At 65.2% G+C, this 57282-nt stretch carries 52 protein-coding genes (1 of these 52 only partly in view); 30 read left to right on the top strand and 22 right to left on the bottom strand.

Features of this window, described 5'->3' with window-relative positions; genetic code table 11:
• Together fmt and def are read right to left on the bottom strand one after the other, a co-directional pair.
• A protein-coding gene (gene fmt / locus JWQ90_RS03670) for a methionyl-tRNA formyltransferase (protein ID WP_299689602.1) crosses the window boundary here: on the bottom strand, positions 1–19 show its start. It extends 902 nt beyond the left edge of the window; 19 of the gene's 921 nt are visible here — the first part of the coding sequence; the start codon lies at positions 17–19; its stop codon lies beyond the left edge, outside the window.
• Between the two features lie 31 nt (positions 20–50).
• Entirely contained in the window at positions 51–557 is a 507-nt protein-coding gene (gene def, locus JWQ90_RS03665) for a peptide deformylase (RefSeq protein WP_299689553.1), read from the bottom strand.
• A gap of 159 nt (positions 558–716) precedes the next feature.
• On the opposite strand from def, the gene JWQ90_RS03660 reads away from it, so the two are divergent.
• The 10 genes from JWQ90_RS03660 (at position 717) to JWQ90_RS03615 (ending at position 13039) form a co-directional block, all read left to right on the top strand.
• Positions 717–1871 (top strand): LysM peptidoglycan-binding domain-containing protein, encoded by a 1155-nt coding sequence (locus JWQ90_RS03660; RefSeq protein WP_299689550.1) that lies wholly within the window; start codon positions 717–719, stop codon positions 1869–1871.
• A gap of 146 nt (positions 1872–2017) precedes the next feature.
• The gene (gene dprA / locus JWQ90_RS03655; protein ID WP_299689547.1) at positions 2018–3172 is read left to right on the top strand and encodes a DNA-processing protein DprA; all 1155 of its coding nucleotides are present in this window, start codon (positions 2018–2020) and stop codon (positions 3170–3172) included.
• Between the two features lie 148 nt (positions 3173–3320).
• Positions 3321–3797 carry a DUF494 family protein gene (locus tag JWQ90_RS03650; RefSeq protein ID WP_299689544.1) on the top strand — a complete coding sequence of 159 codons (477 nt, stop codon included), beginning with the start codon at positions 3321–3323 and terminating at the stop codon, positions 3795–3797.
• 230 nt (positions 3798–4027) lie between these two features.
• Positions 4028–5248, top strand: coding sequence for a hypothetical protein (locus JWQ90_RS03645; RefSeq protein ID WP_299689542.1), 1221 nt, complete (start codon positions 4028–4030; stop codon positions 5246–5248).
• Between the two features lie 206 nt (positions 5249–5454).
• Complete coding sequence (locus JWQ90_RS03640) at positions 5455–7908, top strand: DNA topoisomerase I (RefSeq protein ID WP_299689540.1); 2454 nt, start codon at positions 5455–5457, stop codon at positions 7906–7908.
• A 42-nt stretch (positions 7909–7950) separates the two neighbouring features.
• The gene (locus JWQ90_RS03635; RefSeq protein WP_299689538.1) at positions 7951–8502 is read left to right on the top strand and encodes a Sua5/YciO/YrdC/YwlC family protein; all 552 of its coding nucleotides are present in this window, start codon (positions 7951–7953) and stop codon (positions 8500–8502) included.
• A 71-nt stretch (positions 8503–8573) separates the two neighbouring features.
• On the top strand, positions 8574–10559 hold the full coding sequence (locus tag JWQ90_RS03630) for a reprolysin-like metallopeptidase (RefSeq protein WP_299689536.1): 1986 nt from the start codon (positions 8574–8576) through the stop codon (positions 10557–10559).
• 81 nt (positions 10560–10640) lie between these two features.
• Positions 10641–11570 (top strand): oxygen-dependent coproporphyrinogen oxidase, encoded by a 930-nt coding sequence (hemF, locus tag JWQ90_RS03625; RefSeq protein ID WP_366919427.1) that lies wholly within the window; start codon positions 10641–10643, stop codon positions 11568–11570.
• 80 nt (positions 11571–11650) lie between these two features.
• Positions 11651–12589, top strand: coding sequence for a hydrogen peroxide-inducible genes activator (locus JWQ90_RS03620; protein ID WP_299689531.1), 939 nt, complete (start codon positions 11651–11653; stop codon positions 12587–12589).
• Between the two features lie 21 nt (positions 12590–12610).
• The gene (locus tag JWQ90_RS03615; protein ID WP_299689529.1) at positions 12611–13039 is read left to right on the top strand and encodes a DUF1499 domain-containing protein; all 429 of its coding nucleotides are present in this window, start codon (positions 12611–12613) and stop codon (positions 13037–13039) included.
• A gap of 111 nt (positions 13040–13150) precedes the next feature.
• Here the strand turns inward: JWQ90_RS03615 and JWQ90_RS03610 are convergent, their stop codons facing one another.
• Complete coding sequence (locus JWQ90_RS03610) at positions 13151–14479, bottom strand: peptidoglycan-binding domain-containing protein (RefSeq protein WP_299689527.1); 1329 nt, start codon at positions 14477–14479, stop codon at positions 13151–13153.
• 116 nt (positions 14480–14595) lie between these two features.
• Between JWQ90_RS03610 and JWQ90_RS03605 the strand changes: the two genes are divergently transcribed.
• Positions 14596–16662 carry a transglycosylase SLT domain-containing protein gene (locus tag JWQ90_RS03605; RefSeq protein WP_299689525.1) on the top strand — a complete coding sequence of 689 codons (2067 nt, stop codon included), beginning with the start codon at positions 14596–14598 and terminating at the stop codon, positions 16660–16662.
• Positions 16663–16672: 10 nt separating this feature from the next.
• Positions 16673–17908, top strand: coding sequence for a multifunctional CCA addition/repair protein (locus tag JWQ90_RS03600; protein WP_299689523.1), 1236 nt, complete (start codon positions 16673–16675; stop codon positions 17906–17908).
• Between the two features lie 72 nt (positions 17909–17980).
• Here JWQ90_RS03600 and JWQ90_RS03595 read toward each other — a convergent pair whose 3' ends face one another.
• Together JWQ90_RS03595 and JWQ90_RS03590 are read right to left on the bottom strand one after the other, a co-directional pair.
• Positions 17981–19255 carry an OmpA family protein gene (locus JWQ90_RS03595; RefSeq protein WP_299689521.1) on the bottom strand — a complete coding sequence of 425 codons (1275 nt, stop codon included), beginning with the start codon at positions 19253–19255 and terminating at the stop codon, positions 17981–17983.
• A 62-nt stretch (positions 19256–19317) separates the two neighbouring features.
• The gene (locus JWQ90_RS03590) at positions 19318–20097 is read right to left on the bottom strand and encodes an undecaprenyl-diphosphate phosphatase (RefSeq protein WP_366919426.1); all 780 of its coding nucleotides are present in this window, start codon (positions 20095–20097) and stop codon (positions 19318–19320) included.
• A gap of 115 nt (positions 20098–20212) precedes the next feature.
• On the opposite strand from JWQ90_RS03590, the gene JWQ90_RS03585 reads away from it, so the two are divergent.
• A complete protein-coding gene (locus tag JWQ90_RS03585) occupies positions 20213–20980 on the top strand; it encodes an SDR family oxidoreductase (protein WP_299689516.1) in 768 nt (255 codons plus the stop codon).
• Between the two features lie 57 nt (positions 20981–21037).
• On the opposite strand, the gene JWQ90_RS03580 is transcribed toward JWQ90_RS03585, so the two are convergent.
• A complete protein-coding gene (locus JWQ90_RS03580) occupies positions 21038–21805 on the bottom strand; it encodes an NRDE family protein (RefSeq protein WP_299689514.1) in 768 nt (255 codons plus the stop codon).
• A gap of 434 nt (positions 21806–22239) precedes the next feature.
• On the opposite strand from JWQ90_RS03580, the gene JWQ90_RS03575 reads away from it, so the two are divergent.
• Positions 22240–23106 (top strand): EcsC family protein, encoded by an 867-nt coding sequence (locus JWQ90_RS03575; RefSeq protein WP_299689512.1) that lies wholly within the window; start codon positions 22240–22242, stop codon positions 23104–23106.
• Between the two features lie 49 nt (positions 23107–23155).
• Here JWQ90_RS03575 and JWQ90_RS03570 read toward each other — a convergent pair whose 3' ends face one another.
• The 3 genes from JWQ90_RS03570 to JWQ90_RS03560 all read right to left on the bottom strand — a co-directional run bounded on the left by JWQ90_RS03570 (position 23156) and on the right by JWQ90_RS03560 (position 25450).
• Positions 23156–24007, bottom strand: a complete 852-nt coding sequence (locus JWQ90_RS03570) for a M14 family murein peptide amidase A (RefSeq protein WP_299689599.1) — start codon at positions 24005–24007, stop codon at positions 23156–23158.
• A gap of 111 nt (positions 24008–24118) precedes the next feature.
• A complete protein-coding gene (locus tag JWQ90_RS03565) occupies positions 24119–24766 on the bottom strand; it encodes a thiol:disulfide interchange protein DsbA/DsbL (protein ID WP_299689510.1) in 648 nt (215 codons plus the stop codon).
• A 30-nt stretch (positions 24767–24796) separates the two neighbouring features.
• On the bottom strand, positions 24797–25450 hold the full coding sequence (locus JWQ90_RS03560; RefSeq protein ID WP_299689507.1) for a c-type cytochrome: 654 nt from the start codon (positions 25448–25450) through the stop codon (positions 24797–24799).
• A gap of 122 nt (positions 25451–25572) precedes the next feature.
• On the opposite strand from JWQ90_RS03560, the gene yihA reads away from it, so the two are divergent.
• Positions 25573–26193: a ribosome biogenesis GTP-binding protein YihA/YsxC gene (gene yihA, locus JWQ90_RS03555; protein ID WP_299689505.1), complete on the top strand. Its 621-nt coding sequence runs from the start codon at positions 25573–25575 to the stop codon at positions 26191–26193.
• A gap of 358 nt (positions 26194–26551) precedes the next feature.
• On the opposite strand, the gene polA is transcribed toward yihA, so the two are convergent.
• The 3 genes from polA to JWQ90_RS03540 are packed head-to-tail and all read right to left on the bottom strand — an operon-like array spanning position 26552 to position 30963.
• Positions 26552–29392 (bottom strand): DNA polymerase I, encoded by a 2841-nt coding sequence (gene polA / locus JWQ90_RS03550; RefSeq protein WP_299689502.1) that lies wholly within the window; start codon positions 29390–29392, stop codon positions 26552–26554.
• Complete coding sequence (gene lysA, locus JWQ90_RS03545) at positions 29392–30663, bottom strand: diaminopimelate decarboxylase (protein ID WP_299689499.1); 1272 nt, start codon at positions 30661–30663, stop codon at positions 29392–29394. The genes polA and lysA overlap by 1 nt, the downstream gene beginning before the upstream one ends.
• Positions 30664–30714: 51 nt before the next feature.
• Positions 30715–30963 carry a lipoprotein gene (locus JWQ90_RS03540; RefSeq protein ID WP_299689496.1) on the bottom strand — a complete coding sequence of 83 codons (249 nt, stop codon included), beginning with the start codon at positions 30961–30963 and terminating at the stop codon, positions 30715–30717.
• 118 nt (positions 30964–31081) lie between these two features.
• Here JWQ90_RS03540 and JWQ90_RS03535 point away from each other — a divergent pair, with 118 nt between their 5' ends.
• The 3 genes from JWQ90_RS03535 (at position 31082) to JWQ90_RS03525 (ending at position 34342) form a co-directional block, all read left to right on the top strand.
• A complete protein-coding gene (locus JWQ90_RS03535; protein ID WP_299689493.1) occupies positions 31082–31756 on the top strand; it encodes a carboxylesterase in 675 nt (224 codons plus the stop codon).
• Complete coding sequence (locus JWQ90_RS03530) at positions 31753–33651, top strand: hypothetical protein (RefSeq protein WP_299689490.1); 1899 nt, start codon at positions 31753–31755, stop codon at positions 33649–33651. Before JWQ90_RS03535 ends, JWQ90_RS03530 begins: the two co-directional genes overlap by 4 nt.
• A gap of 64 nt (positions 33652–33715) precedes the next feature.
• Positions 33716–34342, top strand: coding sequence for a YdbL family protein (locus tag JWQ90_RS03525; protein ID WP_299689487.1), 627 nt, complete (start codon positions 33716–33718; stop codon positions 34340–34342).
• A gap of 49 nt (positions 34343–34391) precedes the next feature.
• Here the strand turns inward: JWQ90_RS03525 and gyrB are convergent, their stop codons facing one another.
• The 4 genes from gyrB to dnaA form a co-directional block, all read right to left on the bottom strand.
• A complete protein-coding gene (gene gyrB / locus JWQ90_RS03520; protein WP_299689484.1) occupies positions 34392–36794 on the bottom strand; it encodes a DNA topoisomerase (ATP-hydrolyzing) subunit B in 2403 nt (800 codons plus the stop codon).
• 7 nt (positions 36795–36801) lie between these two features.
• Positions 36802–37875, bottom strand: coding sequence for a DNA replication/repair protein RecF (recF, locus tag JWQ90_RS03515; RefSeq protein ID WP_299689482.1), 1074 nt, complete (start codon positions 37873–37875; stop codon positions 36802–36804).
• Between the two features lie 10 nt (positions 37876–37885).
• On the bottom strand, positions 37886–38986 hold the full coding sequence (gene dnaN, locus JWQ90_RS03510) for a DNA polymerase III subunit beta (RefSeq protein WP_299689479.1): 1101 nt from the start codon (positions 38984–38986) through the stop codon (positions 37886–37888).
• A gap of 242 nt (positions 38987–39228) precedes the next feature.
• Positions 39229–40560: a chromosomal replication initiator protein DnaA gene (gene dnaA / locus JWQ90_RS03505; protein ID WP_299689477.1), complete on the bottom strand. Its 1332-nt coding sequence runs from the start codon at positions 40558–40560 to the stop codon at positions 39229–39231.
• Between the two features lie 293 nt (positions 40561–40853).
• Here dnaA and rpmH point away from each other — a divergent pair, with 293 nt between their 5' ends.
• The 7 genes from rpmH to JWQ90_RS03470 are packed head-to-tail and all read left to right on the top strand — an operon-like array spanning position 40854 to position 46451.
• Entirely contained in the window at positions 40854–40991 is a 138-nt protein-coding gene (gene rpmH, locus JWQ90_RS03500) for a 50S ribosomal protein L34 (protein ID WP_072894522.1), read from the top strand.
• A gap of 28 nt (positions 40992–41019) precedes the next feature.
• Complete coding sequence (gene rnpA, locus JWQ90_RS03495) at positions 41020–41379, top strand: ribonuclease P protein component (RefSeq protein WP_299689470.1); 360 nt, start codon at positions 41020–41022, stop codon at positions 41377–41379.
• Positions 41334–41621 carry a membrane protein insertion efficiency factor YidD gene (gene yidD, locus JWQ90_RS03490; protein ID WP_366919423.1) on the top strand — a complete coding sequence of 96 codons (288 nt, stop codon included), beginning with the start codon at positions 41334–41336 and terminating at the stop codon, positions 41619–41621. The genes rnpA and yidD overlap by 46 nt, the downstream gene beginning before the upstream one ends.
• An 8-nt stretch (positions 41622–41629) precedes the next feature.
• Positions 41630–43318 carry a membrane protein insertase YidC gene (gene yidC, locus JWQ90_RS03485; protein ID WP_299689464.1) on the top strand — a complete coding sequence of 563 codons (1689 nt, stop codon included), beginning with the start codon at positions 41630–41632 and terminating at the stop codon, positions 43316–43318.
• A 31-nt stretch (positions 43319–43349) separates the two neighbouring features.
• A complete protein-coding gene (gene mnmE / locus JWQ90_RS03480; protein WP_299689461.1) occupies positions 43350–44705 on the top strand; it encodes a tRNA uridine-5-carboxymethylaminomethyl(34) synthesis GTPase MnmE in 1356 nt (451 codons plus the stop codon).
• A 34-nt stretch (positions 44706–44739) separates the two neighbouring features.
• A complete protein-coding gene (locus JWQ90_RS03475) occupies positions 44740–45546 on the top strand; it encodes a DUF6683 family protein (protein WP_299689458.1) in 807 nt (268 codons plus the stop codon).
• Positions 45547–45581: 35 nt separating this feature from the next.
• Complete coding sequence (locus JWQ90_RS03470) at positions 45582–46451, top strand: SPFH domain-containing protein (RefSeq protein ID WP_299689455.1); 870 nt, start codon at positions 45582–45584, stop codon at positions 46449–46451.
• Between the two features lie 96 nt (positions 46452–46547).
• Here the strand turns inward: JWQ90_RS03470 and JWQ90_RS03465 are convergent, their stop codons facing one another.
• The 5 genes from JWQ90_RS03465 to JWQ90_RS03445 form a co-directional block, all read right to left on the bottom strand.
• Positions 46548–47924, bottom strand: coding sequence for a S8 family peptidase (locus JWQ90_RS03465; protein ID WP_299689453.1), 1377 nt, complete (start codon positions 47922–47924; stop codon positions 46548–46550).
• Positions 47925–48066: 142 nt separating this feature from the next.
• Positions 48067–48717, bottom strand: coding sequence for a nucleotidyltransferase family protein (locus JWQ90_RS03460; RefSeq protein WP_299689450.1), 651 nt, complete (start codon positions 48715–48717; stop codon positions 48067–48069).
• Complete coding sequence (locus JWQ90_RS03455; protein ID WP_299689447.1) at positions 48695–49693, bottom strand: XdhC family protein; 999 nt, start codon at positions 49691–49693, stop codon at positions 48695–48697. The genes JWQ90_RS03460 and JWQ90_RS03455 overlap by 23 nt, the downstream gene beginning before the upstream one ends.
• Before the next feature lie 8 nt (positions 49694–49701).
• Positions 49702–51927, bottom strand: coding sequence for a xanthine dehydrogenase family protein molybdopterin-binding subunit (locus JWQ90_RS03450; protein WP_299689444.1), 2226 nt, complete (start codon positions 51925–51927; stop codon positions 49702–49704).
• 10 nt (positions 51928–51937) lie between these two features.
• Complete coding sequence (locus JWQ90_RS03445) at positions 51938–52396, bottom strand: (2Fe-2S)-binding protein (protein ID WP_299689441.1); 459 nt, start codon at positions 52394–52396, stop codon at positions 51938–51940.
• 168 nt (positions 52397–52564) lie between these two features.
• Here JWQ90_RS03445 and JWQ90_RS03440 point away from each other — a divergent pair, with 168 nt between their 5' ends.
• Genes JWQ90_RS03440 through ubiB form a run of 5 tightly spaced genes read left to right on the top strand, consistent with a single transcriptional unit; the run spans position 52565 to position 56641 of the window.
• Complete coding sequence (locus tag JWQ90_RS03440) at positions 52565–53188, top strand: Isoquinoline 1-oxidoreductase subunit (protein ID WP_299689438.1); 624 nt, start codon at positions 52565–52567, stop codon at positions 53186–53188.
• Positions 53189–53212: 24 nt separating this feature from the next.
• On the top strand, positions 53213–53623 hold the full coding sequence (locus tag JWQ90_RS03435; protein ID WP_299689435.1) for a DUF971 domain-containing protein: 411 nt from the start codon (positions 53213–53215) through the stop codon (positions 53621–53623).
• Positions 53620–54393 carry a bifunctional demethylmenaquinone methyltransferase/2-methoxy-6-polyprenyl-1,4-benzoquinol methylase UbiE gene (gene ubiE / locus JWQ90_RS03430; protein WP_299689431.1) on the top strand — a complete coding sequence of 258 codons (774 nt, stop codon included), beginning with the start codon at positions 53620–53622 and terminating at the stop codon, positions 54391–54393. Before JWQ90_RS03435 ends, ubiE begins: the two co-directional genes overlap by 4 nt.
• Complete coding sequence (locus tag JWQ90_RS03425; protein ID WP_299689428.1) at positions 54390–55031, top strand: SCP2 sterol-binding domain-containing protein; 642 nt, start codon at positions 54390–54392, stop codon at positions 55029–55031. The genes ubiE and JWQ90_RS03425 overlap by 4 nt, the downstream gene beginning before the upstream one ends.
• Positions 55028–56641, top strand: coding sequence for a ubiquinone biosynthesis regulatory protein kinase UbiB (gene ubiB / locus JWQ90_RS03420; protein WP_299689425.1), 1614 nt, complete (start codon positions 55028–55030; stop codon positions 56639–56641). The genes JWQ90_RS03425 and ubiB overlap by 4 nt, the downstream gene beginning before the upstream one ends.
• Before the next feature lie 87 nt (positions 56642–56728).
• Here the strand turns inward: ubiB and JWQ90_RS03415 are convergent.
• The coding region (locus tag JWQ90_RS03415; RefSeq protein WP_299689422.1) for a S41 family peptidase at positions 56729–57282 on the bottom strand (554 nt) is incomplete at its 5' end.

The following is a 57282-nucleotide window of genomic DNA, read 5'->3' as shown; positions in this document are numbered from 1 at the left end:
CCGGCGTGCCGGCGAACACAATTTTCAATCGATGCCTCGACTGGCGACGGTCACGCGTTTTCGCGCAGCTGCTGCTTGCGCAGCTTCTTCAGAATCCGCTCGCGCTTCAGCGACGACAGGTAGTCGATGTACAGCTTGCCGTCGAGATGGTCGATCTCGTGCTGCACCGCCTGCGCGCGCAGGCCCTCGACCTCGAGCTCGTAGGGCGCGCCGTTGCGATCCAGCGCGCGGACCTTGAGATGGTTGTAGCGCTGCACTTTCTCGCTGGCATCCGGCACCGACAGGCAGCCTTCCTCCATCTCGACGCGATCGCTGGCCGCTAGCACTTCGGGGTTGATCATCACCCGCGGCTCGGGCGCGTCTTCTCCGGCGTCCATCACCGCCAGGCGCAGGTTGACGCCGACCTGGGTGGCGGCCAGGCCGACGCCGGGCGCGTCATACATGGTTTCGAACATGTCTTCGACCAGCTTCTGCAGCGCCGGGCCGAAGTCGACGACCGGCTGCGCCTTGATGCGCAACCGCGGGTCGGGATGATGAAGAATCGGCATCAGGGCCATGGCTTAGTATTCGGACGCTACAGATTGATCTACTGGTTTGATGCGGAACGATCCGTGAACCCCCGGCTGCCATTCCGGCCTGAACAGGGGAGCCAGCCGCAAGAGGGGACGGCCTGCATGGGAAAGTATAGTCGCTCGCAATCCGGGTATCGCGGGTGCTTGGACCGCCAAGCGCTGTCGAAATTCGGCGTCACCGGTCTGGCCATGTTGCTGGCGGGCCTGGTCGCGGCTTGTGCCTCCAGCACGCCGATGCCCGGCCCGCTGCCGGCACCGGCCGCCGAACCCGCAGCCGAACCGATGCAGACCATGGCGGCCGCGGAGCCCTATTCCAGCGCCCAGCCGGCGCCGGTGCTCCGCCCCGGCGCGCCCTTGGCCTACGTGGTCAAGCGCGGCGACACGCTGTGGGACATCGCCAACCACTTTCTGCTCGACCCCTGGCAATGGCCGGAGATTTGGTACGTGAACGGCCAGGTGCGCAACCCGCACCTGATCTATCCCGGCGACGTGCTGCAGCTGTCCGAGGTCGATGGCCGGCCGCGCCTGGGGCTGGCCGGCGGCTCCGACCTGGAGCGGGTGTCGCCGCAGGTACGCGAACTGCCGCTGGAATCGGCGATCCCGACGATCCCGATCGACGCGATCCGCGATTTCCTGCGCGGACCGCGCCTGGTCACGCCCGAGGAGCTGAAGACCGCGCCGTATCTGCTGTCCTTCGTCGACGATCACCTGATCGGCGGCGAAGGCGCGCTGATCTACGTGCGCCGGCTGCCGCCGCAGGAACCCTGGTCGTATGCGCTGGTGCGGCCGGGCGAGCCGTACAAAGACCCGGACGACGGCTCGATCATCGGCTACGAGGCGATCCCGATCGGCGAGGTCGAGGTCAAGCTGCCGGGCGAACCGGCTACAGCGCTGCTGTCACAGAGCTATCGCGAGGCGCGGGTCGGCGACCGCCTGCTGCCGGTGGAGCCGGAGGCCTTCCAGGCGGACTTCTACCCGCACGCGCCGGACCACGCGATCGGCGGCCGCATCATCGCGGTGTTTGACGGCCTGTCGCAGATCAGCCAGTTCCAGATCGTCGCGATCAACCGCGGCAGCCAGCATGGCCTGGAGCCCGGCCACGTGCTGCAGATCATGCAGGCCGGCGCCCGTGTCGCCGACCCCTACGGCAAGAAGAAGATCCAGCTGCCGGATCAGCCCGCCGGGCAATTGCTGGTGTTCAAGACCACGCCGCGGCTGTCGTATGGCCTGGTGATGAGCGTGACCCGCCCGGCGCATCTGCTGGACAAGGTGGAGAAGCCGCTGCCGACACGGTACTGATTTGGGTATCGTAGGTTGGGGTGAGCATCGCGAACCCCAACATCGGCGCGGGATACCGTTGGGGTTCGCGATGCTCACCCCAACCTACGCTCGCTACCGAGACGCAAATCCTTGCGGTACGCGGCGCCGCGCCCTAGCGTCGCGTCATGAACGACGAAGATCTCCGAGCCTGGCTGTGGCTGCTGCGCGCTCCGGGCGTCAGCCCGCCGCTGGCGGTACGCCTGATCGAGCAGTACGGCGACGCGGCCACCGTGCTCGCCGCCGGCCGCGGCAACTGGAGCCGGCTCGGCCTGTCGCGCGAAGCCTGCACCGGGCTCGCCGAACCGGACCGCGCCCGGGTCGATCTGGATCTGGCCTGGCTGGCCGGGGCGGCCGACCGCCACCTGATCGTCTACACCGATCCGCGCTACCCGCAGCGGCTGCGCGAGATCGACGCGGCGCCGGCAGCGCTGTTCGGCATCGGCGACGTCGAGCTGCTGCGCCAGCCGCAGATCGGCGTCGTCGGCTCGCGCCATGCGACCGCCCAGGGCCTGGACACCGCGCAGTCCTTCGCCGCCGCGCTGGTCGGCCGCGGGCTGGTCGTGACCAGCGGCCTGGCGCTGGGCATCGACGGCGCCGCGCATCGCGGCGCGCTGGCGGCCGGCGGCCCGACGATCGCGGTTTGCGCAACCGGGCTCGACCGCGTCTACCCGGCACGGCACAAGGAGCTGGCCCACGCGATTGTCGCCCGCGGCCTGCTGGTGTCCGAGTTCTCGCCGGGGATGCCGCCGTTGGCCGAGAACTTTCCGCAACGCAACCGGCTGATCTCGGGACTGTCGCTGGGCATCCTGGTGGTCGAGGCGGCGCGCGAATCCGGCTCGCTGATCACCGCCAGGCTGGCGGCCGAACAGGGGCGCGAGGTGTTCGCGATACCGGGCTCGATCCACAATCCGCTGGCGCGCGGCTGCCACCAGCTGCTGCGCCAGGGCGCGCGTCTGGTCGAGACCGTGGACGACATCGTCGAAGAGCTGTCCGGGGTTCTGGCCGCCGCGCTGAGCGAGGCGCTGGCCGACCCAGGCGCCGCGGCCGCCGACACATCGGCGTCAACAAAACCGACTATAGAGTCCGAACCGGCCCGCGACTTGCGAGGGATTTGGCAGGCCATCGGCGATGAGCCGACGAGCGTGGACCGCCTGATCGAGCGTCTGCAGACCAGCGCGGAGGCTTTGAGCGTAGGGCTTTTGGAGCTGGAGCTCGAAGGCTGGGTGGCTACCGACAGCTCCGGCCGGGTTATCCGGCGGGTCCGTGCGGAGCCGCAGTGAGCGAGCTCAAAATGTTAGGAGAAACGCGCAACAAACACAATATGTAGACAAATCATCACTTCACCTCTAAGGTGAACTGACCGCTCCTGCGAGGGCGGTGCTGGCACAGCAGGTCGCAAATCCTCTTGAAAGACGCAACGGGATCGACATGAAAGAAACAGTGCTGGACGTGCTGATGTATCTCTTCGAGAACTATCAGCATGGGGAATTCTCCGACACGGACAACCAGGACACTCTGCGCGACGAGCTCACCGCCGCCGGCTTTCCGGCCGAAGAAGTGGAACACGCCTTCTCCTGGCTAGACGGTCTGTCCGAGAACCGCCAGAAACCGGTACACGATGGCGCCGGCGGCGCGATGCGCTCGCTGCGGATGTATGCCCGCGAAGAGCTGGCCAAGCTGTCGGTGGAATGCCGCGGCTTCCTGCACAACCTCGAGCAGCTCGGCATTCTGGATTCGTCCAGCCGCGAGGTCGTGATCGACCGGCTGATGGCCTTCCAGGAGGAAATCGACCTGGAGCGCGTCAAGTGGGTCTGCCTGCTGGTGCTGATCAACCAGCCGGACTCCGAGGAAGCCTTCGAGCACATGGAAGACCTGGTCTATTACCAGGGCGACTATCTGCACTGAGGCGGCGGCTTCCAGGACGGCCGGTATGCGGCTCGGACCTGCGCAGCCCATCTGACACGGGCCGCATGTTCGACGACGAAAGCCCCTGCCGGGGCGACCGGCAGCCTTGACTTGATGCGCCCGCGCCGCTGGTCGCCGTCCGCTTAACCACTTGTTCTGTTGTGGGATTTTTCTTACACGCCTTCTTGCGATGGTGAGCTCGTCATCACCACGCAACCGGGGCATCCCACATGTTCGACCTTCCCTGCAAACGCGCCATCGGCGCAGCCGCTCTTCTCGGCGCCACCCTGCTGACTGCCTGCGGCGGCGGCGGTTCCGATTCCTCGACCGATCCGACACCGGCCAGCACGACGATCACCGGCAACAAGATCGCCGGCCCGCTCGACCCCGTGCAGACCCAGCTCAGCACGTCGGTGTTCATTCCGCTGACCAGCGCGGTTACCGGCACGCCGCTGCAGGCCGTGGTCCAGTGCAGTGACGCGATCGTCAACGGCAGTGCGCTCGACATCGCCGATACGGTGCTGGTAGCGCTTCAGGCCGCCGCCGCCAACCCGGGCAGTGCCGACCCGGCCGCGCTGGCCGACTCGCTGCGCCTGATGGTCGTCGACCTGACCGGGCTGCTTCAGGGCCTCGCCGGCCAGACCAGCGGCTGCACCACCAACACGCTGTCGCTGGCCCAGCTCGAAGCCGCGCTGCACGCCCTCGACGGCACGCCGCTGGCGCCGCTGTCGACCCAGCTGGAACCGGTGCTGGCGCAGATCATCGCGACCATCGGCACCGGTAGTGGCAGCGGCAGCGGTAGCGGCACGACGCCGTCGCTGGCGACACTCGCGACACTGGTCGCCCAGCTCAACGCCGCGATGCAGACCGCGATCGCACAGATCCCGGCCTCGGCCTACTCGGCCCCGATCGCCGGCGGTGCGTTGACCACGGTGGCAACTGCGCTGAGCAATCTGAGCACGCTGCTGACCGCCGCGACGAACATGGATGCGGCTGGCGCCAGCACCGCGCTGCAGGCCCTGGTGACCAACGCCGTGACCAATCTGCTGACCCAGGTCGTGCCGCTGACGACACTCGAGTCGCAGTCCGGCAGCGACGCGCTGACCGCCCAGATCGCCAGCGTGACGGCACAGCTGCAGAGCCTGCTCGGTGGCAGCGTCGGTACCTCGCCGGCTTCCTCGGTATTCGGCGCCTCGCTGCTGAGCGCGCTGACGCCGCTGCTGTCGCCGATCGAAACCCTGCTGCCGACGATCACCGGCCCGATCATGGACGCGCTGGCCGGCGGCACCGCCTCGGGCGGCACCGGCGGCGCGCTGGCCGGTACCGCGCTGGCGCCGGTGGTCAACATCGTCAGCACCGTGCTCGGCACGCTGGCTGGCGGCACCAGCGGCACCGGCAGTTGCGCCTTCGCCGGCATCCCGCTGCTGGCGATCCTGTGCGGCTCTACCTGAGCTGAAACCGCCGCGTCGCATCGGCGAGGTTTTAAAAAGGGCCGGCTCCTCGCCGGCCCTTTTTCTTTGTCCGCACCAGGCTGCAGAGGCCCGAAAAGGGGCCGCTCGGCGACGGGCTAGCTAGACATTGGCGGCGGCTTGCCCTTATAAGCACGGTCCCCGCGGGCCCGTAACCCGCGTCGGTCGTGGTTTCCAGCAGCGGTGCAATGAGCAAAAACCTGGTCATCGTCGAGTCGCCGGCCAAGGCGAAGACGATCAAAAAGTATCTGGGCAAGGACTTCGAGGTCCTGGCGTCCTACGGTCACGTGCGCGATCTGGTGCCCAAAGACGGCGCCGTCGACACCTCCGGCAGTTTCGACATGAAGTACCAGATCATCGACCGCAACGAGAAACACGTGCGCGCGATCATCAGTGCATTGAAGGACGCCGACGCGCTGTTCCTGGCGACCGACCCTGATCGCGAGGGTGAGGCGATCAGCTGGCATCTGGTCGAGCTGCTGAAAGAAAAAGGCGCGCTGAAGAACAAGCCGGTCAAGCGCGTGGTGTTCCACGAAATCACCGAGCGCGCGGTCAACGAGGCCATCGCCAACCCGCGCGACATCGCCTTCGACCTGGTCAATGCGCAGCAGGCGCGGCGTGCGCTGGACTATCTGGTCGGCTTCAATCTGTCGCCGCTGCTGTGGCGCAAGATCCAGCCGGGCTTGTCCGCCGGCCGCGTGCAATCGCCGGCGCTGCGCCTGATCTGCGAGCGCGAGCTCGAGATCCGCGCGTTCATTCCGCAGGAATACTGGACGCTGGATGCGCGCGCGCAGAAAGACGCGCAGAGCTTCGCCGCCAAGCTCACCGAACTCGACGGGCAGAAAGTCGAGCAGTTCACACTCACCGACGCCGGCGGCTCGGAAGCGGCGAAAGTGCGCATCCTCGCCGCCGCGCAGGGCTCGCTGAAAGTCGTCGCCGTCGACAAGAAGCAGCGCCGGCGCAATCCCTCGCCGCCGTTCACGACCTCGACCTTGCAGCAGGAAGCCAACCGCAAGCTCGGTTTCACCTCGAGCCGCACGATGCGCACCGCGCAGCAGCTGTACGAAGGCGTGGATCTGGGCGGCGACACGGTCGGCCTGATCAGCTACATGCGTACCGACTCGGTGAGCCTGGCGCAGGAAGCGATTGCCGAGATCCGCAAGACCATCGTCCGCGAGTTCGGCGACAAGACCCTGCCGGCCGAGGCGCGCTACTACAAGAGCAAGAGCAAGAACGCGCAGGAAGCGCATGAAGCGGTGCGCCCGACGTCCGCCTCGCGCACGCCCAAGTCTGTCGCGCGTTATCTGACGCCGGACCAGGCCAAGCTCTACGAGCTGATCTGGAAACGCGCGATGGCCTGTCAGATGAACCCGGCGGTGTTCGACACCGTCGCCGCCGACTTGAAAGCCGGCCTGCAGCACACTTTCCGCGCCAATGGCTCGGTGTTGCTGGAGCCGGGCTTCCTGGCTGCGTACAACATCAAGGTCACCGATCCGCTGGACAAGAGCGACGAGGACGACGAGGACGACAAGCGCCTGCCGGTGCTGGTGGTCGGCGAGACCGTGAACCTGCTGGACCTCGACGCCGAGCAGCATTTCACCCAGCCGCCGCCGCGCTATACCGAAGCAAGCTTGGTGAAGACGCTGGAGGAATTCGACATCGGCCGTCCGTCGACCTACGCCTCGATCATCAGCACGTTGCAGGCGCGCGAGTATGTGCGCCTGGACAGCAAGCAGTTCACGCCGACCGACGTCGGCATGATCGTCAACAAGTTCCTGACCGATCATTTCACCCAGTACGTGGACTACGAGTTCACTGCCAAGCTAGAGGACGATCTCGACGCGGTGTCGCGCGGCGAGCGCGAATGGGTGCCGCTGCTGGCCGATTTCTGGGGCTCGTTCAAGCCGCGCGTCGACGAGAAGATGGAGCTGACGCGCCAGGAAGTCAGCGAGACGCGCCAGATCGGCACCGACCCGGCGAGCGGCAAGCCGGTCTCGGCTCGGCTCGGCCGCTACGGGCCGTTCGTGCAGATCGGCACCAAGGACGACGCCGACAAGCCGCGCTTCGCCAGCTTGCGCGCGAACCAGCGCATCGACACCGTGACGCTGGCCGATGCACTGGCGCTGTTCCAGCTGCCGCGGCGCCTCGGCACGCTCGAAAACGGCGAGGAGGTCGAGGTCAACATCGGCCGCTTCGGGCCGTACGCGCGCTACGGCAAGAGCTTCGTATCGCTGAAGAAGGACGACGACCCCTACACCATCGGCCTGCCGCGCGCGATCGAGCTGATCGAGCAGAAGGCCGCGGCGCTGGAAGCGGCGACGATCAAGGTCTTCGAAGCTGCGGGCATCCGCATCATCAAGGGTCGCTTCGGGCCGTATATCAGCGACGGTACGCGCCGCGCCAACATCCCCAAGACCCGCGATCCGGAAACCCTGTCGGCACTGGACTGCGAATTCTTCCTGAACGAGGCCGAGCAGAAGGACAAGGCGGCCGGCGGCAAGAAGAGCGGCAAGGGCAAGGCGAGCAAGAAGACCGCGGCCACAGCCAAGACGGCGACCAAAACCGCGGCCAAGAGCGTCGTCAAGAAAAGCACGGCAAAAAAAAGCACAGCGAAAAAAGCCGCCAAGAAGAAAAAACCCTAAGCCGTGGCCGGAAAAGAAACCCCTTCTGTTGCGCGCGCTCCGGTGCTGAGCAACATCCATCTGCGCAAGGCGGCGCGCGCGGTGCGCGCCGGCGGCCTCATCGCCTACCCGACCGAGGCGGTCTGGGGCCTGGGCTGCGACCCGAACAATGAAGACGCGGTGATGCGCCTGCTGGCGCTGAAGCAGCGGCCGGTCGAACGCGGCCTGATCGTGATCGCCTCGGATTTCAGCGAGATCGAACACTGGCTGATGCCGATGGCCGAGAAAGTCGAGGACCGCGCCTACCGCACCTGGCCCGGCCCGCATACCTGGCTGTGGCCGGCGACGCCCGAGGCGCCGCGCTGGATCACCGGCGGCAGTAGCAAGATCGCGGTGCGCGTCACGCGCCATCCGGCCGCGGTCGAACTCTGCGACGCGGTCGGGCCGCTGGTATCGACCAGCGCCAACCGTGCCGGCGAAGCGCCGGCGCGCACGCTGACCGAAGTGCGGCTGCGTTTCGGCCGGAGCATCGACGTGGTTCCAGGCCCGGTCGGCCGGGCGCCGCGGCCGACGATCATTCGCGACCTGCTGAGTGGACGCACCATCCGCGCCTGAGGTCGAACCCCCTGTCGGCTCCGGCGGCCAAGCTGCTACAACGCGGGTCTCCTGATCCGCTGAAGAATCCGATGCGCTCCCTGACCCCTGTCCTGACGGCCTGCTGCATGGCCGCGTTCTTCTGCGGCCCCGCCGCAGCCGCATCGTCCAGCCTGTGGGCGGATGCCCCCGCCTCGGCCAGCAAGCTGACCACGCCGCGCCTGATCGAGCCGAGCAAGGCGCGCATCTTCGACCTCGACAGCCCGGCGCTGCGCGCCCAGCTCGCGGCGCTGCCGGACGAGTCCACGCCGCTGTCGTCGCGGCCGGCGATCAAGCTGCCGATGCCCGACGGCAGCAGCATCAGCTTCCGCATCGCCGCGACCGCGGTGATGGCGCCGGCGCTGGCCGCGCGCTATCCGCAGATCCTCACCTTTGCCGGCGTCAGCGAAAGCGATCCGGACATCAGCGGCCGCTTCGACATCGGCCCGCGCGGCTTCCACGGCCAGATCTTCACCTCGAAGGGCACGGTGTTCATCGACCCGCTGCGCCGCGGCGAAACCCGCATCCACCAGGTCTATTACACGCGCGACATGCCGGCCAGGCGCCGCGCACCGGACGTGATCGACAGCGCGCTGTCGGGCATAGTCCAGCGCACCGCCGCCAGCGCGGTGGGCACCGACGGTGTCAGCATCGCCACCGATCTGCGCACCTATCGCCTGGCGCTGGCGACCACCGGCGAATACGCCGAATACCAGGACCCGGACAATGCCACTCCGGACAAGAGCATCGTACTGGCCGAACTGGTCAACGTCGTCAACCGCGTCACCGGCGTCTACGAGCGTGAAGTCGGCGTGCGCATGCAGCTGATCGCCAACGAGGACGCGATCATCTACACCGACCCGACCACGGACCCCTACGCCAACAGCTCGGGCAGCCTGATGGTCAACACCAACACGCGCATCCTGAACACCGCCATCGGCTCCGGCGCCTACGACATCGGCCATGTCGTCAGCACCGGCGGCGGTGGAATCGCCGGGCTCGGTGTCGTCTGCGGCGGTTCCAAGGGCGCCGGTGTCACCGGCCTGCCCGACCCGATCGGCGATGCGTTTTATATCGACTACGTCGCCCATGAAATGGGCCACCAGTACGGCGCCAACCACACCTTCAACAGCCAGACCGGCTCCTGCGGCGGCGGCAACCGCAACGCCTCGACCGCGTACGAGCCCGGCAGCGGCACCACGATCATGGCCTACGCCGGCATCTGCGGCGCCGACGACATCCAGCCGCACAGCGACGACTACTTCCAGTCGGTGAGCTTCGACGAGATCGTCGACTACACGCGCAACGGCACCGGCAACAGCTGCGCGGCCGTCACCGCCAGCGGCAACCAGGCGCCGAGCGCCGATGCCGGCGCTGGCGGCTTCACGATCCCGATGCAGACGCCGTTCGAACTGACCGCCGTCAAGAGCACCGATCCGGACGGCAACAAGCTCAGCTACCAGTGGGAAGAAATGGACCTCGGCGCCGCTGGTGCGCCCGATTCGCCTGATGCGAGCGCGCCGCTGTTCCGCTCGTTCCTGCCGACCAAGAACAAGACGCGGGTTTTCCCGCAGCTGTCCGACCTGCTGAACAATACGCACACCATCGGCGAGATCCTGCCAGCGGTGAGCCGCACGCTGAACTTCCGCCTGAACGTGCGTGACAACCAGGTCGCGCCGTCCTCGGGCGGCGTCGCCAGCTCGCTGATGAGCTTCTCGGTCACCGGCAGCGCCGGTCCGTTCAAGCTGCTGACGCCGAACACCGCGGCGACCTATGCGGCCGGCAGCAAGCTGAAAGTGACCTGGGACGTCGCCGGCACCAATCTGGCGCCGGTGTCCTGCTCGACAATCGACGTCTACCTATCGACCGATGGCGGCCAGAGCTTCACGACGAAGTTGAGGAAGGTCTCAAACACCGGCAAGACCAACGTCACGCTGCCGATACTCGACACCAGCACCGCGCGCCTGAAGCTCAAATGCAACGGCAACGTGTTCTTCGACGTGTCGGACGCAAGCTTCGCGATCACCACGGCGCCATAACGCGCCATCAGCTTCAAGGGCGGCTAGGATGCGTGCTCGTCATGCATCCTTAGCCATCCAGCGGAGCCACCGTTGAGTTTCATCCGTCGCGACAAGCAATCGACCCCCGACGCAGCCGCCGTCGAAGCCTATCTGCGCGATCTGCAGAACCGCATTTGCGATGCGCTGAGCGCCGCCGACGGCCAAGCTTTCGCCGTCGACGAATGGCGCAAGCCGGACGACGCGCCACTGCGCGGCAACGGCATCACCCGGATTCTCGAAGGCGGCGAGCTGTTCGAGCGCGCTGGCGTCGGCTTCTCGCTGGTCGCCGGCGACCGGCTGCCGCCGTCGGCGAGCGCGCAAAGGCCGGAGCTGGCCGGCTGCTCATTCCGCGCGATGGGCGTGTCGCTGGTGCTGCATCCGCGCAATCCGCATGTCCCGACCGTGCACATGAACGTGCGCATGTTCCTGGCCGAAAAACCGTCCGGCGATCCGGTGTGGTGGTTCGGTGGCGGCTTCGATCTGACGCCGTACTACGTGGTCGAGGACGACGTCCGAAACTGGCACCGCGCGGCGCGTGATGCCTGCGCAGCTTTCGGCGACGAGGCGTATCCGCGTCTCAAAAAAAACTGCGACGAGTACTTCTACCTGAAGCATCGCAACGAGACGCGCGGCGTCGGCGGCCTGTTCTTCGACGACTGGAGCGAAGGCGGCTTCGACGCCAGCTTCGGTCTGCAGCGCAGCGTCGGCGACGCGTTTCTGCCGGCTTATCTGGCGATCGTCGAGCGCCGACGCGACACGCCTTACGGGGCTCGCGAACGCGAGTGGCAGCTGGTGCGTCGCGGCCGCTACGTCGAGTTCAACCTGGTGTTCGACCGCGGCACGCTGTTCGGGCTGCAATCCGGTGGGCGTACCGAATCGATCCTGATGTCGATGCCGCCGCTGGCGAGCTGGCAGTACGAGCATCGGACTGAGCCCGGTAGCGCTGAAGCACAGCTCGCGCAGTACCTGAAGCCCCGCGACTGGGTGTGAGGCGGCACAACGGCGGGTCATGACCCGCCCTACAAGCCACGCCGGCTGAGCTGACTGGCGCCATCCGTTATGCTGGCGGCATGACGCTCACCGAGCTGCGGTATCTGGTCAATCTGGAAAAGGAACGGCATTTCGGCCGCGCCGCCGAGCGCTCCTTCGTATCACAGCCGACCTTGTCCGTGGCGGTGAAGAAGCTCGAGGACGAACTCGGCGTGCTGCTGTTCGAGCGCAATCGCGGCGAAGCGCGGCCGACGCCGGTTGGCGCGCGCGTGATCGCCCAGGCGCGGCGCGTGCTCGCCGAGGCCAAGCTGATCGAGGATCTCGCCCGTGAGGGCCGGGACGAGCTGGTCGGGCCGCTGCGCTTCGGCGCGATCTACACGGTCGGCCCCTACCTGCTGCCGCATCTGATCCCGGTAATTCGCCAGATCGCGCCGATGATGCCGCTGGTGATCGAGGAAAACTTCACCGCGAAGCTGCTCGAACAGCTGCGCGACAACGAGCTCGACGTCGCCGTGGTCGCGCTGCCGATCGACATGCAGGGCTTCGCCGCGTGGCCGCTGTACGACGAGGATTTCGTCGTGCTGATCCCGCAGGATCATCGCTGGAAAAACGAAACCGAAATCCCGGCACGCAAGCTCGCCGAGGAACATCTGCTGCTGCTAGGCCCCGGCCACTGCTTCCGCGACCAGGTCGTGCAGGCCTGCCCGAAATGCGTGGAGCCCGACGGCGACGGTCCGCGCGCGCAGACCGGCAGCTCGCTGGAAACCATACGCCACATGGTTGCCGGCGGCCTCGGCATCACCGTGCTGCCGCGCTCCTCGGTTGCGAACCGCAGCGACGAAGCCGGCCTGATCGTCGCCAAGTCGTTTGCGCCGAAAGCACCGGCAAGGCGTATCGCGCTGGTCTGGCGCAAGACCTATCCGCGGCTCGCCGCGATCGGCGCGCTACGCGATGCGATCCTGGCGAGCCCGCTGCGCGGCGTGACGATGCTGCCTTCCGAACACAAGCAGGAAGCTTGAAACTGCCATGAAGGCGATGCAATGAGCCTGCTCAAAATCAGCGGCAAGAGGCCCGAAAACCTCGGCGTGCACAACGGCCAGCTGACGCCCTGCCCCGAAGACCGGTCGACTTGCGTATGCAGCCAGCAGCAGGCCGAAGTACGCGGCGAACTCGGGCCGCAGCATATCCATCCGTTCAAGTACGCCGGCAGCGCCGGTGACGCGATGACGCGCCTGCTGGCGGTGTTGCTGGAGGAGCCGCGCTGCAGCCTGGTCACGCAGACGCGCGACTACGTGTATGCGGAATTCCAGACCGATCTGCTCGGCATGATTCACGATGTCGAGTTTCTGATCGTGCCGGCCGAGTCGGTGATCCACGTGCGCTCCGCCGCGCGTTTCGGCCCTTCGGATTTCGGCATGAACCGCGCGCGTCTGGAAACCCTGCGCGAGCGCTTCGACGACGCGGAGTGAGCCTCGCCGATACCGTCTGACGAGCCGAGCCGTTCGTAGGTCGGCAATCCTTTGCCGACGTGTACAGCCCGATGCGCAACCGAGGCCACACGTCGGCAAGGGATTGCCGACCTACGGCAAGCCGACGCCCAGCGCCTGCAGCGTTGGCAGGTTCAGATAACGATCTTCCGGCAGACCCTTGGCGCGCTGATACGCGTTCAAGGCATCCAGCGTGCGCTTGCCGGCGCGGCCATCGCTGGGGCCGGGATCGAAGCCGGCGTTGCGCAGCGCGTCCTGTACGCGGCGCACGGTCGTATCCCTGATATTGGTTTCGCACAGCACCGGGCGCCATTCCAGCGTCGCCGGCGCGGCCAGCTCGCGCGTCGTGTAGCTCGCCATCTGATCCGGCACGCGCACCATTTGGTATGCCGCCGGCGCGACCAGTTTCTGCACCTGCACGGTCGAACGCTGTTCCGGTACCGCGACGCGGCGAACCTGGGCCGGCTGGTCGATCACACGGCGCGTAATCGTGCGGTACTCGCCCGGCAGCTGCACTTCGCGCATCTGCGGCTGGGTTTTGATCACCTTGCGCGTCACCGTGCGATATACCGCCGGCTCTTCGACCAGGCACATGATCTCGCCGCTGGCGTTGTCGATCTTCTGGATCGGACCGCGGCCGCGTTTCCAGGTCTGCGTCGCCGGCTTTTCGAGCACCTTTTCGGTGACCGTCTCGTAGCGCGGCTCGCTGGCCAGGTAACGCGTGCTCGGCGGCGTGATCTCCACCTGTTCGGTCACGGTCCTGAACGTCGCCGGTATCACTTCCAGGCGCTCGTAGGCTTCCTGCGCGGTGTAATCCTGCAAGGCCGTCTGATAGCGCGCCGGCGTCAGCTGCGCGCCGTCGTAACCCGGGCGCGCAACGTAGTCGCGCTGGATGCTGCGGTATTGCTCGGGCGTGCGCACCAGCGCATAGCACTCGCCGGGCCGCGCGCTCTGCGGCATCGGCGGAATCAGCGCTCCCGCACCGATGTTGCTGGCGCCGGCGTAGTAGTCGGTCGTCGCATAAGCCGGGGCCGAGGACTGCACCACCGGGATCAGTGCCGGCTGCAGTCCCTGGGTGACCGCGCCGGTGCTCGTCATCGAGCTCAGGCCGTTGCCGCTACGCTGCCACTGGGATAAACGCTCGGCCGTCGTGCGCTGCTCTTCTTCGGCGCGTGATGCAACCGTGTATGCCGGGGTGGTCAGCGCGGACGGAGGCGGGATGCGCTCGGACGGCAAGGCCGGGCGTGGCGGCGTGCCGGTGTCGTAGATCTGGTAGCGGCTGGCCGCGGTCGAGGGGCTCGGCGGCGGAATATCCGCATAAAAGTCGCTGCTTCGGGCACCGGTCTGGCTGGTGCTGGCGCAAGCCGATAAGACCGCAGCCAGCCCTGCCACCACACAGGCCCTGTGTCCGAAGCTGAGCATGGTTCCCTTCAAAGCATTATTTTTGCATTGTCTTATCTGCCGGCGATGGTATCAGCGCCCCCGGCGAGCGTGTGACCACCGGGATACTTTGTCCAAGCGACACTAGAATGTCGGCAATGAGCCAACCTCCCTATAGCCGCCACGCTGCGGTGCTGGCGCTGGCCATGCCGCTGGCGCTGATGGCGACGGCGCGCGCGCAGGCGCCCACAGCGACCTCTCCCGACAACGCCGCGGTCCGCGCCGAGTTCGTGCAGCAGATCGAGTCGCTCGAGGCGATGCCCTCGCCGGCGCAGGCCGGCACGACCGGCGAGGCCTCGGCGGCGCTGCGCAACTACGTGCTGTATCCGTATCTGGAGGCGCAGCGTCTGCGCGCGCCGCTGCGCTTTGGCCTGGTCGCCGACGACGCCGCGATCGGCGCGCTGCTGAAGCGCGACGGCGACCTGCCGTGGACGCGCGAGCTGCGCCGCGACTGGCTGGTGGATCTGGCCAAGCGGCGCAGCTGGCCGCCGTTCCTCGCCAACTACCTGGAACCCCGTGCCGACTCGCGCCTGCGCTGTGAACAGCTCAACGCGCTGATCGCCTCGCAGCCGCCACCGGGCGCGCCGAACGCATCGACGGGCGGCGGCGCTCAAGCACCCGACCCGCTGCGTACTTCGGTGCTCGAGCTATGGATGACCGGCGCGCAATTGCCGGACGCCTGCGTCGCGCCGTTCGAATGGGCCAAGGCGCGCGGCTGGTTCACGCCGGACCTGCTCGAAAAACGCGCGAAGCTGGCGCTGCAGGCCGGCAATGCCGAGCTCGCCGACTTCCTGCTGCGCTCGCTGCCGCCGGAAAGCGCGCCGCAGCTGCGCAGCTGGTCGCGGCTGTTGCGCGCGCCCGAGCGCGAACTCGACGCACTGACCGCGGCCGGGCCCAGCCTGATGCTGGCGCAGGACCCGGAGGCGATCGCGGCCGCGGTCGGCAAGCTCGGCAGGCGCGATCCGCTTGGCACCACGCCGCGCCTGTCGGCCTTTATCGCCGCCTGCGGCAGGCCCTGCGCGCTGGCGTCGCCGGCCACACCGGGCGAGCTGCGCCGCGAAGTCGCGCTCGGCGCGGCCTGGAGCCGGCTGCCGCAATCGGTCGCGGCGTTTCGCATGGTCGACGACGCGGCGCTCGACGAACGCAGCAACGAATGGCGCATCCGCGCGGCGCTGTGGGCAGGCGACTGGCAGCAGGCCAATGCCTGGATCGCAAGCCTGCCACCGGCGCTCGCCGAACAGCAGCGCTGGCGCTACTGGCGCGCTCGCGCGCTCGCGCAGCAGGACGACCCTGCTGGCGCCCGTGCGATCTGGGAGAAACTCGCGACCGAAACCGGCTACTACCCGCTGCTCGCCTCGTATCGGCTGGACCGCGGCTACGTGCCGATACCGACGGTCAGCCCGAAAGACCCGGCGCTGCAGCAGCAGCTGTCGACGCGGCCGGGCATGGTCCGGGTACGCGAGCTGTGGCTGGCCGGCCGCAACGAGTGGTCGAGTCTCGAATGGGGCGAGCAGATCGGCTCGCTGGACAACGCCCAGCTGGTGCAGGCGGCTCGGCTCGCGCAGACCTGGGGCGCGCAGGTACAGACCGTCACCGCGGCCAGCAAGGCGCAGGTGTTCAACGATCTGGAGCTGCTGTATCCACGGCCTTTCGAGATTGAGGTCGCGGCTGCGTCGCGCGCTTCCGGTGTGCCTGCCAACTGGATCTACGCGGTGATGCGCCAGGAGAGCCTGTACGATCCGCGCGCGCGTTCGCGCGCCGACGCGCTCGGCCTGCTGCAGATGCTGCTCGGCACCGCGCGCGACACCGCGCGCCGCCAGCAGCAGCCGATCCCGAGCGCCGCGGATCTGTTCAGGCCCGAGATCAACACGCGGCTCGGCGCGCTGCATATTCGGGAGCTGCTGGAACGCTACGACAACGAATTCGTGATGGTGCTGGGTGCCTATAACGCCGGGCCCAAGCCGGTCGCGCGCTGGCAGCCGTCCAGCGCGTCGCTGGACGCCGATGTGTGGATCGAGAACGTGCCGTACAACGAGACGCGCAGCTACATCCAGCGCGTCATCTGGCACAGCGCGGTGTTCGGCTGGCGCGCAGACGGCACGCCGCAGAAGATCGACAAGCTGATGCATGCGATCACGCCCACCGCCGGCGGCGACGACTCGTGAGCGCCGCGCCATGAAACGCTATCTGGTCGGCGGCGCGGTGCGCGATGCGCTGCTCGGGCGCGCGGTCACCGAGCGCGACTGGGTCGTGGTCGGCGCGACGCCGGATGAAATGATCGCGGCAGGCTACAAGCCGGTTGGCCGCGATTTCCCGGTGTTTCTCGATCCCGAAACCAAGGACGAAACTGCGCTCGCGCGCACCGAGCGCAAGTCCGGACGCGGCTATCACGGCTTCGTGATGGATGCCTCACCGCTGGTGACGCTGGAGGAAGACCTGCGCCGCCGCGATCTGACCGTCAACGCGATGGCCCAGGACGAGGACGGACGCATCATCGACCCATACGGCGGACGCCGGGATCTGGAATCCAGGACGCTGCGCCACGTCTCCGAATCTTTTGCCGAGGACCCGGTGCGCATACTGAGGCTGGCGCGCTTTCATGCACGCTATGCAGCGCGCGGTTTCGTCGTCGCCGACGAGACGATGACGCTGATGCGCAGCATGGTCGCGGCCGGCGAGGCCGACCATCTGGTCGCCGAGCGCGTGTGGAAGGAGACCGAACGCGCGATGCTGGAATCGGAGAAGCCCAGTGTGTTTTTCGAAGACCTGGAAGCCTGCGGCGCGCTCGCGCGCGTGATGCCGGAAGTTGCCGCGCTACGCGGCGTGCCGCAACGCGCCGACTACCATCCCGAAGTCGACACCTTGACGCATACGCTGATGTGCGTCGACGCGGCGGTGCGTCACGACTTCGGCCTGGCGGTGCGCGTCAGCGCCCTGCTGCACGATCTCGGCAAGGCAGCGACGCCGTCGCCGGAGTGGCCTAGCCATCGCCAGCATGAAGAACGCGGGCTGCCGCTGGTCGCGCAGTTCTGCGAGCGCCTGCGCGTGCCCAACCAGTATCGCGACCTCGCACTGGCGGTGACGCGCGACCATCTGAACGTGCATCGCGCAACCGAACTTCGGCCGAATACTTTGCTCGGCCTGCTCGACCGTCTGGGCGCGTTCAAGAAATCGGGCGAGTTCTTCGAGCAGGCCTTGCAGAGTTGCCTGTGCGATGCACGCGGCCGGCTCGGGCTTGAACAAAGCGACTATCCGGCCGTCGACTATCTGCGCGCGGCACGCGCGGCGGCGCTGAAGATCCAGGCCGCCGAGGTGATGCGCGACGGCCACACCGGGCCCGCGGTCAGCGAGCAGATCACGCTGCGCCGGGAACAGGCGCTCAGGCAATGGAAGGCCGGTAGGTTGGGGTGAGCGCAGCGAACCCCAACATTGGCGCGGCAAACCGTTGGGGTTCGCTGCGCTCACCCCAACCTACGAACTCAACTACTCCGGCTTCGCCGTCTCGGTGGTGACGCCGCCGTTGCTGGCCGTGACTTTCAGCTCGACGCGACGGTTGTACTCGCGGCCTTCGTCGGTGGCGTTGTCTTCGATCGGCTGAGTCTCGCCGAAACCGGCCGTGGTCAAACGTCCGGCATCGATACCGCGGCCGACCAGGTATTGCTTGACCGATTCGCATCGGCGCTCGGACAGCTTCTGGTTGTACGCGTCGGAGCCCTTAGAGTCGGTATGGCCGTCGAGTTCGACGCTGATATCGGTCCGTGCCTGCAGCGCGTCGGACACCATGTCGAGCAGTGCTTTCGCGTCCGGCGTCAGCGTCGCCTTGTCGAATTCGAAGTTGACGCCGCGCAGCACGACTTTGTCGCCGACCTTGCAGCCTTCCAGCGTAAACGCTTGGCCCGCTGCGGGGCTCTCGCAGGGCGGCGGTGCCGGCGGCGCGGGCGGCGGCGGTGGCGCCTCGACCGGCGCGACCACTTCCACCGGCGCCGGCTCAGGCGGCGGCTCGGCCGGTGCTTCGCCGAAGGAATAGCGCAGGCTCAGCAGCGCCGAGTCGACGCTGTAGCGTAATTTGACGCGGGTTTCGGGCGTGTCGTCGAGCAGATTGAGCTTGGCGCGCAGCGTTTCCAGATGGCGGTAGTCCAGCGACAGCGTCCAGTGATCGCCCAGGTCGAAGCCCAGGCCGGCGCCGCCCTGGTAGGCGAACACGACGTCCGAAGTGTTGCGAAAATCCTGGCCGTCGTAACCCGCGCTGTGCATCGCGACGCGAGCCGCACCGACACCGCCGCCGATGTACGGATGGAAGCGGCTGCTCTTGAACAAATCGAACCACAGATTCGCCATTGCGGTCTGCGCATTTTCGTCGCCGTGCACGCCGCTGGCATCGGAACCGCCCGGTGTCAGCAGGCCGCTCAGAATGCCGGTCGGCTCGACATGGATGCTCTTCAGATCGTTTTCGCGGTAATCGATTTCGAGTTCGGGCCGCAGACCGCTGGCGAACGAGTAGCCGGTGACCAGGCCCCCGAGCCAGCCGGTCTTGAGCTTAACCTGGCCGATCGTGGTGCCGTCGTCGACCAGACCGCCGCCGTCCGGGTAGTAGATTTTGAAGGTCTGCTTGTCGACGAAATTAACGCCGCCTTCGGCCCCGATATACCAGCCATCACCGGCCTGCGCCACCACCGGCAGCGCGCCGCTGGCGATCAACAACAGGCCATAGGGGATCCGCTTTCCAAGCGAGTTTTCAAGCAAGCTCTTTTTATTCACTAGTCCACTCCCTGAGACTGTTCAGTCCGGAGTATACGGGCCTGGATTGAGTGGTCAAAAGCCTAGAGCAGCGCCAGCAGCAGGACACCGAGCGCGATGCGGTACCAGGCGAACACCTTGAAGTCGTGGGTCGAGACGTAGCGCAGCAACCACTTCACCGAGATGAAGCCGGTGATGGCGGAGACGACGATGGCGACGGCGAGTTCGCTGCCGGATTCGGTCTGCAGACCGCCGTTTTTGTAGAGGCTGAGCGTCTCGACCGCGCTGGCCGCGAACATCGTCGGGATGCCGACCAGGAACGCGAACTCCGCGGCCTTGCCGCGATCGGTGAGACCGAACAGCATCGCGGCGAAGATCGCAGCAGCCGAACGCGAAGTGCCCGGGAATACACCGGCGATCACCTGCGCGATCCCGACCGCGATCGCCAGCTTCCAGGTCACGGTGTCGCGGGGCGGCTGCCGCTTTGCCCAGGCCTCGATGATGAAGATCGCGAAGCCGCCGACGATCAGCGCGATCGCGACCGGTGTCACCGTTTCGGGCAGCTTGAAGCCGAGTTTCTTGACGATCAGGCCCAGCACCGCAGTCACCGCGAACGAGCCCGCGAGCTTCAGCGTGTAGTCGCGCGGCTCGGGCCTGCGCCAGCCGCCGGCCAGCTCGAACAAGCGCGCGCGATAGACCAGGGTCACGGCCAGAATCGCGCCGGCCTGGATCACGATGTTGAACAGGTCGGAGCGCTGGCCCAGCCAGTGTTCGGCGATCAGCAAATGGCCGGTACTGGAGATCGGCAGGAATTCGGTCAGGCCTTCGATAAGGCCGAGCAGCAGGGCATCTAGCATCGAGATGGGCTACGGGGAACGGGTCGGTGGGTGGGCCGGACCGCCGCAAGCGGCGCACATGGCGCGGCATCTTGGGCGACAATCGATACGACAAAACGGGACTCATGATAGAGGCAGGCGGATGAAGGTGCTCGCAACTTCGATACCGGAGCCGCAGGATGGTGCGCGGGTCGCGCTGATCACCGGTGCCGGCCGGCGTATCGGCCTGGCGATCGCGCGCGACCTGCATGCGGCCGGCTGGAATCTGCTGCTGCACTATCGGTCCGGCGACGAGACTCCGGCGCTGGAAGCCGAGCTCAACGCGAGCCGAGCGACCTCGGCCGCGAGCTTTCGGGGCGATCTGGGCGATGCGGCGCTGCCCGCGGCGATTTCAGCCGCGGCCATCGAACGCTACGGCCGGCTCGACGCGCTGATCAACAATGCATCGAGCTTCTACCCGACACCGCTGGACACGCTGAGCCACGCGCAGTTCGACGAACTGATGGCCAGCAATCTGAAAGGCCCGCTGTTCCTGGCGCAGGCCTGCGCGCGGCGCATGAGCGACGGCGCCGCGATCGTCAATCTGCTCGACATTCATGCGCGCAAGCCGATGCCGGGCTACGTCGCCTACTGCGCCGCGAAGGCGGCGCTGTGGTCGGTGACCGAGAGCCTGGCGGTCGAGCTGGCGCCGAAGATCCGCGTCAACGGCATCGCGCCGGGCCGGATGATCTGGGGCGGCGGCGACAATCTCGACGATGCGCAGCGCCGCGCCGAACTGGCGCGGATCCCGATGGGCCGCCTGGGTGGCGGCGACGAAGTGGCGCGCGCGGTACGCTTTTTGTTGTCGGCCGACGCCGCGTATTTGAATGGCGCGATTCTTCCGGTCGACGGCGGATTGAGACTCGCGTAGCCCGGGTGAAACCCGGGATCATGGCTTGGCGCACTCAATCCCCGGGTTGCACCCGGGCTACGGGGTGAATGCGAATTCGAGTTCGCTGTCGCCGGAGGGCTGCGCCTGGTTGTCGTAACGGCGTTCGCGGATCTGCGCGCCGCCGCCTTTGATCTGCAGCCAGCTGGTGCAGCGCGTGCCGTAGCCCGGCCGATAGATGAAAGGCGGCGCCAGCAGGCGCTCGGCCTCCAGACCGACTCCGGTGTCCGGCAGCTCGGCATCGGGCGGGACATCGCGCCGGGTCATCGCATCGAGCAAGGTTTCCGGTGCCGCCGATGCCTGGTGCATCCAGCCGTCCAGCTGCTGGCGCGCCCAGCGCGTCTTCGGCCACGGTGTGTCGAGCTGCGCATTGCTGAGCCCATGCACGCCGGGCTCGACGCGGTGCCAGTTCGGCATTGGCCGGTTGCTCGCATAAACCAGCTCGGCTCCGTCCCACAGCAGCAGATTGAAACCGCCGAACTGCATCGCGTCGGCCATCAGCGACGCCGCGTGATCGGCCGCGCTGCCGCCGCCGAGCAGAAAGTCGGTGGTCAGCGCGCCGCGCGACCGCGGATACTTGAGCAGAGCCTGGGGTTCGCGGACATTGGTCACCGCCGCCACGCGACCGCGGCGGCTGACGCCGAGCCAAGTGCCGTGCTCGCGCAGGTCGCGTCCGGCAGCAATCTCCGGTGCATCGGTCCAGAACGCGAGCGGGGCGGCCGGGCGCTCGTGGTTCTCGTCGCGGTTGGCGATCAGCACCAGCGGGCGGTCGGGATCGGTCCGCCAGGCAAACGCGATAAGGCACATGCGCGACTCTGCGCAGCGCCCGGTGCGGCTGTCAATCTGCGCCCGCCGGCTCGCCGCGGTTCAGTCACAGGCCTTACTCTTAGGGCCTGTTAACAATTAGGCGGTCGCTGCGCTGGCCCCAAAAAGGGCGCAGTGCAAGGAATGACCGACGAAATGTATTGAAATACATGAGGCGGGAATGACGCCGCAATGCGCCCTTTTTAATGACGCCGCAATGCGCCCTTTTTGGGGCCAGCCCTTCGGGTTGCCGCCAAAGAGGCGGCCATGCCGGCAATTGGCTTAGTGCGGAGTGACATTGAGTCACTCCGCACCTTGGGGCCAATTGCCTCATCGTCACCATAGTCACCACTATGCCTCCTCCTCGCGCCTTGCCGGGCCGCCTATTTGGCGGCAACGCAGCGATCGACTAATTGTTAGCAGGCCCTAAGCGATCTATGGACGAATACGAACGCAGCCAACTGCTCGAACTGCGCCGCTGGCAGGAGCAGGCGCCTGCTCCGGTGACGCGCTGGTTCGGCCGCGCCGCCGGCCCCGCCAGCCAGGCGGTGCAGACCATCATTCCGACCGCGGCGCTGCGCATCGCGCTGGACGGCGTGCAATCCACCGCGGGCCGTTTCGCCGGCCACGCGACGCTGCTGAAGCAGGCGAGGGTCGCGCGCATCGAAGACCTGCGCAACGCCGATCTGCAGCGCTGCGACCAGCTCGCCGCCAAAGTGCGGCGACGCTCTTGCGTCACCGCCGGCGGCACCGGCGCCCTGCTCGGAGTGGCCGGCGGGGCCGGCATGGTCGCCGACATTCCGACCCTGATGGTGCTCGCGTTCCGCACCATCCAGCGCATTGGCCTGTGCTACGGCGAAGTGCTGCACAACGTCGCCGGGCGCCAGCTCGGACTGGCGATCTTTGCGCTGGCCTCGGCCAACACCGTAGAAGAAAAGCGCACGGCGCTGCTGGCGCTGACGCGGCCGGAGCCGGGCGCCACGCGCGAAGCGGCATGGCGCGACGGCATCGAGCGCGCGGCCGAGCGCGAGCTGGCGAAAGAGGCGGCAATGCTGAGTATCCAGAACCTGGCCATGCAGGCCGGCCGCCACCTGGGCTGGCGCAAGGCGGCCGGCGCCTTGCCGGTGTTCGGCGCGCTGGTTGGCGGCTCGGTCAACGCCTGGTACCTGTGGGACCTGGCGACGGTATCGCGCTACTGCTTCCAGGAACGCTGGCTGCGCAACCGCCATCGCGAGCTGCACCTGCAGGCGTCGATGCCGGCGTTGCCGCCGGAACAGCAGGCACTGCCGGCACCTAACTCGTGATCGCACGAATGTTGGGGTTCGCTGCGCTCACCCCAACCTACGGGCAGGTTCAGCGATTGAGCCACAGGCTGTCGTCGGGCTGCCGGTACAAGGGCGGTTCACCGGTCGGCAGGTTCTGCTGCAGCCAGCCGATCATGTCCGACCAGATGCGCTGCGACTGCGCCGGCGTTGGCATCGCGCCGGCATGCGGCAGTTCCAGCGTGATCACCGGCAGCCCCAGGTCGATACCGGCGTAGTTGCCCAGCGATCCCGGATACGTACCCAGCGGATGCAGGCGCAGATAGCCGAAACGCTGCGGCGGATCGGGCGGGCCGTCGTAGTCGAGCACGCCGTAGGGCGCGTGCACCGACACAATCGCATCGGGTTTGAACTCGCCGATCTGTTCTGCGAGCCAGCGCGTCTCCGGCTCGGACAAGGCCGCCTTGCCCGGGTAGCGCCGCGGATCGGCCTGCGTCTTGGCCCGCCAGTACGCCAGCGCGCGGCGATCCCAGTCGGCGCTCGGGAAATTGCGGTTCAGATCGACACCGCCGCGATTGACTCGGCTGGCCGGTTCCGCGAACAGCCCGTCCGGGTTGGCGCTCGGTATCACCCGCCAGTAGAACGGCTGCAGACGCTCTTGCTCGAGCTTGCGCATCCACTGGAACACGATGCTGACCGCCGATAACTCGTCGCCGTGAATACCGCCGATCAGCAGCACGCGGCTTGGCCGGTGCGGCCGGCGTGACGGCGGAAAATCGCGGTAGAGCATCGGCCGCCCCTCGCGGCTGGCGCCGGCGCCAGCGATCAGCTGCAGGCGCTTGCAGTCGGCCACCTGGATGCTCTGCAGGCGCGCGCCCAACTGTTCGCAGGCCTGGTCAGCGGAGCTCAGCGGCGTCGCAGCGGCCACCGCCTCGTCCGCCATCAGACTCACCGTCAAACCCCCCACCAAACAATTAAAAAGCCCGGCGATGAGCCGGGCTTTCTCGATCGCGATCAGTCTTCGCAACGGGCTGATCATGCGCCGGGCGATGGCTTACTTCTTCTGTTCTTGACGAACCTTGTCGATCAGGAAGTCGGTGACCTTGATCATGCCCTCGAAATTGCCGGCCATGCTCGCGTTGGTCGTGTATTTGCCGCCGACGACGATCGCCGGAACGCTGGAGATGCCGTAGGCCTTCATCAGGCCGTCGGCGCGGCGCACGCGGCTGTCGACGGCGAAGCCGGTGAAAGTCGCGTCGAACAGGTCCGGCATGATGCCGGTCTGCTGGTTGAAGAACGTGCGGATCGCGTCCTGGGTATACAGCGGCAGATGCTGCTCGTGGATGCCGTTGAACAGCGGCACGTGGATCTTGTCGCCGATGCCGAGGGCCTCGGCGGTGTAGAACGCCTTCTGGTGAACCACACCCTCGGGCCGGCCGAGGCTGTTCGGGATGCGCACGAAATCAACGTCGCCGGCTTTGGTCTTCTTCCAGGCTTCGATCGACGGATCGAAATGGAAGCAGTGCTGGCAGCCATACCAGAAGATCTCTTCGACCTGGACACGTTTCTTGTCCGGCACCGGTTGCTTCTCGCGCACCTCTTTATACTGTTCGCCTTCCTTGTAATCGGTGGCATCGGCTGCCGTGCAGGCGAATGTGGCAAAGCTCAGGCAGGCGACGAGCGACCGCAGGAAGACGCGCATGGATCGGTTCCGGTAGGAGGCGGGGAGCCCTTACTGCAGGCCGTTGACGTAGGAAGCCAGCGCCTGGATCTCCTGATCCGTAAGCTTGGACGCGACCGCCTGCATCATCTGACCCTGTGCACCTGCGCCGCGTTCCCCGGCCTTGTAGGCGGTCAGCGAGGCCGCTACGTACTGATCGTGCTGCGCACCAATGCGCGGATAAGCGGCCGCCGGATTGCCGGCGCCCTTGGGGCCGTGGCAGCTGGCGCAGGCGGGGATGCCGCGCGTGGCATCACCACCGCGGAAAATCGGCTCGGCGAGCGCAACCGCGTCCTTGCTGGCCAGGCCCGGGCGCACTTTCTGGAGGCTCATGTAGGCGGCGATGTCGGCCATGTCGGCATCCGACAGATTGGCCGCCTGTGCGGCCATGATCGGATTCTTGCGCTCGCCGGATTTGAAAGCCTTGAGCTGATGCAGGATGTAGCTCGAGCCCTGGCTGGCCAGGTTCGGCCAGACCGGCATCGCGCTGTTGCCACCGGCGCCATGGCAGGCCACGCAAGGAGTCGCCTTGGTTGCTCCGGCAGTTGCGTCGCCCTGGGTGAAGGGGTCCTTGGCGGCGGCTTCTTCGGCCTGCACGGCGAAGGGCCCGGCGAGACCCACGACCACAGGTGCGGCAAACATCACCGCCAGAAAAAGGCGTTTCATCGAACGAGGCTCCCGGTGCAATTGGCTGCTGGTGCGCCGCGCAAACCGCCAAGTGGCGGTGGCAGCGCTAACCAGATAATTTGGCGGCGTAATTCTACACTTCTCTACACTCCGGTTGGTCTATGCAGAATCCCTTTTCCCAGGCGCAGTTTCTTCTTTCCTGCGCCCAGCTCACCCAGTTGCCCGACGACGACCTGCCGGAGGTCGCTTTCGCTGGCCGCTCGAACGCCGGCAAGTCCAGTGCGCTCAACGCGGTATGCGGCCGTCACGGCCTGGCGCGCGTGTCCAAGACACCGGGCCGCACCCAGTTGATCAACCTGTTCGGCCTCGGCGACGCCTCGCGCCTGGCCGATCTCCCGGGCTACGGCTATGCCTCCGTCCCCGAGCCTATGCGCAAAAGCTGGGGCCGGCTGGTCGGTGGCTACGTCGAACAGCGGATCAACCTGCGCGGCCTGTTCCTGGTCATGGATTGCCGCCACCCGCTGACTGACTACGACCAGCAGATGCTGGCCTGGGCAGTCGGCGCGCGGCGCAACTGCCACATCCTGCTGACCAAGGCCGACAAGCTCGGTTATGGCGCGTCCAAGAACGTACTGCTGGCGACCCGGAAAGGCTTGAAAGACATGGGCAGCTCGGCGAGCGTGCAACTGTTCTCGTCGAGCAGCCATCAAGGCCTGGACGAGGCGCGGGCCAAGCTGGCCGGGCTGCTGGCCAGCGAAGCCGGAGTGGAGCTGGCGGGCTAGGGCTTGATAACTATCTTTTGGAAGCGCGTTTTCAGCTGCTGAAGTGAAACGCCTTCTAAAAAGAAAAAGCCCCGCGAGCCGGGGGGAGACTCGCGGGGCAACAAGCTCCGGCTTGGGGGAAACCGGACCCGCCGAGGGAGTGACGGCGGGGAGTGTGGGAAGGGAGAGGTCCACACTCAGGGGATTAGAGAGAGAGTCGCGTGGAAAGTTCACGACGTATTTTGTATTTGCGTGTACAGCGGCCTCCATAAGCTAATGGAGCACGTGTATATCTTTGATATTGAACTATTTTTTATTTAAGTTAAATTTTGTTTATCGGGTACCGGCGGCAGCCCGGGGCCGACGAACGGCGCAGCGTCTAAGCGGCGTTCAGCGCCGGGCTTTCGGAGCTGGCGTGACCGCTGGCCTGATGGGCCTGGTCCCAGTTCCCGGCTATGCCGTAATCGGCCACCAGCGGCACAGCGATCTCGGCCGCACGGCACATGCGGTCGGCAATCTGCGGCGCGAATTCGCGGATCGCGGCGTCCGGGCCTTCGAACACCAGTTCGTCGTGGACCTGCATGATCATCTGCACCGACGGCGCATGGGCGTCCAGCCAGTGCTGCAAATCGATCATCGTGGTCTTGATCAGATCGGCCGCCGTGCCCTGCAGCGGCGCATTGATCGCGGTGCGCTCCGCGTACTGACGCAGGCCCAGGTTGCGGGCATTAATGTTGGGAAGGTATAGCCGGCGGCCGAACAGGGTTTCGACATAGCCGCGCGAGCGCGCGGCTTCGCGGGTGCCGTCCATGAAGCGTTTGACGCCGGGATAGCGGCCGAAAAAGCGTTCGATGTATTCCGCCGCCTCGCTGCGGCCGATCGCCAGCTGTCGGGCCAGACCGAAAGCCGACATGCCGTAGATCAGGCCGAAGTTGATCGCCTTGGCGGCGCGGCGCTGGTCGGGCCCGACTTCCTCCAGCGCCAAGCCGAAGACCTCGGCAGCGGTGGCCTGATGCACGTCGAGGCCGCTGCGAAACGCCTGCTGCAGCCGCTCGTCCTCTGAGAAATGCGCCATCAGCCGCAGCTCGATCTGCGAGTAGTCGACCGACAGCAGTGCATTGCCGGGCTCGGCGACGAAAGCCTGCCGGATGCGCCGGCCCTCGGCTGTGCGCACCGGGATGTTCTGCAGGTTCGGATCCGACGAAGACAGACGGCCGGTCGCCGCGACCGCCTGGTGGTAGCTGGTATGGATGCGGTGAGTGAGCGGGTTCACCGCCGCCGGCAGCTGATCGGCGTAAGTCGAGCGCAGCTTCTGCATCGCGCGCCAGTCGAGAATCAGCCGCGGCAGCGGGTGCTGCAACGCGAGTTCTTCCAGCGTGTCTTCCGCGGTCGATGGATCGCCCTTGGGCGTCTTCGCCAGCACCGGCAGCTTGAATTTGTCGTACAGCAAAACCTGCAACTGCTTCGGCGATCCGAGATTGAATTCGCCTTCGGCCAGCGCATGCGCCTGCTTCTGCAGCTCGTCCATGCGGCCGGCGAGTTCGACACTGATGCGTTTCAGCAGCGGCACGTCGACGAACACGCCGCGGCGCTCGATACGCGCCAGTACCGGCACCAGCGGCATTTCGATGTGTTCGAACACAGTCAGCAGCGATCCGACTTCCTGCACGCGCGGAAACAGTGTCCGATGCAGGCGCAGCGTGATGTCGGCATCTTCGGCCGAATACGGCGCGGCCTTGTCGATCGACACCTGGTTGAAGGTGATCTGGTTCTTGCCCTTGCCGGCGACGTCCTCGAAATGGATCGTGCGGTGGTTCAGGTATTTCTCGGCCAGCGTGTCCATGTCGTGGCGGTTGCCGGCGGCGTCGAGCACGTAGCTTTCGAGCATCGTGTCGTAGGCCAGGCCGGCGACGTCGATACCGTGACGCACCAGCACGTTGATGTCGTACTTGCCGTGCTGCGCGACTTTCGGCCGGGCCGGATCTTCGAGAAAAGGTTTGACGCGCGCGATCACCTCGGCCATCGGCAACTGGTCTGGCGCGCCGAGATAGTTGTGTGCAAGCGGCACGTACCAGCCGGTGCCGCATTCCGTGGCGAAAGCCAGGCCGACGAGGCCGGCCTGGTTGGCGTCGAGGTCGTCGGTTTCGGTGTCGAAGCAGATCAGATCCGCCGACTCGAGCGCGGCAACCAGCCGGTCCAGCGCTTCGGCGTCCATCACCGTTTCGACCTGCGTCGGCGCTGACGGCTCGACGAGGTCGGCGATCCCGGTGCTCGCGGCGACAGCAACCGGCGCCGAGGTTTCCGCTGCGGCGCTGTCGGTCTGCTCGGGCGTTGCCGGCGCGCCAACTTCCAGTTCTTCGCGCCAGCGGTGGAATTCGAGTTTGCGGTACAGCGCGATCAGCGCGGCATCGTCGCGCGGGCCAGGCACCAGGGCATCGATCGTCAGCGGCAGTGGCACGTCGCAGCGGATCGTTGCGAGCTGGTAAGCCAGCGGCAGTACGGGCAGCGAGGCACGCAGCTTCTCGCCGATCTTGCCTTTGACTTCGTCGGCGCGACGGATGATCTCCTCGACCGAGCCGTATTCGGCGATCCATTTCGCGGCGGTCTTGGGGCCGCAGCCATCGACGCCGGGGATGTTGTCGGAGGTGTCGCCGACCAGGGCCAGGTAATCGATGATGCGTTCCGGCGGCACGCCGAATTTCGCGATCACGCCTTCGCGATCGATGCGCAGGTTCTTCATCGTGTCGAGCATGTGCGTGCGCTCGTCGACCAGCTGGGCCATGTCCTTGTCGCTGGTCACCAGCAACACATCGAGTCCTTGTGCGCGCCCGGCCACAGCGAGCGTGCCGATGACGTCGTCGGCCTCGACGCCGTCGACGGTGATCATCGGCAGGCCCAGACCCGCGATCAGCGCCAGAACGTCGGCATACTGCGCCGACAGTTCCGGCGGCGTCTCGGTACGGTTCGCCTTGTACTGCTCGTAGAGTTCGTTGCGGAATGTCGGGCCTTTCGGATCGAACACCACGCAAATGCGTTGCGGCGCGTATTCGCGCTGCAAACGCTTGAGCATATTGCCCATGCCGTAGACGGCGCCGGTCGGCTCGCCGCGTGAATTGCTCAGCGGCGGCAGCGCATGGAAAGCACGGAACAGCCAGCTCGATCCGTCGATCAGAACCAGCGGATGCACCGGCTCGGTTTTCGCTGCCGCTTCGTTCGTCATTACGCGTCCTGCCGCCGCTCTGAGTCGGGCTCGAGCAGACGCTCGCCGCGGATCAGATCCTCGAAAGTCTCGCGCTTGCGCACGACGACGGCGTGCGCACCGTCGACCATGATTTCGGCCGCGCGTCCACGCGTGTTGTAGTTGGAACTCATCACGAAGCCGTAGGCGCCCGCGGTGCGCACCGCGAGCAGATCGCCAGCGGCGATGGCGAGTTCGCGGTCGCGGCCGATCCAGTCGCCGGTTTCGCAGATCGGGCCGACGATGTCGTAGATTGCCGGCGCCCGGTCTTGTTGGCTGACGGCAACGATGTCCATCCAGGCCTGGTACAGCGCGGGGCGCAGCAGATCGTTCATCGCCGCGTCGACGATGGCGAAGCGTTTTTCTTCGGCCGACTTCAACAGCAGCACGCGCGTCAGCAGCACGCCGGCGTTGCCGGCGATCGCGCGGCCGGGTTCGGTGTAGATCTTCAGCGAACGGCCGGCGAGCTTGGGCAGAAACGCCGCCGCCCAGGCTGCGGGCTCGGTGACTTTCTCGTCGCGATAACGCACGCCGAGTCCACCACCGACATCGAGATGATCGAGCTTGATGCCCTGGGCCGCGAGCCTGTCGACCAGCGTCAGCACGCGATCGAGCGCGTCCAGATACGGCGATACATCGAGCAGCTGCGAGCCGATGTGACTGGCGATGCCGATCACGCGCAGACCCTTGCGCGTCGCTGCGTCGCGGTACAGGCGCTCGGCGGTGATCAGATCGACACCGAACTTGTTCTGCTTGAGCCCGGTGGAAATATACGGATGCGTCTTGGCGTCGACATCGGGATTCACGCGCAGTGCAATCGATGCGATGCGTCCGCTGCGCTGCGCGAGTTCATCGAGCAACAGCAACTCGGCTTCGGACTCGACATTGAAGCAGCCGACGCCGTGTTCCAGCGCCAGCAGCAGTTCCGCTTCGGTCTTGCCGACGCCGCTGAACACGACTTTTGCCGGATCACCGCCGGCGCGCAGCACGCGCAGCAGTTCGCCGCCGGAGACGATGTCGAAGCCACTGCCGAGCCGGGCCAGCACTTGCAATACCGCGATATTGGAATTGGCCTTCACCGCGTAGCAGACCTGATGCGGCACCGAGGCGAGCGCGCTGTCGAACGCGCGGTAATGGCGCTCGAGCGTGGCGCGCGAATAGACATAGGTTGGCGTGCCATGTTCGGCCGCGATACGCGACAACGGCAAGTCTTCGGCGTACAACTCGCCTTCGCGATACTGAAAGTGATCCACGTTTGTTCTGCTGGTCCGTTGAAAGTGGTTTTTTAGAACGTACCGGGACGGCTAAGGCTGCGTCACGCTGCCGTCTTTTTTCTGCGACGGGTCTTCGGTCGGGCCCGGTACCGCATCGCCGCCGGGCGCCGCTGTCGGACTCGGTGGCTGCACCGCCGGCACCGGCGGTACCGGTTTGGTCGCCTTGGTCGCTTTCGGCGTCGGCTTGCGATCCGGCAACACCAGATCGCCGGACTGGCCGCAGGCGGTCAGCAGCAACAACAGGGAAGCAGCGATCAGCAGCACAGGTGATTGCGACATATCGGGCGATGCCGGCCAGGAACGTCGCAGCAGTTTAACGCCGCGCCGGCTTGCCTGCCCCTGGCGCGGCTTCGACAATCGAGCTGTCATCGGATAAGGACCTGGAAAACCACAACACATGAAGAAAATCGAAACCGTAGACCGTGTCGTACTGGAGCCCACCACCGCGGCGACAGCGGCGATCATCTGGCTGCATGGCCTGGGCGCCGACGGCCACGATTTCGTGCCGCTGGTCCCGGCGCTAATGCCGGGGAACGGCCGCGCCTGGCGCTTCATCTTCCCGCACGCGGCGGTGATGCCGGTGAGCTTGAACGGCGGGATGCCAATGCGCTCGTGGTTCGACATCGTGTCGCTGGATCGCCAGGGCGCGCAGGACGTCGAGGGCATCCGCCGTGCACAGACCCGCATTGACGCGCTGATCGCCGGGCAGATCGCCGCCGGTGTCCCCAGCGAGCGCATCCTGCTCGCGGGCTTCTCGCAAGGCGGCGCCGTCGCACTGCATACGGCGCTGCGCTATCCCAAGCCGCTGGCCGGGCTGCTGGCGCTATCGACCTATCTGCCAATGGAATCGACGCTCGACGTTGAGGGCAGCGCCGCCAATCGCAGTATCGCGATCCTGATGCAGCACGGGCTATACGATCCGGTACTGCCATTGGAACTCGGCAGCTGGAGCCGCGATCGTCTGCTCGCCAGCGGCTACGGCGTCGGCTGGAACGAGTATCCGATGCAGCATGAAGTCTGCGAAGACGAGATCGAGGCGATCGGCGTGTTTCTGCGCGAGCGCCTGGTGTGAAATGGGCGACCGCCTGCTGCGCGCTGCTGTACTGCAGCGCCGCTGGCGCGGTGGCCAGCATCGAACTTCGGGTAGGGCACATCGAGGGTGCCGCGCTACCGGCACCGCTGAGCGATGTGCAGGTGTCCTGTGATCTCGGCAGCGATGCCAAGGTCGCGAGCTGCAGCGAAGGGCGGGCCGCTGCAACGAGCAGACTCAGCGGCCCGGTCACCGGCAACTTCGACCTGCACGTGGCGCGCGATGCGTCGTGGTGGATCGCGGCTCGGATCGATGCCGAGCACATCGACCTCGCTGCGACCGGCAAACTGCTGCTTCGCCTGAAGTCCGTGCTGAAACCGCAGCTGACCGGCTCCGCCACCTTGCAGGTGAAGCTCGAGCGTAGCCGCGCCGGAACCTGGGTCAGCTCCTACATTGCGCGGCTTTCCTCGGCATCGTTCAGTGAGAACTCAGGCCGTTATGCGGCCGAGAAGCTCAATCTGCTGGCACAGGGGACGTTCGCGCTTCGACGCGGGAACGCCGACTTGGAATTCGAACTTTCTTCGTCCGCCGGCCAGGCCTACGTCGAGCCGGTGTTCGTTGATCTGGCCGGCGCACCGCTGAACGCCACGGCTCGCTTGCAGTTCGACGTCGCCGATGGCGCGCTGTGGCCTGATGCGATTCGCTCATTGAGCTTCGATGCTCGGCAGCGCGGCGTCTTCGATCGTTTTCTGTTGCTCGGCTCCGTCGCTGGTCTATCTACAGCGCCGAGCTTCACCGGCGACCTGCGCATCGAGCGCGCTCGTCTCGACGCGCTGTTGCCGCAATACGCAGCGCCCTTCCTGGCCGGCGGACGCTGGCAGGATCTTGAAGGAGCCGGGTTCGCAGATGCGAGGCTAGGCTTGCTCGCGAACAGGCCCACATCAGCGGCCATCAAGCTCGACGATATCGGTTTGAAAGCCGGCACGCCGGCGGTGCAGGTCGACGGGCTTGCCGGTGAGCTGCACTGGCTGTCTTCAGCTCCCGCGGAGCCGTCGGGCTTGAGCTGGCGCGGCATGCAGTACGGCGATCTTCCGATCGGCGCGGCCTCGATCAAGGCCGTCGCGCAAGGCCGGGATTTTTCGCTGCTGCAAGCGCCACGGCTACCGATCCTTGGCGGCGCCGTTGTCGTGGATGCGCTGGAGCTGCATGACATCGGCTCGGCGAAACTGCTCGCGCGCTTTGCCGCGACGATCGAGCCGATCAATCTGGCCGCGCTGTGCAAGGCGCTGGGCTGGCCGGAATTCGGCGGCGAGATTTCCGGCCGCATACCCGGCGTCGCCATTCACGACAATGAACTCGCTTTCGACGGCAGGCTGTTGGTGAAAGCCTTCGACGGCGAGATCAGCATCGAGGATCTGCGCATGCCGGAAGTGTTCGGGCGGCTGCCGCGAGTGCTGGCCAATCTGCGCTTGCGCAATCTCGATTTGAAGGCGATTACGCAGGCATTCTCGTTCGGACGGATCGAGGGTCGCTTGTCGGGCGATGTCGATGAGCTGCGGCTGCTGAGCTGGCGGCCGGTTGCGTTCGACGCGCGCATTTATACGCCGAAGGATGATCGCTCACGACACCGGATATCGCAGCGCGCGATCGACAATCTGTCGTCGCTGGGCGGTGGTCCCAGCGGGATTCTGCAACGCGGCGTGCTGCGCTTTTTCGAGGACTTTGCCTACGAACGCGTCGGCTGGAGTTGCCGTCTTGAAAACGGCATCTGCGCAATGGACGGCGTCGAGCCTGCCAAGAACGGAGGCTATGTCCTGGTCAAAGGACGGCTGCTGCCGCGCATCGACGTGATCGGCTATGAGCGCCGGGTCGACTGGGATCGCTTCCTCGCCCAGCTGCTCGCGATCAGGGGAACCGAAGGCGTGGAGGTTCGCTAGCGCGTTCAGACCCGGTAGGGCCGCCGCCTATACTCTGAGCTGACGCCATCGACCGAGATCTGCCATGAGACGCAATCAGAAAGCCGCTGTGACTCTGTCCGTGGTCAGCGCCGCCGCGTTGATGGCGATGCTCGCGGCTTGCGTGACGATCAATGTCTATTTTCCGGCCGCTGCCGCCGAGAAAGCCGCGGACAAGATCATCGACGACGTTTGGCGTGGAGCGGTGCCGGCGACTCCGGCGACCGCACCCGAACACAGCGGCTCGATCGGCATTCCGGCATCGATCTCTTGCTGGGCCGCGCTGGGCGCCTTTCTGCTGCCCGCCGCTGCGGCCGCCGAGCCGAACATCGAGGTGACTTCTCCCGAGGTCAAGCGCTTGAGCGGCTCGATGGAAGCACGTTTTCCGTTGTTGGAACCTTTGCTCGACAGTGGCGCGGTTGGCCTGACCGCGGATGGCTACGTCGCCATGCGCGACGCGGCCGGTGTTGCGCTGTCCGAGCGCAACGGCATCCGCGCGCTGGTGGCCAACGAGAACGCCGATCGTGCCGCCCTGTACCGCGAGATCGCGTTGGCTAACGGACAAGCGCAATGGGAAGCACAGATCCGCAACGTGTTCGCGACCCGTTGGATCGCGCGCGCGAAGCTGGGCTGGTACTACCAGGACGCGGGCGGCGCCTGGATCAAGAAGTAGCGCCACCCGTTATCAAGTCTTGCCTTTATTTATAAATAGCGAGACTTAATCACACATCGAGATTGCCGGCCAGCAGCGCGTGCTTCTCGATGAACTCACGGCGCGGTTCGACCTGTTCGCCCATCAGGGTAGTGAAAATCTGATCGGCCCCAATCGCGTCCTCGACTCTGACTTGGACCAGGCGGCGCTGGGTCGGGTCCAGGGTGGTTTCCCACAGCTGATTCGGGTTCATCTCGCCCAGACCCTTGTAGCGCTGCACACCGAGGCCGCGCCGCGCTTCGGATAGCAGCCAGGCGTAGGCGGCGTCGAAGTGGTTGACGGTGGAGGAGCGTTCACCGCGGGAGACGATTGCGCCGCTCAGCGTGTCGGCCAACAGCGCGGCGCGCGTACCGGAGATGCGCTGGTAGTCGGCGCTGTCGAAGAAGTCGGTGCCCAGCGCGAAACTGTATTCCAGCCCATGCAGACGACGCTCGACCAGCAGCGAGCGCCCGTCTTCGCTGATCCGCGGGCTGACGCGGTGAGTACCCTTGGTCGCGTCGACATTGAGCGCATCCCGGTACGAGTTGGCCCAGGTCTGCAGCGCGGCAAGCTCGAGCGGAGCGGGCGGCTGGTGCCAGAGCGTCTGCAGCAGATGGCCGTCGTAGCGGCGTGAGAGCCGCTCCAGCGTCATCTCGACGTCGTTGTATTCGCGCATCAGCTGGCGCAGCCGGTCTTCCGGCCACACCGTACCGTCGGCGAGCTTGAGCCTGGCGTCGCTGAGCGCGGTCGCCTGCAGCCAGACTGCCATCGCCGCGTCGTCCTTCACATAGGTTTCATGCTTGCCGCTCTTGACCTTGTACAGCGGCGGCTGCGCGATATACACGTAGCCGCGCTCGATCAGCACGTACATGTGGCGGTAGAAAAAGGTCAGCAGCAAGGTGCGGATATGAGCACCGTCGACGTCGGCGTCGGTCATGATGATGATGCGGTGATAGCGCAGCTTTTCCGGCTTGAGCTCGTCCTTGCCGATACCGCAGCCCAGCGCGATGATCAAGGTGCCGACTTCGGCCGACGACAGCATCTTCTCGATACGCGCCTTTTCGACGTTCAGGATTTTGCCTTTCAACGGCAAGATCGCCTGGAAATGCCGGTCGCGGCCCTGCTTGGCCGATCCGCCGGCGGAGTCGCCCTCGACCAGGAAAATCTCGGACTTGGCCGGATCCTTCTCCTGGCAATCGGCGAGCTTGCCCGGCAGGCCGGCGATATCGAGCACCGATTTGCGGCGGTTGAGTTCCTTGGCCTTGCGCGCGGCTTCGCGGGCGCTGGCGGCTTCAACGACTTTCTCGGCAATCGCCTTTGCCGCCTTGGGATGCTCGAGCAGAAAGTCCTTCAGCTTGTCTCCGACCACGGTCGACACCACCGGCGTGACTTCGGACGAAACCAGTTTCTCCTTGGTTTGCGAGGAGAACTTCGGGTCACGGATCTTGACCGACAACACCGCCGTCAGACCTTCGCGAGTGTCGTCGCCGGCCATCTGGATCTTTTCTTTCTTGATCAGGCCGGTGCTTTCCAGATGGTCGCCGAGCGTCCGCGTCAGCGCGTTACGGAAGCCGGTGAGGTGCGAGCCGCCATCCCGCTGCGGGATATTGTTGGTGAAGCAGAAGACGTTCTCGGTATACGAGTCGTTCCACTGCAGTGCCGCCTCGACGATCACGTTGTCGAGTTCGGCGATCAGGTAGACCACCTGATCGTGAATCGGCGACTTGCTCTTGTTGAGGTATTCGACGAAGGCGCCGATGCCGCCCTTGTACTCGAAGACGTCTTCCCGGGAGCTCGCTTCTTCTTTTAAAACAATGCGAACGCCGGAATTGAGAAACGACAGTTCGCGCAAACGACGAGCCAGAATTTCATAGTGGAATTCGAGCTTGGTGAAGATGGTACCGCTCGGGTAGAACCGCACCGCCGTGCCGCGCTTATCGGTGGTTCCGGTCTCAGCCAGCGGCGCCTGGGGTTCGCCCATGCGGTATTCCTGCTGGTAGTGGCGGCCGCCACGATAGATATCGAGCAGGAGTTTCTCGGACAGTGCGTTGACCACGGATACGCCGACTCCGTGCAGGCCGCCAGAGACCTTGTAGCCGCTGCCGCCAAACTTACCGCCGGCATGCAGGATGGTCATGATGACCTCGGCCGCCGAACGGCCTTCCTCGGGCATGATTTCGGTCGGGATACCCCGGCCGTTGTCGGTCACTCCGACGCTGCCGTCACCGAACAGCGTGACCGAAACCTCGGTGCAGTAGCCTGCCAGGGCCTCGTCAATCGCGTTGTCGACGACTTCGAACACCATGTGGTGCAGGCCGGTGCCGTCGTCGGTGTCGCCGATATACATGCCAGGGCGTTGGCGGACCGCCTCCAGGCCTTTGAGTACACGGATGCTGGAGGCGTCGTAGACCTGCTCGTTTTCTGGCGTCGTCATCAATTCTTTACTCGTATTCAACTTTGGTCAGGCTCCCATGTTCCACGTGGAACATCGACAGCGGCAGCTTTTGCAGCACAGCCGGCAGCTCGAAAGCCGTAATGAAAATTTGCCCTGGATAATCGTTTAGCGCCCGGACGAAACGCTGCTGATAGGCGAGCGACAGCTCCGCTCCGAAATCATCGATCAGGATCACCGGCGGTGGCTTCCCGGCGGCTATCAGAATTGCACATTGTGCCAGTACCAAGGCCGCAACGAGCAGCTTTTGCTGGCCTCTCGATACACGCCCCTTCGCCCTCTGTCCCGCCAGCCACAGCTTAAGCTCGGCGCGGTGCGGCCCCTGAGTGGTTCCGCCCAACCGGCGATGTTGCGGAAGCTGGTCCTCGAGCAATTTCCGATAACCGATATCGGTTGACCAGCCCTGCAAGAACTCGACCCGGGTATCCGATATTCCCAACAAGGTCTCCACCCACTCGCCAAGGTGCTGACCCAGAGCTTCCGCATGGCGGCGCCGGCTTTCGCTAACCTGCTCTGCGGAAACGCTCAACTCCTCATCCCAAGCGCTGATCGCCGCTTTCGGTAAGTTCTGTCTCAACGCCTGGTTTCTCTGTCGGAGGCAGCGTTGGTAACGTTGCCAGGCGGCGTAAAAAGAAGGTTCCACGTGGAACACTCCCCAATCCAGATAGCTGCGGCGGTAGCCCGGCCCTTCTTCGACCAACCGATGTCCGACCGGATCGATCAGTTGCAGGGCCAGAGTTTTGGGTAATGCAGACGTTCTAGCTTTCTCGCCGTTGAGCCGCTGCTCCTGCTCGGAGCCATTCCAACCCACACCCAGCCTATCCACCTGATCCTCGTTCTCAACTTCGGCAAATAGACTCCACGACGATCCGTAAGGACCGAGTATCTCCGCCGACTCGCTGGTCCTGAAACTCTTGGCGCGCCCGAGCAGATACAAACCTTCCAGTAAGCTCGTCTTGCCCGCCGCGTTGGGACCCAAAATCAGATTGAGCCGCGGGTTCGCCTGTAGCTCGAACTTTTGGTACAGGCGCAGGTTCTCGCCCCGCGCCTGACGGATATGCATCGACGGCCGATCAGAGCCGCATCGGCATGATCACGTACTTGCTCGAGGTATCTCCTGCCTCATGCAGAAGGCCGCTGGACTCCGCATTCTTCAATTCCAGGCTGATTTCCTGAGCCGTCATTACGCCGAGCGCATCCAGCAAATAGTTCACGTTGAAACCAATTTCCATCGCCGCGCCGCCGTAAGCAACCTCGATTTCTTCCTCAGCTTCTTCGTGCTCGGGATTATGTGTCTGCAGTTTCAGCACGCCGGCTTCGAGCAGCAGGCGCACGCCACGGAATTTCTCGTTGGACAGGATCGCGGTACGCGCCAAAGCTCTACGCAACATCTCGCGATCGGCGATCACGCGCTTGTCGCCGTTCTCCGGGATCACCCGCTCGTAATCCGGGAATCGGCCATCGATCGTCTTGGTGGTCAGCTTGACCGTATCGATGTCGATCATCGCCTGTCCCGGCGCGATAACCAGCGACACTTCCTCATCGGTATTGTCGAGCAGGCGACTGAGTTCGATGATCGATTTGCGCGGCAGAATCGCCTGCACCGATTCGGTAACGCCGGTATCGCGGCTGAGCTCACTGAAAGCCAGCCGGTGGCCATCGGTCGCTACCGCGCGCAGTCTCTTCGGCGACACATCGATCAACAAACCGTTGAGGTAGTAGCGGACGTCCTGCTGCGCCATCGCGAACTGCGTGCGATCCAGCAACAGTTTCAACTCGGCGCGCTTCAGCGTTACCGCAACACCGCCGGCGGCCTGACCCATCGCCGGAAACTCGTCGGCCTTCAGCGAGGACAGCGTGAAACGGCTCTTGCCCGAACGAACCGTGACTTTGTCCGCCGCCGCCTCCAGCGTCACCTCGGCGCCCTCTGGCAGACCGCGGCAGATGTCGAACAGCTTCCGCGCCGGAACCGTCGTACGGCCTGGCGCGAGGTTCTGCACACGGGCGCGACCGATTAGTTCCATCTCGAGATCGGTGCCGATGACGGTCAGCACGTCTTCGGACACATCGAGCAGAAAGTTGCCCAACACCGGCAGAGTCTGCCGACGCTCGACAACGCCGATCACCGACTGGAGCGCCCCCAACAATTCATTTCGACCGACTTGGATCTTCATGTCATCACCTTTCTCGGTGTTCTTTTAAGTCAATACAGCATTAGTAAGGCAGAGTCTGAGCCTTGGATAACAATAATAAAATTCATCAAAAGCATAAGCTTAAACACGAAACCGAGCACTCTTTAGCCTGTTCGACTACGTCCCGGCATCCTGTGGATAAGCCGTCGACTACTTCGATGCCAAGCCTTTCACAAGCTTATACACAGGCTTTCGAGTCACTCGTTTCACAGTCTATTCAAGGCCTAAAAACTGAGCTGGCGTAGCAGATTCTCGTAGTCTTCGCGGACCCGCGCATCTTCTTCTCTCAGCTTCGCTACCGTACGACAGGCATGCAATACCGTGGTGTGATCTTTCTCGAACGCGGTGCCGATTTCCGGCAAGCTGTGTTGCGTTAATTCCCGCGCCAGACACATCGCTATCTGCCGTGGCCGAGCCAGCGAACGATTCCGCCTCGGCGAGCGCAGCTCCTTCATCTGAATGTTGAAGTACTTGCTGACGGTTCCCATGATGTTGTCGATGGTCACCAGCCGCTCGTAGTGCGCCAGCATGTCACGCAGTGTGTGCCGTGCAAACTCGATGCTGATGGTCTCGCCCTGCAGCCGCACGCCAGCCGCCAGCCGCAGCAGAGAACCTTCGAGTTCACGCACGTTGGAGCGGATGTGCTGGGCAACAAAAAAAGCCACGTCCGTCGATAGGCTCAAATGAAACTGTTCGGCTTTGGCCAGCAGGATCGCGACCCGCGTCTCCAGATCTGGTGGTTCGACCGACACGGTCAGGCCCCAGCTGAAACGGGACTTCAGCCGATCATCCAGCCGGTCCAGCTCTTTGGGAAAGCGGTCGCAGGTCAGCACGATCTGCTTGCGCCCATCCATCAAGGTATTGAAAGTATGAAAAAACTCTTCCTGGTTGACGGCTTTGCCAGCAAAGAAATGAATATCGTCGATCAACAGGGCGTCGGCGGAGCGATAAAAGCTCTTGAATTCCTCGGTATTGTTGTGGCGCAGTGCCGCGACGAACTGCGTTACCCATTGCTCGGCGCCGACATACACCACCCGGGCTCGAGCCGAGCGCATCAGCAGCGCGTTTCCGATGGCGTGCATCAGGTGAGTCTTGCCCAGGCCCGAGGCCCCATAGATCAGCAGCGGGTTGTAAGCGACGCCAGGTGATTCAGCCACATGTTGGCAGGCTGCGCGCGCCTGAGAGTTCGACTTGCCCTGGATGAAACTTTCAAAGGAGTAGCGTGGATCCAGCTTCCCATTCTGGGTCCAGCGCTCCGGCTCGACCATCGCCGGCGAAGAATTGCCAGGACCGGCCGCCAGGCGAGGTTCACTGGACGTGCTGATTTCGATCGGCAGGTCGGCGCCGTCGCAGGCCAGCCAAGCTCGCTGGATCGACGAGACGAAATCGGCCCGGACGCGCTCCATGACCATACGGTTTGGAGCCACCACCAGCAAACGGTCCGACAAGCGTTTGATCACCAGCGGCCGTATCCAAGTGCTGACGTCCTGGCCGCTCAACTCACCCTCGAGCCAGTTGACACAGCGCGACCAGGTATCGGTTTCACCGAGGTTCATAGAGCTGCGTGCTCATCGGCCGAACAGGGAGCCGGAAAAGCGATCGACGAAGGGGGCAGACGTTGCGGCATCAAGGAGAAAGCGTCCCGCGATTAAAGTTGTTGTTCCGCTGCAGCGACATCGGCGGCTGCCCAGCGCAAAGCGGGTTTATCGGCCGAGTTTAACCGGCCGCCGCCAAGTTATCCACAGCCAAAAACGGCGCTGACGGCAGCTCCGCTGGGACCACCGCTTGTGAGCCGGAGCAGCTTGCCGCTACAATCCGCGCCCTTTTTTGCTGTTGCCGATGACCCGCCATGAAACGCACCTTTCAGCCGCATTCGCTGCGCCGTAAGCGCACCCACGGTTTCCGCGCCCGCATGGCGACCGTCGGGGGCCGCAAGGTCCTGGCCCGTCGTCGTGCGAAGGGTCGTGCCCGCCTGACGCCGGTCTGAAGCCGGCGGCGTCCGGGCGCGAGCGCCTTTGCGCTTCCCCCGGCGCTCGCGTCTGCTGAAGCCTGCGGATTTCGAGCGGGTATTCAAAAGCGGCAGGCGCGAAACCACGCCGCTGCTGACCGCCGTCGTCGTTGCCGGCGCGATCGACCAGGCCCGGCTCGGCCTGGCCATCTCGCGCAAGCAGGCCGCCTTGGCAGTCGACCGTAATCGTCTCAAGCGTCAGATCAGAGCCAGTTTTCGCGAAGCCCAGGATCGCCTGCCGAACTGCGACATCGTGATCATGGCCAAACCCGCGGCACGTACTCGCCCTGGCGTCGAGTTCAACGCCGACCTGCAGAAGCTTTGGATCCGCATCGCCCAACGATGGTCCGCATCCTCGTCCTCCTGATCAGCTTCTATCAGCGATTCATCAGCCGGCTGCTGCCGCCGCGCTGCCGCTTCTATCCCTCATGCTCGCACTACGCGGTCGAGGCTCTGCAACAGCACGGTCTTGCGCGAGGCGCTACGCTAGCGGCGCGGCGCATTCTGCGCTGCCATCCCCTGAACCCCGGCGGCTTCGATCCCGTGCCGCCAGCCAGTCGCGCCGACCGGCGAGACTGCTGCAGCCTAAACAAGCCCAACAGGCATTAACGAACACAATGGAAAACCGTCGCTTCATCTTGCTTGCCGTGCTCGGCGTGCTGTTGTTCTTCATCTACCAGGCCTGGCAGACGGAGCACGGCCCGAAACCGGAACTGACACCGCCGGATACCGCCGCCACCCAGGCGACGCTGGCCGACGATCGCAAGTCCGATAGCGATGTGCCGACGATCGGCGTGCCGGACGCGCCCACGACGCCAGCTGCTGTGACGCCGGCCAAGAACACGCGCATCGAAGTGCGAACCGATCTTTTCGTCGGCGAAATCGCCAGCGTTGGCGGTGACCTGCGCCGGCTCGAGCTGATCGGTTATCCGCTGTCGAAGAAGCAGCCCGAAAAGAACGTGCCCCTGTTCAATGATCGCGACGGCCATTTCTACGTGCTGCAGAGTGGCGTTGCCGGCTCTGACAAGGCGCTAGGCAGCCATTTGGATGACTTCAGCAGCGCGCAGGCCGAATACCGGATGGCCGACGGCACCGACACGCTCGACGTGCCGCTCGAGCGCAGCGACGCGGCCGGCAACAAGGTGATCAAGACGTATCGCTTCCACCGCGGCAGCTACGAGATCGAACTCATCCAGCAGGTCGTCAACGGCAGCGGCGAAGCGCTGACCGCGAGCCCGTACGTGCGCATCGTGCGCACGTCGGTACCGGTTGCCGAGGAGCCGCGCTTTGTTCATACCTACACCGGTTTCGGTGTGTATGAAGCCAAGCCCGGTTCCGAGGCCTACCGTTTTCGCAAGCACACGTTCAAGGATCTCGACAAGGAGGCATACAGCGTCGACCAGCAAGGCGGCTGGATCGCAATGCTGCAGCACTATTTCGTCGCGGCGATCCTGCCGCCGGCGAACGAGAAGAATCATTTCGAAGGCAAGCCGGGCCGCGATCAGCGCTACGTCGCGCAATATCTCGGCCCGGTGTCGACGATCGCGCCGCAGGCCGAGCAGACCTTCACGACCAAGCTCTATGTCGGACCCAAGCTGCAGGACTCGATCGGCAAGGCCGCCAAGGGTCTGGAACTCACCGTCGACTACGGCTTCCTGACCGCGATCTCCGAGCCGCTGTTCTGGCTGATGGAAAAGCTGCATCACTACACCGGCAACTGGGGTGTCGCGATCATCCTGCTGACGATTTTGGTCAAGGGTGCGTTCTATCCGCTGTCGGCCGCGCAGTACCGCTCCACGGCGAAGATGCGCAAGTTCGCACCGCGCATCGCCGACCTCAAGGAGCGCTACGCGGGTGATCGCGAGCGCATGTCCAAGGCGATGATGGAGTTGTACAAGAAAGAGGGCTTCAATCCGCTCGCGGGCTGTTGGCCCCTGCTGGTGCAGATGCCGGTGTTCTTCGCGCTGTACTGGGTGTTTCTGGAAAGCGTTGAGCTGCGCCAGGCCGATTTCGCACTGTGGATCAACGATCTGACCTCGCCCGATCCGTTCTTCGTGCTGCCGGTGATCTACGGCATCAGCATGTTCACGATGCAGCGCCTGTCGGGCCAGAGCGCGACGATGGACCCGATGCAGCAGAAGATGATGAACGTGATGCCGATAGCACTCACGGGCTTCTTCGCGTTCTTCCCGGCGGGCCTGGTGCTGTACTGGTGCGTATCGAACACGATCAGCATCGCGCAGCAGTGGTACATCACGCGCAAGATCGAGCGTGACGAGCACAAGCCAAAGCCGTCGGCGAAATAGCCGGACCGCGGCAAGCGCATCGGATTCGGTCGTGACGACGGACACCATCGCCGCGATCGCGACCGCAGCAGGACGCGGCGCGATCGGCGTGCTGCGGCTGAGCGGCCCGCTGGCGCGAACCACCGCCGAGAAAATCTGTGGATCGCTGCCGCCGCCGCGACAAGCCGGCCTACGCGCTTTCCGCGACGCCGGCGGCTATGTCCTGGATCGCGGACTCGTGCTGAGTTTCGCCGCTCCGAATTCCTATAGCGGCGAAGACCTCGTCGAACTCCAGGCTCATGGCGGGCCGGTGTTACTCGACCTGTTGCTGCAAGCGGCCTGTGCTGCCGGAGCCCGGGTCGCAAGGCCCGGTGAATTCTCCGAGCGCGCGTTCGTCAACGGCCGGCTCGATCTGGCGCAGGCGGAGGCGGTTGCCGATCTGATCGACGCGTCCAGCCGCGAAGCCGTCACCGCGGCGCAGCGGTCACTCGAAGGCGAGTTCTCGCGCCAGGTGCAGGCTCTCGCCGACGAGCTGATGCAGATCCGCGCGTGGATCGAAGGCGCGCTGGACTTCTCCGACGAAGACATCGATTGGCTAGCCGACGCGCAGCTGCATCAGCGTCTGCGCGCCTGGCGCGACGCGCTGGCGGGCCTGCAGCTTCAGACCGCGCAAGGTCGCCGCCTGCGCGACGGCCTCGTGGTCGCCATCGCCGGGCAGCCCAATGTCGGCAAGAGCAGCCTGTTGAACAGGCTCGCCGGCGCGGACGCCGCGATCGTCAGCGATCAGCCTGGTACCACGCGCGACGTGCTGCGCGAACACCTACTGCTCGACGGATTGCCGGTCACGGTGATCGATACCGCCGGGCTGCGCGACACCGGCGATGCGATCGAGCGCGAGGGCATCCGTCGCGCCTGGGCCGCAGTGGAAAAGGCCGAGGCGATCCTGTTCGTCTTCGACGATCGCGATCCTGAAGCCGAGGCGGACCGCATGCTGCTGGCGCGCATGCCGGCTGACGTGCCGCGCCTGCTGATTCGCAACAAATGCGATCTGAGCGGCGCGCCGCCGCTGCGACGACAGACCGATACCGGCACCGAGCTGCGAGTCAGCGCCGTCACCGGACAGGGCTTCGATCTGCTGCGCGACGAACTGCGCCATTTAGCGGGCTGGAGCGCCGGCGGAGCCGACCAGCAGACCGTTTTCACCGCGCGCACCCGGCACGTGGTCGCGCTGGCGGCCTGCAGCGGCCACGTGCAGCAGGCGCAGAACCGACTGGAGCAGCGCCAGCCGGCGGAAACCATCGCCGAAGAACTACGTCTGGCCCAGCAGGAACTGAGTGAGATCACCGGCACCGTCACCACCGACGACCTGCTGGGACAGATATTCTCAAGCTTCTGCATCGGCAAATAATCGGTGGCAAACGACAGGCGGTAGCCGGAAGGCGATGTCGATCGACCGGAATATCCCGTTTGTTTTTTATGATGCGGACATGATTGAGCGCTGCGCTGCTTCCATATTCTGGCTGCTGATTGTGGCGTCCGTGCTGCCCGCGCCTTGCCGCGCCGAAGATGTGGCGCCATTGCCGTCCTTGTATCTGTCTGCCAGCTTCTACAACAGCCTGATCCAGAAGGTGAGCAAGCCTACGCTGGCGGCCGGTCAGAGAAGCCTGCTCGGCAAGGCCGGCCCGCCTCCGCTGACGACAACCCGCGATGGTATGACGGAAACCCTGACGGCCAATCTCAACTACCAGCCCTCCGACGGTATCAGCCGCACCTTGCGACAACAGATTGCAAGCAAGGTCCAGGGGACCGACCCGGCGCAGATGCCGAAAATTCGCGAAGCGTTTTCGAGTGATGCGATCTGGCAGCAGTTCGATCAGTTGCTGCGCGGCTCGGGCTACAACGCCCGCGATATCGCGGACGTGGTGGCGGCGTACTATCTGAGTGCCTGGGAAATCGTCAATCGGGCGACGGCATCCCCTGGCAATTCGCGCGTGGCCCGCGACCGGATCGCCTGGTCCTTGAAGCGCAGCCCCGAGATCATGTTCATGAGCGATGCGGAGAAACAGCGATCCGCCGAGACGCTCGGCATTCTGACGACGGTGCCCCTGACCGGCAGCAAGCTGTTGCTGCAGCGTAACGACGAGGCCGGTTATGCCACGCTGCAGGAGTGTATTAATCAATCGTTCCTGCAACAGGGCATCGATTTCAGGCAGCTCGCGTTGGGACGCAATGGTTTCGTTGCGCGCTGATACTTCGCGAATCTTGTTTCGGACTAGGGGGCAACATGACGGGTTTTGAAAGCGGTCGTCCGATGTCGGGGCTGATTTCGTCGGGTGTCGCGGCGGTCATCGCCGTGCTCGTGCTGCTGATGAGCTACACCAGCATCGATCAGGGCGAACGAGGTGTGCATCTGCGCTTCGGCAAGATCGTCGGCATCATGGAGCCCGGTGCGAACTGGAAGATTCCGTTCGTCGATTCGGTGCGCAAGATCAGCGTGCAGAACAACAGCCAGCTGTTCGAGAAAGTCGACGCCTACAGCTTCGATCAACAGACCGCGACAATGCGAGTGTCGGTGAACTATCACATCCCTTCGGATGTGGTCGAACAGGTTTATGCCGAATACGGCAACGTCGAAAACACCGTGTCGCGCCTGATCGACCGGAACACGCCGACGGTGGCGGAGAACACGTTCGGCCAATACACCGCGCTCAAGGCAGTACAGGACCGCACCGCTTTCGTGAGGGATGTGGCGACCAATCTGCGAGCCGCCGTCAAAGGGCCGATCGTCGTCGACTCGGTGCAGATCGAGAACATCGATTTCAGCAACGCCTACGAGAGCTCGATCGAAGAGCGCATGAAGGCCGAAGTAACCATCCAGACTCAGAAACAGAATCTGGAAACCGAACGCGTCAAAGCCGACATCGCGGTAACGCAGGCCAAAGCTCGCGCCGAGTCGGCGCTGGCCGAGGCGACCGCCAAAGCCGAAGGCACACGTATCACCGGCGAAGCAGAAGCGTCCGCGATCCGTGCCAAGGGCGAAGCCCTTCGTCAGAACGCTGCCTTGGTCGAATTGACAGCAGCCGAGCGCTGGAACGGTGTGCTGCCGACGACGATGGTTCCGGGGGGAACCGTGCCTTACATCAACCTCAAGTAGACGGCCGCGCCGCCGGGTTCGTCATCCCCGACCGGCAAATAGTAAAGGCCCGGCCGAAGCCGGGTCTTTATCAAATGCTCAACTCCGCATCGCCGATCAGTCGCCGAGATTCAGGCGCTTGCCGCTGCTGGTCTTGCCGTCAAGCGAAGCGGTCGGCGTGCCCTTGCTGATCAGCAGATCCTTCAGCTGCAGCGCGGTCTTACCGCTTTTGATCGACGACAGCATCACGACCGCGCCGGTCACGTGCGGCGTGGCCATCGACGTGCCGCTGTAGCTGGCGTACGCGGACTTGACCTTGCTGGGATTAATGGCTTTGGACGGCACCGTCGAGACGATGCTGGAACCCGGAGCGCCGATATCCACCGAAACCGCGCCGTAGTTCGAGAAGCTCGACAGCGCTCCGGAGCTGTCGATCGAGGCGACCGAGACGATGGTCTCGCTGTCGTAGGACGAGGGATAGTGCGGCGAGACATCGTCATCGACGCCGTCGTTGCCCGCAGCGGCAATAAACAGGATCTCGGCCACACCCGAACGGTCGATCGCATCCTTCAGCGCCTGCGAGAAACCGCCGCCGCCCCAGGAGTTGTTGATTGCCGGCATCTTCAGCGCGTGGCGCGTCTTCAGGTCGCTGAGGTAGTCGATCGCCAGGATCGCATTGGCCGTGGTGCCGCCCCTGGCGCCGAGGAACTTGGCGCTGATGATCTTCGCCTTCCAGCAGACGCCGGCGACGCCGATGCCGTTACCGCCGACCGCTGCGATGGTGCCCGACACGTGCGTGCCATGATCGTCGCCGGAGCCGTCGAAGGTGCTGTTGTCGTTGCCGTCGAAGTCCCAGCCGTGGACGTCGTCGATGTAGCCGTTGCCGTCGTTGTCGATACCGTCGACCGCATCGAAAGGATTGGTCCAGAAGTTCGCCTTCAGATCTTCGTGGGTATACATCGCGCCTTCGTCGATCACGCCGACGATCATCTTGTTGCTGCAGATATGTTCTACCGCCCAGGCTTCACCGGCGCCCGAGCCGTAGATGTTGCTCGGCGAGGTGCTACTGCCGTACATGCCGTACAGCGAGCCGTCGAGGTAGTACGGATCGTTGGAAACCGTGTCGTGCTGGTAGACCCAGTTCGGCTCGGCGAAATCGACGCGCGGGCTGGCCTGCAGCAGACGCATCGCGGTCTCGATCGAAACGTTGCCGCCGAAGCTGACGCGGTCCAGGTCGAGCTGGCCGCGGCCGCCTTTGACCAGGGACTGCAGCACGTTGCCGCCCACCGGCTTCAGCGCGGCGGCCTTGTCGGCGGCCGCGGTTCCGGCCTTGAATTGAATCAGCAGTTCGCCGGTGATGTACGGGCGCTGGGCGTCGAGGCTGGCCTTGACCAGCTCGGGACGCCCGGCCGCCGCGGCGCTTAGGCTGATGGTGCTGGCCGCCGCGGCCAACAGGGTGACTAAAAGCAGTTTACTTTGCAGTTTGCTCTTCATGGTGCGCACTCTCTCCGTAGAGCCCTTGAGCGGGCCGTTCCCTTGTCGATGGTTTGGGGCCGGGCACGAGGGCCCGTCCGTAACCGAAGGTAACAACAGAACACGGTCCTGTTACAAGAGTAGTTACACGGGGATCGGGGTTTCAGTGGACGCGGAGCCGCCGGCGGACGGCGCGGTTCCAGTCTCGCTTCGTGTCGATATCGCGGACGGCGTCAGCATCTGTGTCCAGGTATCGCAGGCCGGGGCCAGTGCGCAGCAGCGACCGGGCACCCTGGTCGCCGGACAGCTGGGCGATGGCGGCAAACAGGGGGCGGCCCAGCAGCACCGGATTGCCGCGTCGGCCGTCGACCACGGGGATCACCGCGGCATCGCCGCTTTGATAGGCCGCCATCAGCCGCGCAATGAGGCAGGAGGTGACGCCCGGCATGTCCGCCAGGCAGACCACGACCGCCTCCACCGAGGCCGGCATCGCGCGCAGGCCGGCCTGCAGCGAGCTCGCCATGCCCTGGCGATGATGACGGTTGAAGCGGGTGGGCCAATGGCGGTCGCGCTGATGGCGGATAGCCCGTTCGACGCCCGTCCGCTGGTGGCCGGTCACGATCACCACCGGTTTTACGCCGGAGCCGGCGACTGCGTTCAGCACATGGCAGATCAGCGGCTGACCGCGAATCGGCGCCAGCAGCTTGTTGATCCGGGTCCGGCCGAAGCGCCGTGAGCGGCCGGCGGACAACACGATGCAGCCAATGCGGTTCGCCGACGCCGCGACGGCCTCAGTCTGGGCGGCGTTCGGCAATCAGCTCGCCCAGAATCGACAGCGCGATTTCCTGCGGCGAGCGCGCGCCGATGTTCAGTCCAGCCGGTGTGCGCAAGCGCGCCAGCGCGATCTCGTCGAAGCCTTCGGCGCGCAGGCGCTCGACCCGTGTCTGTGCCTTGCGCCGGCTGCCCAGCGCACCGATGCAATAGGCCGGAGAGCGCAGCGCGGCGGCCAGCACCGCGTGATCGGTATCCACGTCGTGCGACAAGGTATAGATCGCGCACCGCGAGTCGACATGCAGATCGGCCAGCGCCGCTTCGATGCCGCGCCGGTCATACAGCGCCGGGACGTATTGCAGGCTCGCGCCGGCAGCGGGCCCGCGTGGACGCAGCAGCACGGTTTCGACGCTGAACATCGGCGCCATCTGCAGCAGCGCCAGCACGATCGGGTCACCTCCGACCAGGATCAGGCGCAGCGGCGGCAGCTGGCGCCGCAGGTAACGAGCGGCGCCGAGTCCTTCTTCCACCGTTGCGGCTTCGAAATGAATCGCACCCGTTTCCAGATCGGTGCTGATCGACAGCGGGCTTCGGTCAACGCGGGCCCGGCGCAGTCTTGCCGCATAGCCCGCGCCATCGTCAACGGCGCGAACCAGGATGCGGATGCGGCCGCCGCAGGACAGTTGTACGTCGAGCACCGGGCTGCCGGCGCCGTAGTCGAGCAGACGCGGCCGGCCATCCGCCAGCGCCGCGAGCGCTTCGCTGGCGACGGCGGCCTCGACGCAGCCGCCTGAAACGTAGCCGGCCATCTCGCCGTCGTCCGCGACCGCCATTTCGGAGCCGACCGGCCGCGGCGACGAGCCGACCACCTCGATCAGCGTCGCCAGCGCGTAGCGTCTGCCGCTGGCGGACCAGCGTTCCAGCGTCGGCAACAGATCGTCGATCAGCGCGTAAGCCGGCCAGGCCGGCCAGCCGCCGGGCTGCGATGCTTTGGGGTCGTCCGCGAGATCGTCCGCCATCGTCGGCCTCAAGCCAGCTGGAATTTCTGTCTGGCCAGCGGCAGCCGGCGTACGCGGGTACCGGTGAGCTTGGCCAGCGCATTGGCGACCGCCGGCGCCAGCGGCGGCACGCCAGGCTCGCCGACACCGGTCGGCGCATGCTGACTGTCGGCGATGTAGACCTCGACTTTCGGCATCTCGTCGATGCGCAGCACGCGGAAGTCGTGATAGTTGCTCTGTTTGACCGCGCCGTTTTCGATGTCGAGTTCGCCGTACAGCGCGGCAGCCAGCGCAAAGCCGACGCAGCCTTCCATCTGCGCTGCGATCTGGTCCGGGTTCACGGCGACGCCGCAGTCGACCGCGACGACCACCCGCTCGACTTTCGGCTGACCATTGGGTTTCAGGCTGACTTCGGCGACTTGCGCGACATAGGTGTCGAACGAGAAATGCGAGGCGACGCCGCGGGCCTTGCCGGCCGGCATCGGCGTGTTCCAGCCGGCTTTGTCGGCCGCGAGCTTGATCACGCCGGCCATGCGCGGCTCATCGGCGAGCAGCTTCAGGCGATACGCGACCGGGTCCTGCCTGGCGAGCGTCGCCAACTCGTCGAGCATCGTCTCCATCACATAGGCCGTATGCGTATTGCCGACCGAGCGCCACCACAGCGGGCGCACGTCCTGCACCGGCGAATACAGATCCGCCGACATCGCCGGGATCTTGTACGGCGTCGGCCATACGCCTTCGGTGGAGCTGGCGTCGTTGCCGTTCTTGACCGTCGCCGCCATCGGCGTGCCGGCCATGATCGACTGGCCGACGATCGCGTGCTGCCAGGCCAGCAGCTCGCCTCTTGCATCAAGGCCGGTCTTCACGGTGTGCACGTACAGCGGCCGATACCAGCCCGCACGCATGTCGTCTTCGCGCGTGCGCTGCACGCGCACCGGTACCGGGCGGCCGATCGCCTTGGCGACATTGACGGCTTCGACGGTGAAGTCCGAGGCGGCATTCGCACGGCGCCCGAAGCTGCCGCCGGAGATCAGCGAGTTGAGCTTGACCTTCTCCACCGGCAGACCCGCGGCCTGCGCCGCGAACATGTGATCGAAGCTCGGGAACTGGTGCGCGCCCCAGGTTTCGAGCATGCCGTCATGCAGCCAGGCCACGCAGTTCAGCGGCTCCATCGGCGCATGCGCCAGATACGGGAACTCGTAGACCGCTTCGACCGTGGTCACCGCCTTCTTCATCTGCGCTGCGGTGTTCTTGTCGCGGGTGATCGTCGCTGCGCCGACGCCGGCTTCGGCGATTTTCAGATAATCCGAGTAAAGACCGGCGGTGTTGAGCTTGCCGGCGCTGCCGTCCCACTGGATCTTCAGCGCACGACGGCCTTGCAGCGCCGGCCACATGCCGGTCGCGACGATGGCCACGCCCTCGGGCACTTCGACGACATCGGTGACACCTTTGACCGCTTTCGCCGACGCCGCATCGAAGGACACCAGCTTGACGCCGAACGCCGGCGGGCGCGCGATCACCGCGGTCAGCAGTCCGGGCAGTTTCACGTCGATGGTGTAGATCGCGGTGCCCGTGCACTTGGCCTGGCTGTCGAGGCGGCGGGTTTCCTTCTTGCCGACCAGAACGAAGTTCTTCGGGTCTTTCAGCGGAACATCAGCCGGCACCGGCTGGGTCGCTGCGTCATTGGCGAGTTCGCCGAACGTCGCCTTGTGGCTGCCGCTGCTGACCACGCCCTTGCTGACGGTGATGCTAGCCGGCGACACGTTCCAGCGCTTGGCCGCGGCCGACACCAGCATCGCGCGCCCGGTCGCGCCCGCTTTGCGCAGCTGCTCCCAGGAGTTCGCGATCGCGGTGGAGCCGCCGGTGCCCTGGGCGCCGAAGGCGAGGTTCTTGTACAGCGCCGCGTTCGACGGTGCGTACTCGACTTTCACTGCGGGAAGATCGGCGTCGAGTTCCTCGCACAGGATCGTGGCCAGGCCGGTGGTCGCACCCTGGCCCATCTCGTGATGCTTGATCACCAAGGTCACGGTGTTGTCCGGCGCGATGCGGATGAAGGCGTTCGGTGCGAACTGTCCAGGCGGCACTTCGCCGACGGCGTCCGCTGCGAAAGCCTTCTTCGCCAGCGGCAGCTGCAGGCCGAACACCAGGCCGGCCGCGGCGCTGGACTTGAGGAAGTCGCGGCGATTCAGGCCAGCGGGCTGCTGCGCCGGAATCGCAAAAATCGCGACGGCGGATGAGGGGTCGAGTACTCGCATCGCAATCTCCTCAGGCGCTCAGCTTCGCCGACGCAGCGTGCACCGCAGCGCGGATGCGCACATAGGTCGCGCAGCGGCAGATATTACCGGCCATCGCCAGATCGATGTCCTCGTCGCTCGGCTTAGGCTTGGCCTCCAACAGCGCGACCGCCGTCATGATTTGGCCGGACTGGCAGTAGCCGCACTGCGCGACGTCCAGATCGATCCAGGCCTGCTGCACCGTTTTCGCGGTCTTGCTGCTCAGGCCTTCGATCGTGGTGACGTTCTTGCCGCCGACCGCGGACACCGGCGCCGAACACGAACGCAGCGGCTGGCCGTCGAGATGCACGGTGCAGGCGCCGCACTGGGCAACGCCGCAGCCGTACTTGGTGCCGGTGAGTCCGAGCTCGTCGCGCAGCACCCAGAGCAGAGGAGTATTGGGCTCGGCGTCAACCGAGTGCGCGCTGCCGTTGATTTTGAGTGAAACCATCTGGCTCTCCCGTCTTGATGCGGATGGCTAGAACGCCGCGCATGGCGCGGCGGGGACGACCAGCATAACCAAAGTGCGGCACTATGTGTCTGACCGGTCACTACCATTATGATGCAGGCTCGGTACCGTTCTCTCGCCCGCCCCGCGGCCAGCCTCAGGAGACGCATTATGTTCAAAGGATTGCGACAAGGATTGCTCGGCTTGCTGCTGTCGGCGCTGAGCCTGAGTACTACGCTGGCGGCCGCCGACCAAGTCCAGACACTGAAATCGCCGCGGGATTTCGCCGGCATCAGCGACAAGACCGAGCGTTCGCGTGCGCTGTTCACCGAGGCCGGCAAGGTGATCCAGCATCCGCGCTGCATGAACTGCCATCCCAAGGGCGACAGCCCGACGCAGGGCTTGGATCTGCATCCGCACCTGCCGCATGTGGTCCGCGGCCCGGACAATCACGGCGCCACCGCGCTCCAGTGCAATACCTGTCACCAGGCGCAGAACTTCGAGGCCTCCGGCGTGCCGGGCCATCCGCTGTGGCACGTCGCGCCGATCGAGATGGCCTGGCAGGGCCAGTCGCTGGCGCAGATCTGCGAGCAGATCAAGGATAAAAAGCGCAACGGCGGCAAATCGATGAAACAGCTCGAGGACCATATGGCCAAGGATTCGCTGGTCGGCTGGGCCTGGAACCCGGGTATCGACATCAGCCGCCAGCCGCGCGAGCCGGCACCGGGGACGCAGGCGCAGTTCGGCGCACTGATCGGCGAGTGGATCAGCACCGGTGCCGCCTGCCCCGTGTAGCGCGGACGCGCTTAAACTGGTGGGATGTCAGCACCCCGTCCCACCGATCTGAAACTGCGCCGCGGCTCGCGACTGCTGGAGCTGCACTACGCCGACGGCAGCGTGCACGAGCTGCCGTTCGAATATCTGCGCGTGTTCAGCCCTTCGGCCGAAGTCTGGGGCCACGGCCAGGCCGAGCCGAACCTGATCGGCGGCAAGCGCAACGTCGGTGTCACCGGTGCGGACCCGATCGGCCAGTACGCGATCCGGCTGCGCTTCGACGACGGCCACGATACCGGCCTGTATTCCTGGGACGTGCTGCACGACCTGGCGACGAATCGCGAAACCTACTGGGCTACGTATATCGAGCGGCTGCAGGCGCTGAACATGTCCCGCGACAGCGACATCGTTAAACTGGCCGCCCTGCCCAAGAAGCACTACCCGGCCCAGCCGTGAGCCACGACCCCAGCGATCCCAAACCGTCGTCGACCACGCATTTCGGCTACCAGCAGGTACCGGTCGCGGACAAGCAGAAGCGTGTCGCCGAAGTTTTCTCGTCGGTAGCGCGACGCTATGACCTGATGAACGACCTGATGTCGATGGGCGTGCACCGGCTGTGGAAGCGCTTCGTGATCGACCTCGCCGGCGTGCGGGCCGGCGAGCGCGTGCTCGACGTCGCCGGCGGCACCGGCGACCTGACGCGCGAATTTGCCAAACAGGTCGGACCGCGCGGCCAGGTTGTGCTCAGCGACATCAACGCGGCGATGCTCGGCGAAGGCCGGCGCCGGCTGATCGACCAGGGCGTGGTCGGCCTGCCGGTGGTCCAGGCCAATGCCGAGATGCTGCCGTTCGCGGATCGCAGCTTCGACTGCGTGACCATCGGATTCGGCCTGCGCAACGTCACCGACAAGGATGCCGCGCTGCGCTCGATGCGCCGCGTGTTGAAGCCGGGCGGCCGCCTGTTGGTACTGGAATTCTCCAAGCCGCTGAATGCCGGTCTGTCGAAACTCTACGACCAGTACTCATTCAAGCTGCTACCGCTGATGGGGCGTTTTGTCGCGCGCGATGAAGCCAGCTATCGCTATCTGGCCGAATCGATCCGCATGCATCCGGACCAACAGACGCTGAAGGGCATGATGGAAAACGCCGGGCTGGAACGCTGCCAGGTCTATAACCTGACCGGCGGAATCGTCGCGGTGCATCGCGGGTTCAGACTGGACGCATGAGCAGCGCGAAAGCGGCGCCGCCGCTGGTCTGCGCTGGCCTGGAAGTCGCGCTCAATCGTTATCTGCAGATCGAGCCGGCAGCGCTCGCCGAATGTGCGGCGATGAGCAGCAACAGCATCGCCCTTGAGCTGGAAGGTCTAGCCTGGCAGCTGTTCATCGAGTTCGACGCACGCGGCGTGCGCGTCACCAACGAGAGTGACAAGCCCCCCAGCGTGAGTTTGATTGGGCCGCCGCCGGCATTCGCCGGCATGGCGGCGAAGCTCGCCGGCGGCGATACCGCGTTGCCGGCGGGCTTGCGTGTTGAAGGTGAAGCCGAAGTGCTGCAGCGTTTCCGGCGCCTGCTGGGCCGCGTCGGTTTCGACTTCGAGGAATGGATCGTGCCCTTGCTCGGTGACGGTGCCGCGCATCGCGCGGCCCAGGGTTTGAAGGCGCTGATCAACTGGGGCCGCAACAGCAGCCGCACAATGGCGCAGAACACCGCCGAGTATCTGGTCGAAGAAACCCGCGATCTGGCGCGCGGCATCGACGTCACCGAATGGATGGACGAAGTCGATCGGCTGCGTGAGCGCGCCGATCGTATCGAGGCGCGAATGTCGCGTCTTGAACGCCGGAAAAACATCGAGTCTCGCCCCGCATGAGTTCCATCCAGTTCAGCCGTATCCCGCGTCTGTGGACGATACAGCGCGTGATTCGCCGCTACCGGCTGCAGGAATTCCTCGGTCGCAAACCACGGCGCGACCCACGCCCGCGCGGGATGCGTCTACGGCTGGCGCTGGAAGAACTTGGCCCGGTGTTCATCAAGTTCGGCCAGGCGCTGTCGACGCGGCCCGATGTATTGCCGGCCGATCTGGCCCTGGAACTGGCGAAGCTACAGGATTGCGTGCCGCCGTTCCCGGGCACGGAGGCGATGCGCCTGATCGAGGAAGCGCTCGGCAAGCCGATCGCGGATCTCTTCGACGAGTTCGATCCGGTTCCGTTGGCGTCGGCTTCGGTCGCGCAAGTTCATACCGCACGCTTGAAGCCGACCACGCCCAGCGATCCAGGTTTCGAAGTGATCGTGAAAGTGCTGCGCCCGGGTATCGAAAAGACCATCTTTGATGACGTGCAGTTGATGTATCTCTGCGCCGAACTCGCCGAGAAATTCAGCGCACAGGCGCGGCGCGTGCGGCCGCGTGCGATCGTCGAGGAATACGAGAAGATCGTGTTCGACGAGCTCGATCTGATGCGCGAGGGCGGCAACGCCGCGCAGCTGCGCCGCAACTGGTTGGGCTCGCCGCTGATCTACCACCCGGCGGTGTTCTTCGACTACACCCGGCCCAACGTGCTGGTGATGGAGCGCATCCATGGCGTCTCGATCCGCGAGCTGGATCGTCTGCGCGGCCTGGGCGTGGACTTCAAGCTGCTGGGGGAGCGCGGCGTCGAGATTTTTTTCAAGCAGACTTTCCGCGACAATTTCTTTCACGCCGATATGCATCCGGGCAACATCTTCGTCGACGTGAGCAATCCCAAGAACCCGAGCTACATCGCGGTCGATTTCGGCATCGTCGGCCAGCTGTCGGTGTTCGACCAGCGCTATCTGGCCGAGAACCTTCTGGCCTTCTTTAACCGAGACTACAAGCGCGTCGCCGAGCTGCATCTGGAAAGCGAGTGGGTGCCGAGCAGCACGCGCGTCGAGGACTTCGAAGCCGCGATCCGCACCGTCTGCGAGCCGATCTTCCAGAAACCTTTGAGCGAGATTTCCTTCGGTTTTTTCCTGCTGCGCCTGTTCCAGGTCGCGCGTCGTTTCAACTATCAGGTGCAGCCGCAGCTGGTGCTGTTGCAGAAGACGTTGCTGAACATCGAAGGTCTAGGCCGCCAGCTGTATCCCGAGCTGGATCTATGGAAGACCGCCAAGCCGATCATGGAAGACTGGATGCGCAGCCGCGTCGGCCCGGCGCGCTGGCTGAGCCAGGCGCGCAAGGACATTCCGGCGCTGGCCGAATCGCTGCCGGTGCTGGTGCAGCAGGTCGTGCGCAGCCTGGAGCGCGGCGGCGGACTCGACGCGGGTATGCGCAAGTCGATCGAGCAGTTGCGCCTGGAAATGCGGGCTCAGCAGAAACGCCAGAACCGCGTACTGGTCGGCGCAACGCTGGTCATCGTCGGCGCCTTGCTGTGGTGCACGCACATCGTGAGCCCCGAATTCGGGGCCGCGCTGCCGGTGCTGAGCCTGGCGCTGGGAGCCGCGCTTTGGTGGAGCGCGCGACGCTGAATTTGTAGGTTGGGGTGAGCATCGCGAACCCCAACGGTATGCCGCGCCGAAGTTGGGGTTCGCGATGCTCACCCCAACCTACGGGGCCTACTGGCGGCTCGCCACCACGCTCAGACCCTTCAGCAAGGTCAGCGCCTCGAACAGCTGGTAGTCGGTCGTCGCCAGCTTCTGCTCGTCTTCGTCGATCTTCTTGGCCGCGTCGATCGCGGCCTGATCGACTTTCTTTTCCTTCTCGTTGAGCAGGCTGCCTTTCAGATCGGCTTCCTTGATCGCGTCGAAGTCCGGCTGGCTGTCGTCCTTGGCGACTTTCAAAGGCTTGACCGTGACGTCGGGGTCGATGCCTTCGGCCTGGATCGAGCGGCCCGACGGCGTGTAGTAGCGCGCGATGGTCAGCTTGAGCGCCGAGCCGTCGTCGAGCTCGATGACCGTCTGCACCGAGCCCTTGCCGAACGTCTGCGTGCCCATGATGGCGGCGCGCTCGTGATCCTGCAGCGCGCCGGCGACGATCTCCGACGCGGAGGCCGAGCCGCCGTTTACGAGAACGATCATCGGGAAGCCGAGCCGCGTGCCGCGCGCGTGCGCCTTCTCCTCGTCGATGATGCGCCCGCCCTTGCCCTCGGTGCGGACGATCAATCCCGAGT

This window comes from Hydrocarboniphaga sp. (assembly GCF_028291725.1).
Classification (GTDB): Bacteria; Pseudomonadota; Gammaproteobacteria; order Nevskiales; family Nevskiaceae; genus Hydrocarboniphaga.
Note: the sequence above shows the minus strand (reverse complement) of the source record. Positions and strands in the feature narration are given on the sequence as shown.

Excerpts from the sequence above, each read along its gene's own strand:
- def (WP_299689553.1), bottom strand. The coding sequence starts at position 557 with ATGGCCCTGATGCCGATTCTTCATCATCCCGACCCGCGGTTGCGCATC.
- dprA (WP_299689547.1), top strand. The coding sequence starts at position 2,018 with ATGAACGACGAAGATCTCCGAGCCTGGCTGTGGCTGCTGCGCGCTCCG.
- JWQ90_RS03650 (WP_299689544.1), top strand. The coding sequence starts at position 3,321 with ATGAAAGAAACAGTGCTGGACGTGCTGATGTATCTCTTCGAGAACTAT.
- JWQ90_RS03645 (WP_299689542.1), top strand. The coding sequence starts at position 4,028 with ATGTTCGACCTTCCCTGCAAACGCGCCATCGGCGCAGCCGCTCTTCTC.
- JWQ90_RS03640 (WP_299689540.1), top strand. The coding sequence starts at position 5,455 with ATGAGCAAAAACCTGGTCATCGTCGAGTCGCCGGCCAAGGCGAAGACG.
- JWQ90_RS03630 (WP_299689536.1), top strand. The coding sequence starts at position 8,574 with ATGCGCTCCCTGACCCCTGTCCTGACGGCCTGCTGCATGGCCGCGTTC.
- JWQ90_RS03620 (WP_299689531.1), top strand. The coding sequence starts at position 11,651 with ATGACGCTCACCGAGCTGCGGTATCTGGTCAATCTGGAAAAGGAACGG.
- JWQ90_RS03615 (WP_299689529.1), top strand. The coding sequence starts at position 12,611 with ATGAGCCTGCTCAAAATCAGCGGCAAGAGGCCCGAAAACCTCGGCGTG.
- JWQ90_RS03610 (WP_299689527.1), bottom strand. The coding sequence starts at position 14,479 with ATGCTCAGCTTCGGACACAGGGCCTGTGTGGTGGCAGGGCTGGCTGCG.
- JWQ90_RS03605 (WP_299689525.1), top strand. The coding sequence starts at position 14,596 with ATGAGCCAACCTCCCTATAGCCGCCACGCTGCGGTGCTGGCGCTGGCC.
- JWQ90_RS03600 (WP_299689523.1), top strand. The coding sequence starts at position 16,673 with ATGAAACGCTATCTGGTCGGCGGCGCGGTGCGCGATGCGCTGCTCGGG.
- JWQ90_RS03585 (WP_299689516.1), top strand. The coding sequence starts at position 20,213 with ATGAAGGTGCTCGCAACTTCGATACCGGAGCCGCAGGATGGTGCGCGG.
- JWQ90_RS03580 (WP_299689514.1), bottom strand. The coding sequence starts at position 21,805 with ATGTGCCTTATCGCGTTTGCCTGGCGGACCGATCCCGACCGCCCGCTG.
- JWQ90_RS03575 (WP_299689512.1), top strand. The coding sequence starts at position 22,240 with ATGGACGAATACGAACGCAGCCAACTGCTCGAACTGCGCCGCTGGCAG.
- JWQ90_RS03570 (WP_299689599.1), bottom strand. The coding sequence starts at position 24,007 with ATGGCGGACGAGGCGGTGGCCGCTGCGACGCCGCTGAGCTCCGCTGAC.
- JWQ90_RS03565 (WP_299689510.1), bottom strand. The coding sequence starts at position 24,766 with ATGCGCGTCTTCCTGCGGTCGCTCGTCGCCTGCCTGAGCTTTGCCACA.
- JWQ90_RS03560 (WP_299689507.1), bottom strand. The coding sequence starts at position 25,450 with ATGAAACGCCTTTTTCTGGCGGTGATGTTTGCCGCACCTGTGGTCGTG.
- yihA (WP_299689505.1), top strand. The coding sequence starts at position 25,573 with ATGCAGAATCCCTTTTCCCAGGCGCAGTTTCTTCTTTCCTGCGCCCAG.
- polA (WP_299689502.1), bottom strand. The coding sequence starts at position 29,392 with ATGACGAACGAAGCGGCAGCGAAAACCGAGCCGGTGCATCCGCTGGTT.
- JWQ90_RS03540 (WP_299689496.1), bottom strand. The coding sequence starts at position 30,963 with ATGTCGCAATCACCTGTGCTGCTGATCGCTGCTTCCCTGTTGTTGCTG.
- JWQ90_RS03535 (WP_299689493.1), top strand. The coding sequence starts at position 31,082 with ATGAAGAAAATCGAAACCGTAGACCGTGTCGTACTGGAGCCCACCACC.
- JWQ90_RS03525 (WP_299689487.1), top strand. The coding sequence starts at position 33,716 with ATGAGACGCAATCAGAAAGCCGCTGTGACTCTGTCCGTGGTCAGCGCC.
- gyrB (WP_299689484.1), bottom strand. The coding sequence starts at position 36,794 with ATGACGACGCCAGAAAACGAGCAGGTCTACGACGCCTCCAGCATCCGT.
- recF (WP_299689482.1), bottom strand. The coding sequence starts at position 37,875 with ATGCATATCCGTCAGGCGCGGGGCGAGAACCTGCGCCTGTACCAAAAG.
- dnaN (WP_299689479.1), bottom strand. The coding sequence starts at position 38,986 with ATGAAGATCCAAGTCGGTCGAAATGAATTGTTGGGGGCGCTCCAGTCG.
- dnaA (WP_299689477.1), bottom strand. The coding sequence starts at position 40,560 with ATGAACCTCGGTGAAACCGATACCTGGTCGCGCTGTGTCAACTGGCTC.
- rpmH (WP_072894522.1), top strand. The coding sequence starts at position 40,854 with ATGAAACGCACCTTTCAGCCGCATTCGCTGCGCCGTAAGCGCACCCAC.
- yidC (WP_299689464.1), top strand. The coding sequence starts at position 41,630 with ATGGAAAACCGTCGCTTCATCTTGCTTGCCGTGCTCGGCGTGCTGTTG.
- JWQ90_RS03475 (WP_299689458.1), top strand. The coding sequence starts at position 44,740 with ATGTCGATCGACCGGAATATCCCGTTTGTTTTTTATGATGCGGACATG.
- JWQ90_RS03470 (WP_299689455.1), top strand. The coding sequence starts at position 45,582 with ATGACGGGTTTTGAAAGCGGTCGTCCGATGTCGGGGCTGATTTCGTCG.
- JWQ90_RS03465 (WP_299689453.1), bottom strand. The coding sequence starts at position 47,924 with ATGAAGAGCAAACTGCAAAGTAAACTGCTTTTAGTCACCCTGTTGGCC.
- JWQ90_RS03455 (WP_299689447.1), bottom strand. The coding sequence starts at position 49,693 with ATGGCGGACGATCTCGCGGACGACCCCAAAGCATCGCAGCCCGGCGGC.
- JWQ90_RS03450 (WP_299689444.1), bottom strand. The coding sequence starts at position 51,927 with ATGCGAGTACTCGACCCCTCATCCGCCGTCGCGATTTTTGCGATTCCG.
- JWQ90_RS03445 (WP_299689441.1), bottom strand. The coding sequence starts at position 52,396 with ATGGTTTCACTCAAAATCAACGGCAGCGCGCACTCGGTTGACGCCGAG.
- JWQ90_RS03440 (WP_299689438.1), top strand. The coding sequence starts at position 52,565 with ATGTTCAAAGGATTGCGACAAGGATTGCTCGGCTTGCTGCTGTCGGCG.
- JWQ90_RS03435 (WP_299689435.1), top strand. The coding sequence starts at position 53,213 with ATGTCAGCACCCCGTCCCACCGATCTGAAACTGCGCCGCGGCTCGCGA.
- JWQ90_RS03425 (WP_299689428.1), top strand. The coding sequence starts at position 54,390 with ATGAGCAGCGCGAAAGCGGCGCCGCCGCTGGTCTGCGCTGGCCTGGAA.
- ubiB (WP_299689425.1), top strand. The coding sequence starts at position 55,028 with ATGAGTTCCATCCAGTTCAGCCGTATCCCGCGTCTGTGGACGATACAG.